58 protein-coding genes and 2 pseudogenes (1 of these 60 only partly in view) are annotated in these 57,182 nt (G+C 44.8%); 25 read left to right on the plus strand and 35 right to left on the minus strand.

The genetic code is table 11. From position 1 onward, the window contains the following. Positions 1-110 precede the first annotated feature (110 nt). The 6 genes from M654_RS13635 to vanR-A all read right to left on the minus strand — a co-directional run bounded on the left by M654_RS13635 (position 111) and on the right by vanR-A (position 5,075). On the minus strand, positions 111-494 hold the full coding sequence (locus tag M654_RS13635) for a VOC family protein (protein ID WP_026587436.1): 384 nt from the start codon (positions 492-494) through the stop codon (positions 111-113). A gap of 98 nt (positions 495-592) precedes the next feature. Next, a complete protein-coding gene (locus tag M654_RS13640) occupies positions 593-871 on the minus strand; it encodes an ArsR/SmtB family transcription factor (protein ID WP_026587437.1) in 279 nt (92 codons plus the stop codon). A 190-nt stretch (positions 872-1,061) separates the two neighbouring features. Continuing rightward, entirely contained in the window at positions 1,062-1,538 is a 477-nt protein-coding gene (locus tag M654_RS13645) for a VanZ family protein (protein WP_026587438.1), read from the minus strand. Between the two features lie 182 nt (positions 1,539-1,720). Then, entirely contained in the window at positions 1,721-2,602 is an 882-nt protein-coding gene (gene vanY, locus M654_RS13650; protein ID WP_026587439.1) for a VanY-A/VanY-F/VanY-M family D-Ala-D-Ala carboxypeptidase, read from the minus strand. 630 nt (positions 2,603-3,232) lie between these two features. After that, on the minus strand, positions 3,233-4,402 hold the full coding sequence (gene vanS, locus M654_RS13655) for a vancomycin resistance histidine kinase VanS (RefSeq protein WP_026587441.1): 1,170 nt from the start codon (positions 4,400-4,402) through the stop codon (positions 3,233-3,235). After that, positions 4,380-5,075: a vancomycin resistance response regulator transcription factor VanR-A gene (vanR-A, locus tag M654_RS13660; RefSeq protein WP_026587442.1), complete on the minus strand. Its 696-nt coding sequence runs from the start codon at positions 5,073-5,075 to the stop codon at positions 4,380-4,382. The genes vanS and vanR-A overlap by 23 nt, the downstream gene beginning before the upstream one ends. A gap of 326 nt (positions 5,076-5,401) precedes the next feature. Between vanR-A and M654_RS13665 the strand changes: the two are divergent. Further along, positions 5,402-5,753 (plus strand): annotated as a pseudogene (locus M654_RS13665) (family 43 glycosylhydrolase); the annotation flags it as partial. 233 nt (positions 5,754-5,986) lie between these two features. Continuing rightward, positions 5,987-6,613, plus strand: coding sequence for a hypothetical protein (locus M654_RS13670; protein WP_026587444.1), 627 nt, complete (start codon positions 5,987-5,989; stop codon positions 6,611-6,613). Between the two features lie 106 nt (positions 6,614-6,719). Here the strand turns inward: M654_RS13670 and M654_RS13675 are convergent, their stop codons facing one another. Then, positions 6,720-7,133, minus strand: coding sequence for a hypothetical protein (locus M654_RS13675; protein WP_035428131.1), 414 nt, complete (start codon positions 7,131-7,133; stop codon positions 6,720-6,722). 402 nt (positions 7,134-7,535) lie between these two features. Then, a complete protein-coding gene (locus M654_RS13680) occupies positions 7,536-8,789 on the minus strand; it encodes a Ger(x)C family spore germination protein (protein ID WP_442858851.1) in 1,254 nt (417 codons plus the stop codon). A 151-nt stretch (positions 8,790-8,940) separates the two neighbouring features. Here M654_RS13680 and M654_RS13685 point away from each other — a divergent pair, with 151 nt between their 5' ends. The 4 genes from M654_RS13685 to M654_RS13700 all read left to right on the plus strand — a co-directional run bounded on the left by M654_RS13685 (position 8,941) and on the right by M654_RS13700 (position 10,719). Next, positions 8,941-9,045, plus strand: a complete 105-nt coding sequence (locus M654_RS13685; RefSeq protein ID WP_077736634.1) for a YjcZ family sporulation protein — start codon at positions 8,941-8,943, stop codon at positions 9,043-9,045. Positions 9,046-9,557: 512 nt separating this feature from the next. Next, on the plus strand, positions 9,558-9,869 hold the full coding sequence (locus M654_RS13690) for a hypothetical protein (RefSeq protein WP_035428133.1): 312 nt from the start codon (positions 9,558-9,560) through the stop codon (positions 9,867-9,869). A gap of 72 nt (positions 9,870-9,941) precedes the next feature. Beyond that, positions 9,942-10,457 carry a hypothetical protein gene (locus M654_RS13695; RefSeq protein ID WP_026587446.1) on the plus strand — a complete coding sequence of 172 codons (516 nt, stop codon included), beginning with the start codon at positions 9,942-9,944 and terminating at the stop codon, positions 10,455-10,457. Positions 10,458-10,608: 151 nt separating this feature from the next. Next, positions 10,609-10,719 (plus strand): YjcZ family sporulation protein, encoded by a 111-nt coding sequence (locus tag M654_RS13700; protein WP_077736631.1) that lies wholly within the window; start codon positions 10,609-10,611, stop codon positions 10,717-10,719. Between the two features lie 248 nt (positions 10,720-10,967). On the opposite strand, the gene M654_RS13705 is transcribed toward M654_RS13700, so the two are convergent. Continuing rightward, positions 10,968-12,248 (minus strand): MFS transporter, encoded by a 1,281-nt coding sequence (locus tag M654_RS13705; protein ID WP_026587447.1) that lies wholly within the window; start codon positions 12,246-12,248, stop codon positions 10,968-10,970. Between the two features lie 125 nt (positions 12,249-12,373). Further along, complete coding sequence (locus M654_RS13710) at positions 12,374-13,225, minus strand: alpha/beta fold hydrolase (protein ID WP_201278476.1); 852 nt, start codon at positions 13,223-13,225, stop codon at positions 12,374-12,376. A 151-nt stretch (positions 13,226-13,376) separates the two neighbouring features. Here M654_RS13710 and M654_RS13715 point away from each other — a divergent pair, with 151 nt between their 5' ends. After that, the gene (locus M654_RS13715) at positions 13,377-13,868 is read left to right on the plus strand and encodes a YoqH family protein (RefSeq protein ID WP_081692847.1); all 492 of its coding nucleotides are present in this window, start codon (positions 13,377-13,379) and stop codon (positions 13,866-13,868) included. A 92-nt stretch (positions 13,869-13,960) separates the two neighbouring features. Here the strand turns inward: M654_RS13715 and M654_RS13720 are convergent, their stop codons facing one another. Next, entirely contained in the window at positions 13,961-14,200 is a 240-nt protein-coding gene (locus M654_RS13720) for a CotD family spore coat protein (RefSeq protein WP_077736627.1), read from the minus strand. 168 nt (positions 14,201-14,368) lie between these two features. On the opposite strand from M654_RS13720, the gene M654_RS13725 reads away from it, so the two are divergent. Beyond that, positions 14,369-14,992: a LysE family translocator gene (locus M654_RS13725; RefSeq protein ID WP_026587449.1), complete on the plus strand. Its 624-nt coding sequence runs from the start codon at positions 14,369-14,371 to the stop codon at positions 14,990-14,992. A 759-nt stretch (positions 14,993-15,751) separates the two neighbouring features. Next, positions 15,752-15,937, plus strand: a complete 186-nt coding sequence (locus M654_RS13730; protein ID WP_026587450.1) for a type Z 30S ribosomal protein S14 — start codon at positions 15,752-15,754, stop codon at positions 15,935-15,937. A 59-nt stretch (positions 15,938-15,996) separates the two neighbouring features. Here the strand turns inward: M654_RS13730 and M654_RS13735 are convergent, their stop codons facing one another. Continuing rightward, a complete protein-coding gene (locus M654_RS13735; protein WP_026587451.1) occupies positions 15,997-18,669 on the minus strand; it encodes a phosphoenolpyruvate synthase in 2,673 nt (890 codons plus the stop codon). A gap of 12 nt (positions 18,670-18,681) precedes the next feature. Next, complete coding sequence (locus M654_RS13740) at positions 18,682-19,869, minus strand: YhgE/Pip domain-containing protein (RefSeq protein ID WP_026587452.1); 1,188 nt, start codon at positions 19,867-19,869, stop codon at positions 18,682-18,684. A gap of 181 nt (positions 19,870-20,050) precedes the next feature. Here M654_RS13740 and M654_RS13745 point away from each other — a divergent pair, with 181 nt between their 5' ends. The 4 genes from M654_RS13745 to M654_RS24215 all read left to right on the plus strand — a co-directional run bounded on the left by M654_RS13745 (position 20,051) and on the right by M654_RS24215 (position 21,934). Next, the gene (locus M654_RS13745; protein ID WP_026587453.1) at positions 20,051-20,650 is read left to right on the plus strand and encodes a TetR/AcrR family transcriptional regulator C-terminal domain-containing protein; all 600 of its coding nucleotides are present in this window, start codon (positions 20,051-20,053) and stop codon (positions 20,648-20,650) included. Between the two features lie 89 nt (positions 20,651-20,739). Then, positions 20,740-20,865, plus strand: a complete 126-nt coding sequence (locus tag M654_RS13750) for a hypothetical protein (protein ID WP_035428136.1) — start codon at positions 20,740-20,742, stop codon at positions 20,863-20,865. 24 nt (positions 20,866-20,889) lie between these two features. Continuing rightward, complete coding sequence (locus M654_RS13755; protein WP_026587454.1) at positions 20,890-21,345, plus strand: YndM family protein; 456 nt, start codon at positions 20,890-20,892, stop codon at positions 21,343-21,345. Positions 21,346-21,850: 505 nt separating this feature from the next. Then, positions 21,851-21,934 (plus strand): DUF3967 domain-containing protein, encoded by an 84-nt coding sequence (locus tag M654_RS24215; RefSeq protein WP_306292033.1) that lies wholly within the window; start codon positions 21,851-21,853, stop codon positions 21,932-21,934. Between the two features lie 221 nt (positions 21,935-22,155). On the opposite strand, the gene M654_RS13765 is transcribed toward M654_RS24215, so the two are convergent. After that, a complete protein-coding gene (locus M654_RS13765) occupies positions 22,156-22,650 on the minus strand; it encodes a hypothetical protein (protein ID WP_026587455.1) in 495 nt (164 codons plus the stop codon). 72 nt (positions 22,651-22,722) lie between these two features. Between M654_RS13765 and M654_RS13770 the strand changes: the two genes are divergently transcribed. Then, positions 22,723-23,286, plus strand: a complete 564-nt coding sequence (locus M654_RS13770; RefSeq protein ID WP_026587456.1) for a hypothetical protein — start codon at positions 22,723-22,725, stop codon at positions 23,284-23,286. Positions 23,287-23,315: 29 nt separating this feature from the next. Here M654_RS13770 and M654_RS13775 read toward each other — a convergent pair. Further along, positions 23,316-24,235 (minus strand): annotated as a pseudogene (locus M654_RS13775) (protein rep); the annotation flags it as partial. Between the two features lie 318 nt (positions 24,236-24,553). On the opposite strand from M654_RS13775, the gene M654_RS13780 reads away from it, so the two are divergent. After that, positions 24,554-25,090 (plus strand): DinB family protein, encoded by a 537-nt coding sequence (locus M654_RS13780; protein WP_026587457.1) that lies wholly within the window; start codon positions 24,554-24,556, stop codon positions 25,088-25,090. An 18-nt stretch (positions 25,091-25,108) separates the two neighbouring features. On the opposite strand, the gene M654_RS13785 is transcribed toward M654_RS13780, so the two are convergent. The 4 genes from M654_RS13785 to M654_RS13800 all read right to left on the minus strand — a co-directional run bounded on the left by M654_RS13785 (position 25,109) and on the right by M654_RS13800 (position 27,632). Further along, positions 25,109-25,735 (minus strand): FMN-dependent NADH-azoreductase, encoded by a 627-nt coding sequence (locus M654_RS13785; protein WP_026587458.1) that lies wholly within the window; start codon positions 25,733-25,735, stop codon positions 25,109-25,111. Between the two features lie 139 nt (positions 25,736-25,874). Then, on the minus strand, positions 25,875-26,363 hold the full coding sequence (locus M654_RS13790) for a TraR/DksA family transcriptional regulator (protein ID WP_026587459.1): 489 nt from the start codon (positions 26,361-26,363) through the stop codon (positions 25,875-25,877). Positions 26,364-26,673: 310 nt separating this feature from the next. Continuing rightward, complete coding sequence (locus M654_RS13795; RefSeq protein ID WP_026587460.1) at positions 26,674-27,018, minus strand: PH domain-containing protein; 345 nt, start codon at positions 27,016-27,018, stop codon at positions 26,674-26,676. A 404-nt stretch (positions 27,019-27,422) separates the two neighbouring features. Beyond that, the gene (locus M654_RS13800) at positions 27,423-27,632 is read right to left on the minus strand and encodes a DUF6501 family protein (RefSeq protein WP_026587461.1); all 210 of its coding nucleotides are present in this window, start codon (positions 27,630-27,632) and stop codon (positions 27,423-27,425) included. A gap of 258 nt (positions 27,633-27,890) precedes the next feature. Between M654_RS13800 and M654_RS13805 the strand changes: the two genes are divergently transcribed. Then, positions 27,891-29,378 carry an aldehyde dehydrogenase family protein gene (locus tag M654_RS13805; RefSeq protein ID WP_026587462.1) on the plus strand — a complete coding sequence of 496 codons (1,488 nt, stop codon included), beginning with the start codon at positions 27,891-27,893 and terminating at the stop codon, positions 29,376-29,378. A 44-nt stretch (positions 29,379-29,422) separates the two neighbouring features. Here M654_RS13805 and M654_RS13810 read toward each other — a convergent pair whose 3' ends face one another. Together M654_RS13810 and M654_RS13815 are read right to left on the minus strand one after the other, a co-directional pair. Beyond that, a complete protein-coding gene (locus tag M654_RS13810) occupies positions 29,423-30,001 on the minus strand; it encodes a TetR/AcrR family transcriptional regulator (RefSeq protein WP_026587463.1) in 579 nt (192 codons plus the stop codon). Further along, positions 29,982-30,869 (minus strand): SDR family oxidoreductase, encoded by an 888-nt coding sequence (locus M654_RS13815; RefSeq protein WP_026587464.1) that lies wholly within the window; start codon positions 30,867-30,869, stop codon positions 29,982-29,984. The genes M654_RS13810 and M654_RS13815 overlap by 20 nt, the downstream gene beginning before the upstream one ends. 164 nt (positions 30,870-31,033) lie before the next feature. Between M654_RS13815 and M654_RS13820 the strand changes: the two genes are divergently transcribed. Continuing rightward, positions 31,034-32,281: an MFS transporter gene (locus M654_RS13820; RefSeq protein ID WP_236251135.1), complete on the plus strand. Its 1,248-nt coding sequence runs from the start codon at positions 31,034-31,036 to the stop codon at positions 32,279-32,281. Between the two features lie 136 nt (positions 32,282-32,417). Here M654_RS13820 and M654_RS13825 read toward each other — a convergent pair whose 3' ends face one another. The 3 genes from M654_RS13825 to M654_RS13835 all read right to left on the minus strand — a co-directional run bounded on the left by M654_RS13825 (position 32,418) and on the right by M654_RS13835 (position 34,693). After that, complete coding sequence (locus M654_RS13825) at positions 32,418-32,954, minus strand: GNAT family N-acetyltransferase (RefSeq protein ID WP_026587466.1); 537 nt, start codon at positions 32,952-32,954, stop codon at positions 32,418-32,420. 16 nt (positions 32,955-32,970) lie between these two features. Next, entirely contained in the window at positions 32,971-33,372 is a 402-nt protein-coding gene (locus M654_RS13830) for a cytidine deaminase (RefSeq protein WP_026587467.1), read from the minus strand. Positions 33,373-33,748: 376 nt separating this feature from the next. After that, positions 33,749-34,693: an aldo/keto reductase gene (locus tag M654_RS13835; RefSeq protein ID WP_026587468.1), complete on the minus strand. Its 945-nt coding sequence runs from the start codon at positions 34,691-34,693 to the stop codon at positions 33,749-33,751. A gap of 390 nt (positions 34,694-35,083) precedes the next feature. Here M654_RS13835 and M654_RS13840 point away from each other — a divergent pair, with 390 nt between their 5' ends. From M654_RS13840 to M654_RS13855, 4 genes are all read left to right on the plus strand, one after another. Then, positions 35,084-36,982: a terpene cyclase/mutase family protein gene (locus tag M654_RS13840; protein ID WP_026587469.1), complete on the plus strand. Its 1,899-nt coding sequence runs from the start codon at positions 35,084-35,086 to the stop codon at positions 36,980-36,982. Then, positions 36,969-37,808 (plus strand): superoxide dismutase, encoded by an 840-nt coding sequence (locus M654_RS13845; RefSeq protein WP_026587470.1) that lies wholly within the window; start codon positions 36,969-36,971, stop codon positions 37,806-37,808. The genes M654_RS13840 and M654_RS13845 overlap by 14 nt, the downstream gene beginning before the upstream one ends. Positions 37,809-37,836: 28 nt before the next feature. Next, the gene (locus M654_RS13850) at positions 37,837-37,980 is read left to right on the plus strand and encodes a hypothetical protein (RefSeq protein WP_163170560.1); all 144 of its coding nucleotides are present in this window, start codon (positions 37,837-37,839) and stop codon (positions 37,978-37,980) included. 441 nt (positions 37,981-38,421) lie between these two features. Continuing rightward, on the plus strand, positions 38,422-38,952 hold the full coding sequence (locus tag M654_RS13855; protein ID WP_026587471.1) for a hypothetical protein: 531 nt from the start codon (positions 38,422-38,424) through the stop codon (positions 38,950-38,952). A gap of 248 nt (positions 38,953-39,200) precedes the next feature. Here M654_RS13855 and M654_RS13860 read toward each other — a convergent pair whose 3' ends face one another. Beyond that, positions 39,201-40,541, minus strand: coding sequence for a sodium-dependent transporter (locus M654_RS13860; RefSeq protein WP_026587472.1), 1,341 nt, complete (start codon positions 40,539-40,541; stop codon positions 39,201-39,203). Positions 40,542-40,751: 210 nt separating this feature from the next. Between M654_RS13860 and M654_RS13865 the strand changes: the two genes are divergently transcribed. After that, positions 40,752-41,723 (plus strand): bile acid:sodium symporter family protein, encoded by a 972-nt coding sequence (locus M654_RS13865; RefSeq protein WP_026587473.1) that lies wholly within the window; start codon positions 40,752-40,754, stop codon positions 41,721-41,723. A gap of 32 nt (positions 41,724-41,755) precedes the next feature. Here M654_RS13865 and odhB read toward each other — a convergent pair whose 3' ends face one another. The 6 genes from odhB to M654_RS13895 form a co-directional block, all read right to left on the minus strand. Continuing rightward, the gene (gene odhB, locus M654_RS13870) at positions 41,756-43,027 is read right to left on the minus strand and encodes a 2-oxoglutarate dehydrogenase complex dihydrolipoyllysine-residue succinyltransferase (RefSeq protein ID WP_026587474.1); all 1,272 of its coding nucleotides are present in this window, start codon (positions 43,025-43,027) and stop codon (positions 41,756-41,758) included. Between the two features lie 14 nt (positions 43,028-43,041). Next, positions 43,042-45,876, minus strand: a complete 2,835-nt coding sequence (sucA, locus tag M654_RS13875) for a 2-oxoglutarate dehydrogenase E1 component (RefSeq protein ID WP_026587475.1) — start codon at positions 45,874-45,876, stop codon at positions 43,042-43,044. A 401-nt stretch (positions 45,877-46,277) separates the two neighbouring features. Next, the gene (locus tag M654_RS13880; protein ID WP_026587476.1) at positions 46,278-48,191 is read right to left on the minus strand and encodes a vWA domain-containing protein; all 1,914 of its coding nucleotides are present in this window, start codon (positions 48,189-48,191) and stop codon (positions 46,278-46,280) included. A gap of 10 nt (positions 48,192-48,201) precedes the next feature. Beyond that, complete coding sequence (locus M654_RS13885; protein WP_026587477.1) at positions 48,202-49,092, minus strand: ATP-binding protein; 891 nt, start codon at positions 49,090-49,092, stop codon at positions 48,202-48,204. Positions 49,093-49,198: 106 nt separating this feature from the next. Continuing rightward, positions 49,199-49,792 carry a superoxide dismutase family protein gene (locus M654_RS13890; RefSeq protein WP_026587478.1) on the minus strand — a complete coding sequence of 198 codons (594 nt, stop codon included), beginning with the start codon at positions 49,790-49,792 and terminating at the stop codon, positions 49,199-49,201. 105 nt (positions 49,793-49,897) lie between these two features. After that, entirely contained in the window at positions 49,898-51,202 is a 1,305-nt protein-coding gene (locus M654_RS13895) for a C40 family peptidase (RefSeq protein ID WP_026587479.1), read from the minus strand. Between the two features lie 1,099 nt (positions 51,203-52,301). Here M654_RS13895 and M654_RS13900 point away from each other — a divergent pair. Continuing rightward, positions 52,302-53,663 (plus strand): MATE family efflux transporter, encoded by a 1,362-nt coding sequence (locus M654_RS13900; RefSeq protein ID WP_026587480.1) that lies wholly within the window; start codon positions 52,302-52,304, stop codon positions 53,661-53,663. 31 nt (positions 53,664-53,694) lie between these two features. On the opposite strand, the gene bshB2 is transcribed toward M654_RS13900, so the two are convergent. The 4 genes from bshB2 to rarD all read right to left on the minus strand — a co-directional run bounded on the left by bshB2 (position 53,695) and on the right by rarD (position 56,018). Beyond that, positions 53,695-54,360: a bacillithiol biosynthesis deacetylase BshB2 gene (gene bshB2, locus M654_RS13905; protein ID WP_026587481.1), complete on the minus strand. Its 666-nt coding sequence runs from the start codon at positions 54,358-54,360 to the stop codon at positions 53,695-53,697. Positions 54,361-54,376: 16 nt separating this feature from the next. Continuing rightward, positions 54,377-54,727 carry a YojF family protein gene (locus M654_RS13910; protein WP_026587482.1) on the minus strand — a complete coding sequence of 117 codons (351 nt, stop codon included), beginning with the start codon at positions 54,725-54,727 and terminating at the stop codon, positions 54,377-54,379. 1 nt (position 54,728) lies between these two features. Further along, the gene (locus M654_RS13915) at positions 54,729-55,004 is read right to left on the minus strand and encodes a hypothetical protein (RefSeq protein WP_026587483.1); all 276 of its coding nucleotides are present in this window, start codon (positions 55,002-55,004) and stop codon (positions 54,729-54,731) included. Positions 55,005-55,085: 81 nt separating this feature from the next. Next, complete coding sequence (gene rarD, locus M654_RS13920; protein WP_026587484.1) at positions 55,086-56,018, minus strand: EamA family transporter RarD; 933 nt, start codon at positions 56,016-56,018, stop codon at positions 55,086-55,088. 81 nt (positions 56,019-56,099) lie between these two features. On the opposite strand from rarD, the gene M654_RS13925 reads away from it, so the two are divergent. Next, positions 56,100-56,570 carry a hypothetical protein gene (locus M654_RS13925; protein WP_026587485.1) on the plus strand — a complete coding sequence of 157 codons (471 nt, stop codon included), beginning with the start codon at positions 56,100-56,102 and terminating at the stop codon, positions 56,568-56,570. A 237-nt stretch (positions 56,571-56,807) separates the two neighbouring features. Then, positions 56,808-57,182 carry the 5' portion of an expansin ExlX gene (locus M654_RS13930; RefSeq protein WP_026587486.1) on the plus strand. The gene runs 321 nt beyond the window's last position, so the window shows 375 of its 696 coding nt (coding positions 1-375); its start codon is at positions 56,808-56,810; its stop codon lies off the right edge, out of view.

Below are 57,182 nucleotides of genomic sequence, written 5' to 3' on the forward strand. Positions count from 1 at the left end.
GCTTTCCATCTTTATATGCTCTTTTTCATTCGACATCTACGGTATTCGCGCAAGAATATTCCGTCCTTCACCGAACTTAATACTTACCAATAAAGTCGTTAAACATGACGTTACTTCTGTATTATCTGAATAAGATTGCCGCATGTATCATCGAAGACAGCTATTGTGACTTCGCCCATTTCTGTCGGCTCCATCGTAAACTTCACACCGTTTTCCAATAATCGTTCGTACTCTTTGCGAATATCTGCAACGCCAAACATTGTTACTGGGATGCCTTCGGCAAATAGCTTCTTTTGATAGTCTTTGGCGGCAGGATGTTCATTCGGTTCGAGTAAAAGCTCGGTTCCGTTTTGATCATCGGGAGAAACAAGCGTTATCCACCTATATGCTCCGCTGGGAACATCATGCTTTTTTACAAAGCCCAGCGTTTTTGTATAAAACTCCAATGCTTTGTCTTGATCTTGAACGAATATACTAGTAATAATGATTTTCATCATGTGTTTGGTCTCCTTTGGTATTTGCGATGTATGGTTCTCTTCTGACAATCTGGCTGCATATAGGAAAACTCATACATTCGTTATTCGTTATAAAATTAATCTACCCATCCCTTCAGCAAATTTTTAAGTGGCTCGTTATTAAATATAAGTACTCGATATTTTCCCTTTCGTTTTGATTGAACGAGCCCTGCATCTTCCAATACAGAAAGATGTTTAGCTATCGCCTGTCGCGAAATGGAAAGCTCATGCTTCATAATGAGACGTGCCGTAAGTTCATACAACGTCAGCTCGTTGCGTTCGGATAGTTCGTCTAATATAAGCCGCCGAGTCGAATCGCCAAGTGCTTTGAATATAGCGTCTTTATTCCAATTCATATATCGATTATATGCAACTATACGGTTGCTTGTCAAGTATAAGCAACTCTAAGGTTGCGTAATAAAGGAACCATATGATGCGATCAACAAGTAAAGTCACATGAAGATGGTAGCTTCAATCATTGATGAAAGAGTAAATTAAACATAAACGGAGGAACTTCTCTCAGTGCAGTAATTACATGTTACGTACCTAACTGTGCCTTTTAAATATAAAGATAATGAAAAATAGTGCACAAGAAGTTAACACCAAGCCAAATAAATTTATCAATTTATTCGTCCTGTGTTTTAGAATCTTGAATAATAGCTCATAAATACCAATGCCGATTGTACCTCCAAGTGTATTGGCCAGTATATCAGTAATATCACTTCTTCCGATTGCCAAAACAAATTGTGTAATCTCAAATGTCAGAGTAAAACCAATAATCGAAAGAAGTTTTTTCATAAAAGACCATTTACTTTTCAACATGCAAATATAGATACCCAAAGGTACAAAAATCCTTATATTGTTATACACCTCAGAAAAGTCGGACTTATTAAGTGGGATCATATTCATGACTCGCACTCTGTCTATTTGATCAAAAGAAAACTGTAACTTAAAAAGAACTAACCAAATAAGTGCTAATACATAGATTAAGAATAATATGAACGTCAATTTTTTATTTTTCAATATTTCTCCTCCAATTTCTTGTCACGCCACCCTGAAACAATGCTGGTTCGTTTATCGGTATCTCTAAAAACTCACATTTGCTATGTTTTAGTTGTTGTTGATACTCTCTTCGTTTTTCTTCGGAACGCTCCCTCTTCCGCCGTTCATCCGTTCCTCTCCGCCCGAACCTCGTCCTTCGGAACTTAGTCTCGCTTACCAGAATACACTGTCACAATCACGCCATCCATATTGTTGCCTGACATTTCATACTGCCCATTCGCAGGCACAGGGATCGTTGTATTTTGGGAGATGGGATAGTAAAAGATTTTATAGACTTGGTGGTCTATTGTAGTCGTAATCGACTTCTGTTCCTGCAAAAAATCCAAATATTCTTCTAGAGCGAAATTCTTTTCTTTCATAATCGCGCTGTGAGGGAAACCAACATAACGGATATGCCATGGTTCATATTGAATGCCTGTAACATCAGTTTTATCCTTTGGATAGCGTAATATAAAGCCGTATTTCCAGGCATTTTCTTTTATCCACTTTCCTTCAGGTGATTGCTCCATTTTTGTTAAGCTTGATCCTACATCAAGGGCTAAGCCTGAATTATGTTCACTAAAACCTGCTGGCAAGGCATAATCATCTCCCATTTCTCGGTAAAGCACACTTTGCTCATCAAAGTCACGATAGCCACTATTTATTAAAAAATGACTAACCCCTTCCTTTGCAGCATCATTGACCATCTCTGAAAATTTTTGTGCTATTTCTTTTGATAGATGAATATTCGTATCAAGCAACCCATATCCCTTTACCAATTCATTATGCTTAGATAAATTTACGATATCTGATTTCACACTTTCTTGGCGAACAGGATAATTACTGTTGATTAGGAGCAGATTTCCTTGATGAATCTGTTCTTTTGAAATCGTTTTCGTTTGGGTGCTTTCCGAAGTCCCTCTTTGATCTTTGTGATTTTGATCATATTTTTGAATTTCTGCTTTATCCTGAAAAAACAGTGTTTTATTAATGAAGGCAAAACCTAAGCACAATAAAAATAACAATAAAAAACCCCACTTCTTCATTTTCAGTTTCCTCCTTAAGTGAGCGGCTTGATGATAATGCCGCGTTGAGTCAGCGCGCGGGAGATTTCGGTAGTCCTTAACGATAGCTTTCTCCAGGGCGATGCTGGACGTGGCCACCACGGGCACCTCGGCAATATATGCCATGCCGGGATATTGTATATGAGCCAGAAATCACCCACGTACCCCGCGCTTGGCGAGGGCGGCGGCGATCAGATAGGCGTGGGTCTCGACGCGGCCTCGGACAGAGAAAGACAGCGGCTGCGGGATATGGCTGGCAAGGGCCGCCTTTTCCTTCCGGTACCCAGCGGAACTGGAGCAATTGATTCGCAAATTGCTGGCCTGCGGGTGAGCAGAAGATTGCGATGACCACGGCCGAAGCCTTCTTGCGGGCGCTGCGGCAAGATGAGCATGAAAAAACAAGACTGAACGAATAGATGGGCGGTACGCCACACCGCCCGTCTGCTCCGCCCAATGTCAACAGGCGGTTCAGCCTCGTTAAATCAGCATGCACTTGGCGAAACGAAAAAAGCTCGTTCTTACGATTTTAAGTCTACCGCGTAAGAACGAGCCGTTTTTTAAAATTAAATTGTTAATTTCCTAAGAAAAAGTAAAGATAACCTTGAGATTTTCCTAAGAAACGATATTCATTTTCTTAGGAACCCCTTCTGGCAAGGCCGGAAGCTCTACCGTAAACGTCGTGTAGTGATCATTGCTTTCCGCGTAAATCTGCCCGCCATGCTGAACAATGATTTCTTTTGCAATCGCCAATCCAAGTCCCGCGCCGCCCGTATCGGAAGAACGGGCATCGTCCAGCCTGTAAAACTTTTCAAATATGGCAGCGAGATTTTCTTTTGGGATGCTTCCGGCGTTCTTGAAAACGATGGACACCACATCCCCGGAGAGGCCCGCCGTAATGTCAATGACGCTGTTGTCCTCGCTGTATGCAGCGGCATTTTTCAAAATGTTGTTAAAGACCCTCGCCAGCTTATCGGGGTCGCCGAATACGGTCAAATCCTCGGAAGCATGGATAACCGCTTGTTTTCCATTCGCGGCAAGCTGGGGGTAAAATTCATCGGTCATCTGCACCAGCATATAGTATAGGTCTATGTTCTTTTTCGTGAGCGTAATCGTTTGGAGGTTATACCGCGTAATCTCAAAAAACTCGTCGATTAGCTGTTCGAGGCGATACGCTTTGTCCAACGTGATATGCACATACTTTGCCTTTTGTTCTGCAGGCATGTCTGGCGCCTCGTCAAGCAGGCTCAGATAACCGATAACGGATGTCAGTGGCGTTTTAATATCGTGCGCCAAGTACATAACAACGTCATTTTTTCTTTGTTCGGCCAGCTTTGCATCCTGCTCTCGTTTTTCCAGAGTCCGTTTTAATGTGTTGAGCTTCTGTTCCATGAACTCCATTTCCGCAGAAAGTTCAATTTGTTTATCTTCGTTCTGAATCAGTATATCAATGCCGGTATTTATCTCGTCAAAGTATTTTGTAAATTTTGAAAGCATGATGCGGCATAGAATCAGAATACTAATGGCAATCGCCACATAAATAAAGATTTCTATATTATTCCGTATGGTATACTGATATATTATCATCGCGTCCTGACGTTCTAAGTAATAACTGTTTTCCAAAAAACGTACGATCCACTCCCCAAGTGTCCCCTTGATAAATAGACGCAAAAACAACACGAATACAACTGCTGCCATAACAATCACAACGATATAGAGGTAGAGTTTTCGTTTTAGTTTGGAATAATCGGTTTTTTTATTCCTATTTTTCAATTTTATAGCCAACCCCCCATACCGTTTTTATATACTTCGGATTATCAATGGTGTCGTTCATTTTTTCACGCAGATGCCGGATATGCACGGTAATGGTGTTGTTGCTCTTGCTGAAATATTCGTCGCCCCATATCTCATGAAATAATTGCTCGGAGCTAACCACATTCCCCTTGTTTTCACAGAGGATGCGCAGAATTGAAAACTCGGTGGGAGTGAGGGATAACGGCTTCTCGTTCAGAAAACACTCATGCGTGTTTATATTCATAACAAGGCCGGAGTGGACAATAACATTGTCGTTCTTCTCCGTTACTCCATTGTATTTTTTGTATCGGCGCAACTGTGCCTTAACCCGCGCAATTAACTCCAGCGGGCGAAAGGGCTTCGTTATATAATCGTCCGCGCCGATTGTTAGCCCTGTAATTTTATCTACCTCCGTATCTTTCGCGGTCAGCATGATAATTGGGTAGGTGTACTTGTCCCTTATTTTTTGGCAGATAGTGAGACCGCTTGCGCCGGGAAGCATGATATCCAATATGGCAAGGTCAAACTCGGTCTTGTCTATACATTCCAACGCTTCTTTGGCGGTATAGTATTTGAAAATCGTATAATTCTCGTTTTTCAAGTATAGCTCAACCAAATCGGCAATTTCGCGTTCGTCGTCCACAACAAGTATTTTATCGCTCATAGTTATCAACCCTCCTTTGGATTTGCTTTTCTCAATCGGAGCCTTTTCCAAATAACGAGGCTATCATACCCACCTCTCCAAGTAAAGTGCAATCTTTATTTACGATGAATACGGTCAAAACCTCTATATAATGGCCCTTTAATGGAATAAGGAATGACTATTTTTCCCTTCCGGCAGCTTCGATGATTAAAGAAGGACATACATGGTACACGTTTGGGACGGGGATTGGAAAAGGGAGCCGCGTCATCAAGTCGAATGACGGAAAAGTTTGGAGTGTGTCGCCAAGTATATTTCCAACTCCGTTATCCTGATGGAAAAAATATGTGCCAAATCATGGCGGAGCGGTTGAAGCGCCGAGCATCACATATCAAAACGGATACTATTATTGATTCGTTTCGTTCGACAAATGCTGCCAAGGGGTCAACAGCACCTATAAGATTGCTTACGGCCGTTCAAAAAAAGTGACGGGTCCATATTAACAGAAGCGGCAAGAAAATGACCGAAGGCGGAGGAACAATTCTCGATTCCGGAAATGACCGCTGGAAAGGACCGGGCGGCGAAGATGTGCTAAACGGCAACATCATCGCAAGACATAGCTATGACGCGCTTAACAATGGGGTGTCCAAGCTTTTGATCAATGATTTGTCCTGGGATTCCAAAGGCTGGCCGAGATATTAGGCCGCTTAGAAGAACCAAACAGAAGTTTTCTGTTTGGTTTTTTTGCGAATCTTTCTAATGGGAGTTGATACTTCCAGAAAAAACCGTTTTTCACCTCCAAAAAAGGATTAAATATATATTTATTTAATTTTAATGTTTTTCAGCAAAATAAGACATCATTTTCATTCTATTAATGCTATGATTTTTTCCATCCTATTGATAAATAGGAAAATAAAGAGAGGAAGTGTTGTTATATGTTGATAACAAAGTTCAAAAAAACAGTAGGTACGGGTCTCGTTGCAGCAGTCTGTTTCATGTCAGCATTGCCGGCAAGCGCCGCACCGGCAAATGTAAGCGATGCCAAATCGAACCATTATACGATCAAATCGTTCCATTACTTAACTGTAGACGGGAAAGATGTGGATTCCCAGGCCCAAGTCAACAGCAAATCCGGCAAAGACATCAAAGTAACGATGGTTCTGCCTCAACAGAATCAAAACGGCGATTTGTTGGCGTATGGATTTACGAGCAAGGTAACGTTGGAGGCATTTATCGAAAAAGACAAACAAAGACTTCAAAACGAAATCAAGCCGGCGGCCAGCGGCCCTTGCTGCACCGATTTCTATGAGTATAAAAATAAAGGCGGACAGTATATTTATTGGAGAGACGGCTTTAAAAACCTGCCGTCCAGCTGGAATGACAGAATTTCCTCCTTAAGCACGGCGTCACCTTCTTCAAGCTATTCGACGACACTGTGGGAGCACACTTCAACTCAAGGGTATGGCAAAGGCGTCCTGTTTAGACATTCCGATTGGTATGGTAAAACGGCTAATATGGCTTCAGATTGGGATAACAAAGCTTCAGCAATCGACATCAAGTAACAGGCGTTTGCCATTGACCAAATGAAAGTGTTTTGACATCACGATTCTCCCATCGATTCAAGAAGGCATGGGAGAATCGTGATGTTTTGCAGCCCCCTTCTCTAACTTAATCCTGAATTTTCACTTGCACAACATCAGCGCCGGTTTTAGAATCAATTTTCGCATTCAATTCCGCCTTTTGATTCGAGCCGTCAATCCAGCTGTTTAAGCTTGTCCATGTGGCGCAGCCGCCAGGCGCGGCAATGAATTTTCTGTCTCCTACACGCTCTAAAGGCAGCTCGGGATCACTTTCATAAAGGCTGACCGTCATTGTATTTCCCATTCTTATTTGAAAAACACAAATCCTGTAATAGCCTCCGTCTGATTGATAATCTCCGGTCATGTTTCCCTCATTTGAAATGGTCACCTTTTCATCCGCAAGTGTTTTCCAGCCAAACGACTGCACCTCAGCTGCTAAAGCTGAAGTGGTCGGAAACATGCTTAGAGCGATGATTCCTAAAACAATGGCTTTTCTTTTCATAAGCTTGTCTCCTCATTCATTTCTTCTCCCCCGCACATCACGGAGCAGCACATGATATTCTGAATCAAAGTATAGCAGACTTGAATAAGCATGATAAAGACATCGTTTGAACTAAGTTTTCGCCTCTTCCGAAAGGATTCTTTATTATGGTATATGCGAAATCTTGTGCGGTACTTGCATGTTTTGGATGATGATGTGGCTTATAAAACGAATCCGCTTGTGTTCACCTTCAATGTCTCGTGAACTGTCAGGTTAAAGGTCAAAATCATTTCTTTAATTTTACGCCCTGTACATCAGCCCACCTTAATCAATCGTCAGACATGCCTTTTGCACCCGGGGCAACATTGAAAATGAAACGTTCCAGGTCCCTTTTAAAGAAACCCGGAACACCGTTGTTGAAAGCTACAGTTTCCCTTGGGACCCATATTCTTTTAGCGTTATGTTGACATGATAATGAATTGGCGTTTCAATAAATGTTTGATCCCAATTTTTCTTCAGCTTATCCCATAGGTAGGGATATTTGATCCTCACTTCGTTGCCAAAGCCGGCAAGGTCGGCTTTGTATTCCTTCTTCATTTTTTCCGTGATCTGTTCGACTTTATGTTTGACAGATTGTGCCGTAGTTTTTTCCACTTTTTTTAAAAAGGCTTGATTAAATGCGACTTCTTGGGTATTCCAGTTTTCGGCAAGGCGGCCTTCTGACTTAATATTGACTTGAAATGATAGGCGGCCTCTTTTGACAATTGGTTTGATTTCACTGTTGATAGATTCTACGGCAAATGCGGTCAGTTTTTTTGTTTGTGGATCTCGGCTTTTAACTGAACCGCCTATTCCCTTTCCTTTAATCCACATCAGTTGGCCTAAATCTTCTTCATCTAAAAAACCGAGCAGCTTGTTTGTTTTTCCACTGATCGCCACGGCCCCCGCGTATTTGATTTCACCGTTGGCGCCCACGACGTTTTGCAATAAATAACTGGTTCCCGCTCTCATCATCCCCGGCAATTTAGCTAAGGTAACAGGCGGCAGAATTTTTCTCGCCTCAAAGTCGTTTTCAACGATTTTGCGCAAACGAAACGCCGGCATTTCTCCTGTTTCTTTAAGCTCAAGCGTGTCTCTTGCTCTGCCTCTTGTGATGAGGACAAGCGTGCTCGGTCTGATTTCATTATCCCTGAGAGATTGATCAAGCAGTTCTTTCATTGAGTAGGTCTGAAGAAGACCAGCGGCGATGACAATCACTTTTAAGTGGGAGCTGAAGACCGGCCTGTCCCGTCTGAGCGCTACTTCAGCACCGATTTGCTGAAACGAATCCCCCGTTTCAACAATATTAATGTACGGCTTTTGGTCGCCGCTTCCCCCATCGGACTTGGCCCCGGCCGCCTGCTGATTGACATATTGGTAGGTTATGGTCAACCGGTCTTTCTTCGGATAGTCACCGCCCATTTTGTCAAACTTTTTTTCCAGGGCCGTTTCCTTCCCCTTATCCAAGCCTATGGCAAATGTGAGGCCGAGTTCCTCAATATCATGACTGCTCCAACACCCGGTGAGAAAGAGAAGCATCGTCATGAATAGAAAACTGTTCTTAATCGATGTTGATATGATGTTTCCTCCTCCTTCCGGCCTGAAATGAAAAGGAGTATCCATGTTTATGATTTGCATTTGGTGATTTCATTAGTCACAAAAAAATGTTCTTTTGAATCAGCGTTTTGAATTGGTTGTTACACCATTTTTCATTATTTGAATCAATCAACTATACGGATTTAATGATATGGCATAGGATGAACTATGTCTCTTCAGGGAGGTGAACGATATGGGTGGTGGTTATGGATTCGGATCAGGATTTGCTTTACTCGTTGTTCTATTCATTCTCTTAATCATTGTTGGAGCCGGCAGCTTCGGCGGCGGCTTTTATTAAAGACCTTTTTCCTGTGAGAAGTGCGGGAGGATCCTTGTTACAGGCGGATTACCCCTGCACTCTTTTTAAACCACTAGTTTAAAAAACTTATGACAGTTTCCTCCAAGAGATGGATTGACACTCCTCCCCATGTTATTGTTTGTAGGGCTCTTTTTTAAAAAGAGCCTTTTTTGACATGGAAACATATCGGGTAAAACCATTTCGGATGATCTAGAAAAAAGAGACAACAATATGTTTTCATGAATTCTACATATCATTTTTTGGAATAAATCCTGGACTTTCACTTGAAATTTTTTCAGAGCGTCCTCTACTTCGAAATGATTCCTCAAAGGTTTATCGAAACCACAAAATGATGTTCATTCAAACTTCTCCCTCGAACGGCAAGTTTCACAACTTCTTTAACAGCTCCTTCTTCTGATTTTCATTTTAGTATGATAGGCAACAGCGGAGGCACGGCTCATAACAGGTGGCATACGCTGATACTGACTAACTCTTTAGGAGGTATAGAAAAAATGCCACACAAAATGTCAAGCGAGCTCAAGCATCATTTAATGAAAGCGAATCTGTACGGTTTGCTCGCAAAAAGGTATGAGTATGTCGATCCAGCCAAACACATGCATTTTTATCAGAAGCATTTTAAACATGTGAAACGTGTCGAAGCGCTTTACATGGGGATGCACGACAATGACATGAGTCACCATGATGTGAATTTGAATATGCCTAGCCACATGAATATGCCGAATCATATGAACATGAACATGCCAAGTCACATGAACATGCCAAGTCATGCGGATCCGAACAGCCATATAAACAACTGGCCTTGATCAAAAAAAGGGCCCTTCTTGGCAGCAGTCGCTTTCTTTTTACAATACCTATCGTTCTTAGGAGGCTGTTTTATGATATTACCGGCAGTTGACCTTGGGCTGATGGCGGAACATTTGTCGACACATAAAGGCATGCTCCACAAATTAAAGGGCTACTATTCTCGAGCGACAAACGCCGAGCTTAAAGAAATCATCGGTCTGCAAATCAATGTCATGCGAATGCATGTCAAAGTCATGCTGCAGCTGATCAACCCTTACAATCAAAATTCGCCTGAGGTTACCCCTTTACATGCTTTATCTGATGATCCTTTCAGAAAAAAAACGGGAGAACCGGCAACAGCCCATGATCATGCGATCGCTTTGGAAGCGCGGGCATCGGCCAAAAACATGGCGGGCGACAATTTCTTTTCGGCGCTGCTGATGAAAGACAATCATGTCCGGAATGCACACATTCAAATGGCGCTTCAACAAGCTTCCTTACAGGAGATGTACAGCCGATTGATCAAGAGGATGGGCTTAGGATATACACCGCATGCTTCCATCAACGCGCAAATCGGCACTTATCAGCACTTTGAGCAACTTTTTTAGCTTGCAGTCTAAAAAACCGTTCTCGTCTTCAAATGAGTACGGTTTTTCGTTTTGGTTATCCAACCATTTTTGCAAAAGAAAGCCATCATCTATACCAAATCTCGTTTGTTGATCATAGGATATACTATGTCTCTACAGGGAGGTGAACGAAATGAGCGGAGGCTACGGATACGGAGCAGGGTTTGCTTTAATTGTCGTGCTGTTCATTCTTTTGATTATCGTCGGTGCGTCCTGGTTTGGCGGCGGATATGGCGGGTATTAATCAGTTTGCTCGAAAGCCTGCTTGAGAAGTGCAGGAAGATGCGGCTTTCATCTCTGCACTCTCAAACAATCGTCAGAAAAACAATTGAAGAGAAGACATATGACAGTCCCTCCATCATATGTTCTGATTGATTTTACCATCCTCCCTCCCCATGTTGTTGATAGCGTAAAAAGGCCTCGAAATCGAGGCCTTTTCTATTGATAACGAATCCCCGAATCTGAGCCGGGTTCAACGAAAAACTAAAAAATCTAGCTTTCCATCCCTTTTTGCACGGGTAATCTTTTTTCTTTTCTTGACCAGATGACGGCCGGGATCAGCAAAAGGGATAAAAATCCGCCGGCCAAGGACAGTCCTGCATAGCTGGAATTGGCGACAACCATTCCAGATAGCGCACCGCCTGAAGCGCCTGCCAGTGCTACAAATACATCCAATGAACCTTGAATCTTAGCGCGTGTTGAAGGTTCGGCCGAATCGACAATCTGTGCGGTTCCGCTAATAAGGCCAAAATTCCAGCCCAATCCAAGTAAAGAAAGAGCTGTGACTAATAGAATCATAGAATCATCCGCCAGCGCCGCAGTTATTCCCGCCATTAGCAATGTCAGGCCGGAAGTAATACTCATCGCCGTTCGGCCGATTTTATCAACGAGAATACCGGTGAAAAGCGAAGGGAGATACATGGCCCCAATGTGAAAACCAATGACAACACCTACCTCCCTTAAGCTGTGTCCATGATGCTGCATATGGACCGGCGTCATCGTCATGATAGCCACCATCACCATTTGTGTCAAAATCATCACTGTCGCACCGATCGCAATTCCTTTTCTGTTGACAGGCTGACCGGCTGACTCAGCATCCGTTTGATTCTCCTTTTCCAAAAGGCTTGCAATCTTCAGCGGGTCAGGACGCAGCATCATAAAAAGAATCAGTCCTGCTAAGATAAAGGCTGCCGCTGCTAAAATAAACGGCCCCGCAAGTTGCGGCACGCCGATCGAAAGAGCAAATCGCCCCATGATATCGACCAAATTGGGACCGGAAACCGCCCCGAACGTCGTCATCACCATCGTCACGCTGACGGCAGTCGCACGCTGTTTTCGATTGGCCAAGTCGGTCCCGGCATAGCGGGCTTGTAAATTCGCAGCTGTACCTGCGCCATAAATCAAGAGTGAAGCAAATAATAGAAAAACACTGTTTATCATTGCGGAAAGCACAACACCAACAGCACCGATTCCGCCTGTTATAAAACCAGCTGCAAGTCCGGTGCGCCGTCCATACCGCTGTGACAGCCTCCCTACAATAAAAGCCGCTCCCGCCGACCCGAGCGTCAATAACGCGGACGGCACCCCTGCGTAAGCATCAGTCCCCAGCATCTGTTGAGCCATAAGGGCGCCTACCGTAATTCCGGCTGCCAGGCCGGCTCCCCCGAAAATTTGTGAAATACTCACAATTATTAAGACCCGTCGATATAATGCTTTTCGTTTTTCTGGAGAATGGATGTCACTTCTTGTTGACTCATCCGAATAATCCGTCATTTATAGACTCCTTCTTCTGCAAATGTTCGTCCCTGAATTTGCAAATTGATTGAATAGTTGAATTTTAATTCCAATGATTTCATTCGTCAACAAATCTTTTTTGGCAGCGGAATATTTCTTGATGATCAAACAAGCTCCCAGTCGTTCCGAGAGCCGGCTCCGTTTTCCTGTGATTGAATGCCACTGCGCCTAGGCAAATCAATAAATTGGCTCAATATTCGGTTGAACCTGTCACGTTCCTCCCAGAACAGACCGTGACCGCTATAATGAAACGGGATAAGCTGTGAGTTTCTTATGTTTTGATTCAGTTGTTGAGCTTGTGAAAATGGAATCACTTTATCGTGTATGCCGTGAACGATTAAAGTGGGAGCTGATATTTTGGAAAGGTCGGCATACAGATTCTCGTCCCGCAGAAGATTGATGACAGCCTCGGTCGACCAGCCCGCCGCCTCCAGACCCAACCTGAAAAACCAGTCAGAAAACGGTTCTGTTATATACTGAAAGAAAAAGGTTTCGGTTATGCCCCGCATCATCTTAGGCCGGTCGTGCGCCGCTTCCTTAAGCAATCGATCGGCAGTCTCTGCTGTAAAACCTATAGGAGCCGCAGCGTCGATCAGAACAAGCTTTGATACTCCTTCACCGCTGTATCGGGACATATAGCGGATCGCGATGGCGCCGCCAGTAGAATGGCCAACGAGTATGAAACGGTCTAATCGAAGAGACCTGATTACGGCATGGATGTCATCGGCCAAACGGTTATAATGATAGCCGTCAAAAGGCTTATCCGATTGGCCAAACCCTCTCCAGTCAATCCCTATGCAGCGATAACCCATCCTGGGAAGAACCTTGAACTGATACTCAAACTGTTTATGGCTCAACGGCCAGCCATGTAAAAAAACAATCGTCTTTCCGCCTTTAGGATTTAGATCCTCCGCATATAATTTGACCCCCGGCTCTGCGTTCACAAAGTATCCCACGTCATTTCCTCCATTAAAGTTGTTTATCATTAAGATACTCGTTCAGCCAAACATAGGTGAATGTTCCCCTGCTCTCTGCCGATGGGCGAACAAAGAATCTCCGTAAATGTTTCAGGGTACACTATATGGTATCATTCGGAGGTGATTCCCCTTGAAAATATTGAAATGTTTAGGGATCTGGCTCACTCTCATATGCCTTCATCCGGAAACGATGATGGCGCAAACCATATCCTATCCGTGCAGCGTTGTTCTTCATCCTGTTCAAGGCATTCAAAATGCCAAAGGCACAGCTTTGATCACGAAAGTGAAAAAGCCGTATGGCGATACGCCGGCAAGTCCTGTCAGAGAGCGGCAGAGCGTTGGTATTTATGCTGATTGGCTTCCGGAGCCATCTTCCTTTGGAGATTATGATCGATATGTAGGGTTCGCCCAGATCCCCGGCGTCATCAGCTGGCAATTTAAGATGTATCAAGTGAAGGAAGACACGCCAAGCTGGGTCGGCGGCAGTCCTTGGGTCGGCAAATTCGATGAAATCTCTTCTGATCTTACTGACAATACACGGGTGGAAGTGCGCCTTTTTCAGTCAAAAACGCAAAAGCTTGGACGGGCTGTGCTGCAAAACAATTTGTCGGGATGCCGGTAAACTGGTCAATCATACCATTCAGAAAAAAGCGGCCATAAAAGCGCGACCAAGACGCTTATATGGCCTTTTTGGCAGCTAATACAAGATGCCTTTTACCAATATTTCCTTCCATCGCAGCAAGGTTTACCACAGTAAGAGTGGTCGTACGAATCCTTTTGATAGCTTGAATAAGTGTGCGGATAGTAGTGAACATGCTCATATTTGTGATGGTCCACTTTTTTTGTATGCTGCGGATGAATATGAGGAACAATGGTTTTAGAGAATCTATGGTCCTCACAATAGTTTGTAGGGTGCACAATTGGCTTCATTACTCGCGTTTTGCAATCATACATTTATAAATTCTCCCTTCCTTTTGTTTCTATCTTCACTATTAAACTATGATAGACAGCAGAAACTTGTACTAATACAAAAAACTAAATTCGTTCATTAACACGCCTTTTTCTGAAGTTGTTCCATGCTATAATGACACAAAAAGAAAGATGGAAATGGAGTTGACAATGGTGGATGCGGCAGCGATTTTTACTTTTTTGGGAGCGGCTGTGCTTTTGACGCTGATGCCCGGACCGGATAATCTGTTTGTGTTGGCGCAAAGCATTTCAAAGGGAAAATACGCGGGGATCTCAACTGCCTGCGGGCTTTGTACAGGCTTGATCGTCCATATAACCGCAGCTGCCGCCGGAATTTCGGCGGTTGTTTATCAATCGGCCCTGGCCTTCGCTTTTGTTAAATATGCCGGAGCCGCTTATTTATTGTTTTTGGCTTATCAATCTTTTCGGGAAAAACGTTCAGGATTCGATATTGATCGCCAAGACGCATTAAGCTGCGGGTCCTTATATCGAAAAGGTGTGATCATGAACCTCTTAAATCCAAAGGTTTCATTATTTTTTCTCGCTTTCCTCCCGCAATTTATTGTTGAAGGGTCCGGTTCCGCTGTGATCCAAATGCTTGTGTACGGAGTTGTATTTTTGCTTCAAGCGCTTGTCATCTTTATCATGATCAGCATATTTGCGGAAAAAGTCGGGGAGTTTTTGCGCAGGAGGCCGGCCATGTCGCGAAAGATTCATTTGCTGCAGGGGTCGCTGTTTGCATTGATCGGATTGAAAATAGCGCTGAGCCAAAAATAGGTCATCAGCAAAATAAGCGTGCAGTCTCATCCGGCTGCACGCTTTTCATAATGATAAAGCTTATGAAACGTTTCCAGCCTCTTAAAGCCCGTTGCCTCAGGCCGCTATCGCTTTAATTGGTCCATTTGGCTCCAATCACTTAAATGAAAGACCATGACTTTATCTTGTTGTTCCGCGGCATAAAAAAATTTTGACGAATCCGCTTCGATTCGCGTTTTGAACGACGGATTCTTTCATGAGGCTGGAGCCCATAGAACATTGAAGTTGACAGCAGCCGCACTCGGCTTTTGACTTTCCGTCTCGGCCGTTTCCGTGTAGACAGAAGATGCCGTAACTGAAGTGCAGACTATCAAGTAAGCGTTTTCTTTTCGTTTATGAGCTCCTCACATCATTCGTAAAACAGAGTGTCAATTCAATAGACAAAGGTGGAACAGTGCCGAATCAAGCCAGGTTTGTTTCCCCCCTTTCTCTTGGCTTCTAGTATACAGGTTTTTCGGTGCGGAATAATGATGCAAACCATTGATTTTCCCATCAATCCAAATCATCACAATCAGTCTCTGCCAATCCGGCAGATGGTAAAAACCGATCAGTCAAACGACAAATACGAGTCTTTTTTAATGGAATGAACCATTTTAGCACCGACTACTGACTCCTTGCATTTATTTACAAAACCAAAGAAATTTGTTATAATAAATAGATTGTTTCAAGAAATCAAATGCCTTTATTGATATATATAAACAAGCTAAGGAGGGTTATATAATGGCTAAAACAGCAATGATCGTCAAACAAAAACGAGATCAAAAATTTAAAGTGCGCGAATACACACGTTGTGAACGCTGCGGCAGACCTCATTCTGTGATTCGCAAGTTTAAGCTTTGCCGAATTTGCTTCCGTGAACTGGCCTATAAGGGTCAGATTCCCGGCGTGAAAAAAGCAAGCTGGTAATACGGATTCGCCGGCCTTTGATTGAAGGCCGGCTTTTTTGTGCCTGTGAAAGGCTCCCCTTATGATTTCCCAGCGTCTTTTTCTAATATTTGCACAAAGCCGTTTGTTCCATCCACCCGGATATACGCTCCATCTTTGATGATGTCAGTTGCTTTATCAATGCCAACGACAGCCGGAATTCCGTACTCCCTGGCAACGACTGAGCCATGAGTCATCATTCCGCCGACTTCGGTAATCAGCCCGACTGCTGAGGTAAAAAGCGGCGTCCAGCCGGGATCGGTATATGGAGCGACCAAAATTTCGCCGGGATTGAGCTTTGCCTCCTCCGGTCTGGTGATGACCCTGGCTTTTCCTTCGATCACGCCGGCGGATACCGGGGTGCCCGCAAGTGCTCCTTCAGGGCTTTTCAGATTGTGCAGTTTTCCCGTCACGACCTCTCCCTCACTTGTCATCACACGGGGAGATTTCAGCTTTTGATTTCGCTGGTGCTGTTTTTTTCTTTCTGTTAATAGAGCTTGAACAGATTCGATGTCGCGGTCTTCCAGCAAAGTGATGATTTCTTCCATGGTCAGATAAAACACATCGGCTTCACAGGTCAGGACTCCTTTTTCGACGAGGCTTCCGGCTTCTTTTAAAATAGCTTTTTTATAGAGAAATAGAAGCTTCACCAATGCGAACTTATGATGTTCGCGCATCCCCATCAAACTGCGATATACACGAACAAGCCGCGCCGCTTGTCTTTTTTCAAGAAAACGAAATTGTGAAATGATTTCCCTTCCCGCCTGTTCGGCCTCTCTTTCGGCTTGCTTGAACTTTTTCCTGTGATCTCCTGCGGCGGCTGTTTGGATGTTGCTGAGGATCGATGGCGCGAGCTGGACAGGGTCTTCAGACCATCTCCTTTTCGTGATATCGATTTCACCGACACACCTCATCCCGTACTGTTCAAGAAAGCGATCCAATGCTTGTTTGAACTCCGCACCTCCGGCAACCTTCTCCAATCCTCCGGCGAAATTGCTGCTGTCGGCTTTTCGCAAATAACGGACCACTTCGGGGTGCCGTCTCGCTTGATCAGAAAGATCCCCCAGCGCAAGCCCCATTTCGGTCGTCACATTGTGAGGCAAAGATTTATACAATCTGCTTAACAAAGCGGCACTTTGTTCATCACCGACTTTGTTTTTCAGCTTTTTTTCAAGGAAGATGGCTGCAATCATTCCGGTCAACACATAAACTGCGACTTTTAAAACCACCCCGGGAATCATCTTGTCCAACTCCCCCCGAATCAGGCGAATCGTCTCTGCACCGGACGTCCGGCTTAGTTTTTCCTCCGTTTCTTTAACGGTATGATCAATAAACGAGCGGGCCCGCTTTTCAGCCTTTCCCGGATCTTTTATCAGCAGGTTGCAGGCTGCTTTGAAAGCGACCGGTATCATGATCGGCGCCAATTGTTTGGCTGCTTTGAACTTGCCGCTTACTCTTGCAGGTGGATAGTCGGCATGTCCGCGCTTGACGACTTCCGACACAGCCGATGCCATCAGCTGATCCATGCCGTTCAGGACTTTCAGCACCCGTTTTCTCACAAATTTTATGGAAAGAGCGCCGGTTATATCGGCAAAGGCCCTTCCTCCCGCCTCGTGTACAATGGATGGATCCGCTGGATTCTGCTTTAAAAAATCGGGAATGCGGCTGATGACGGATATCCCCAGAGGCTTCATCGGATCGGTCATCATTTGGATATAGCCGAAATTAATCAAGACGTGCAGTCTATCATCCGAAAATGCCGGCACCGGATATAACGATGTGATTGGCCGGCTTTGAAGAATGTAAAACCTGCCGCCCTTAAAAGCCCATTCAACGTCCTGCTCCATGCCGTAATGCGTTTCGATTTTTTGCCCCAGCTTTGCCAGCTCGCAAATGCGATCATCAGGCAAAGCCTGCAGTGCTTGTTTTTCCGGGGGAAGCTTTTTCGTGACAGTGCCGCCTTCCGGTTTCGACCAGATCGCCGCCTCTTTTGTTGAAATTTGTTTTTTGATGATTTCCCCTTCGCGCACTTGATACAAGTCGGCGCTCACCACGCCCGACACCAGCGCTTCCCCCAAGCCAAAGCTGGCATCGATAGAAATCGTTTTGCGGCGGCCTGTGATCGGATCAGCCGTAAACATGATGCCGGAGACGTCGGGAAATACCATCTCTTGCACGACAACGGCAAGAAAAACGCTGCGGTGATCAAAACCGTTTTTCACCCGGTAGGTAATCGCCCTGTCCGTGAATAATGAAGCCCAGCAGTTTTGAACAGCCTTGAGAAGCTGATCCTGTCCGCGTACATTCAGAAAGGTGTCCTGCTGTCCGGCGAATGACGCCGTCGGCAAGTCTTCTGCTGTCGCACTGGAGCGGACGGCATAGGCTTTGTCACTGCCCGTTTGCTCAAAGGCCGTTAAAATCGCCGAGCGAATATCTTCAGGTACAGGCATGGCACCCATGTGCGCGCGAATCTGTTTCCCTAAAAGACGGGTTCGCTCCAGCTCGTCAGCTTTTAGCGAATCCAGCTGATCGAACAAACGATCGATTTCCTTGTTGTTTTGAATGAATTTTCGGTAGGCAAATGTGGACACGCAAAACCCGGGGGGAACGGGCAGACCCGCTTTCGTCATTTCCCCGAGATTTGCCCCTTTTCCCCCGGCGTAAGGCAAATCGGCTTTATCGATTTCGTGAAAATGAAGCACATATTTTTTCATCCTGCCTCCTCCTTAAAACGATATCTTTTCTTCAGCTTCCTTGGACACAGCTTGCGGCTTTAAAGCCGCTGCCAGCAGAAGCAAAAAGCTCACGGTTCCGATCGCCAGCAATACTGTAACAGGCTGGTTCATGTCAAGGCCTTTGTCAAAAAAGAGGAGATCGCGCAGCCCCTCTGAGGCAAACCGCATCGGCAGCCAGGAGTAGACCCAGTCGCGGTAAAAGGCTGACATCATTTCTGGAGCCAGCGTCAAAAGCGGGGTTCCAAAGAAGAAAAGAATGCCGAATATCCCGGCTCCGGAAAGTCCCACCCACGCTGTTACAGCGGCAATCATTAAATAGAATGAGAAGTAGCAGAGGGCGATAAACAATGCCGTCTCATGAAATTGCGGGATGTTCATCCCCACCCACTCACCTGCGATCCATACAAGGCCATAGCCGCAGATGGCGGCAAGCACCGCACCGATCAATCCTTGAAGGAGCCGGGAAAAAAGCGCTTCTGTCCGCTTGAAAAACCGCAATTTCCTCACCTTGGCAAAAATGAGCAGCGCTCCTGCTATACTGGCCATCCAGAGCGGCTGAACCAATGACACCGGCGCGTTTCCATTAGCGCTGTTCGCTGAAATCTTGTTGACATTTTCAATGTCTTTTTCAATAGGCGCTGCCAGTAGAGATGCCTGTTCCGCGCTCAAGGCTGCACCACGCTTTTCAAGCGTTGTCAGCAGCTGTTCTCTGACTTGTTGATTGATGTGTTCGACGAGTTGATTCAACATTTGTCCAGCTGCATTAGCGGCGATGGTGTTTGCCCCTTGATTGATCAAAATCTTCACTTTGGCTCCAGCCGGATGTGCTGTTTGTAGTGAAGACTGTTTTTGGCTGAAGTCTTTCGGAATGATGAGTGCAGCATAATACGTTCGATCGTTCAGTCCGTTCCGAGCGCTTTTTTCATTTTTGACATCGATCCACTTGACTGCTGCATCTTCACCTGACGTTTCTTTTTTAATGTTGAGCGCGATCTCCGCTCCTCTATTCAGTTTTCCCCGGCCCAGCAATTCCGCTCCCTGATCTTCATTTACGATGGCGATCGGCAGGTTTTTCGGCTCAGGATGGACGGATGGAATCAATGTGAGCGAAAAAATCAAAATCACCAATAGCACCACAAACGGGGCCAATAAAACCATTTTTTCTTTTAGTAATGTCATGTCAAAGCTCCTTTGCTGAAACAATAATAATGAACATGGTGTTGATTTATGTTCTTTGTGTTCATTATAATTGATTCGTAAGCAATCTCAATGCACAATCAAATGGGAAGTGTTCATTACTGAACAAAAAAATAAAAAATGTTGATTTTAAGGAAAATATCGTGGTGAAAGGCTGATCAAAATGGCAAAACGGCCGGACAGAAGAATTAACAGGACAAAAAGGATGATAAGGGATGCATTATCAGAGCTCATGGAAGAGAAAGCCTTCGAGGAGGTGACCGTAAAGGATATCACCCGAAAAGCGGATATCAACAGGGGCACATTTTACTTACATTATCAAGACAAATACGATTTATTGGAACAGAGCGAAAACGAAATCATCGAGGAAATCAGGGAAATTGCCAAACAGTCCATTCATTCAATGGGCGTATTGAAAGGCCCTGTCATTGATAAGCCCCTTCCGTTTGTGGTGGACATCTTTGAATACTTTAAGGAAAACGCGATTTTTTTAAAGGCGATATTAGGGCCAAAAGGCACCGGCTCATTCCCTTTAAAATTCAAATCCGTTTTAACTGAAAACTTGAAGCGTCTGAAAAAGACGATCAAGGCGGAAGCGCTTGTTCCCGAAGAATATTTGATTTCTTATATCGTCGGGGCTCAAGTCAACGTCCTCCATGAGTGGCTTATCAGCGGCATGGCGGAAACACCGCATGAAATGGCGCTGATTTTGTCAAAGTTGACCGGAATGGGCCCGGCATATGCGGCCGGCTTAAGAACATGAGAGGGAACTTGAACTTCCCTCTTTTTTTGACGTTTCCCGCATAAAAAATCAAAAGCCACCCACAATATAGTGAAAAAGGTGGTGAAATCATGCAGAAGAAAGGCATTCAAAACAGCAGCATCGAACAGCTTAAAAATGACCATGAAACAGAAAGCGCATTTCAGCAGGAGCAAAAAAACAACAAACAGCAACAGAACAGAAACACTTTAAAATAAAGTTAAAAAAGGTGATCAAACGATATGAAACATGTAAGGGCATTGTGTGTAAAGTTTATTGTCAGCCTTGTTCTCTTATACGTCATTTTAACCCTGTTTTTTGGTGTTCCGTTTGGAGATATGTTTGTTCTCACCTTATTTTTGGGTGTTATCTCCTATTTGCTTGGGGACCTGCTGTTGCTCCCGAGAACGGGCAACACAACGGCGACAATGGGGGACTTCGGTCTTTCCCTCATATTGATTTGGATGATTCTCGCCATGCAGGATAATCCGCCGTATGCTTCACTCGCCTTGGCTTCAATCATTTCAGCAATCGGTGTCACGATTTTTGAGTTTTTCTTCCACCGCTATATGGCGGCTAACATTTTAGATGAGAACACAAACGAAAAACGGGAAAACAACGGTGCTATGAATTATCAAACTGAGACGTCGGAAGAAGTGTACCCGTTTTCCCCTGCAAAAAAACGCGACAAAGAATAAAACCTGTCTTATGGCAGGTTTTTCCTTTTACCAGGCGGCCATTCTCCCCCACAATATGCGGGCGCATCCCCTATGAACCCCTTCTTTCTTATCGATTGTTTTCAGATCACAATCGGCCGCTTGACGGCTTCTATCTGGACGTTTCCTCTCGCCTTGGCATAGAGACCGTCACAGTCCGCAAATATTCAAAGTTGCTCGAGTCTCACGGCTATTTTTTCGAGCGCGACACCAAGGGATGGCGACTCTACAACAAAGATGATTTATTCGCTATAGAGTATCTCTACAACATGAACAAATTGGACGGCCAATCCCTCCAAAAAGCAGCCGAACACATAGCGCATCTGTATCGGTCAAAATTGACCGTATCGCAACCCGATACACCGATACAAAACGATGAAAGGCACGCCTTATTTTAATTTGTCAAACAACAGGAAGAGTTCAATAAAATGATGCTGGAACGCATTGACTTTTTGAGAAACGGCAGCAGGAAAGAGACGAAATACTGATGAAATCCCTCCGCGAATCCCAGGAAACTCAAAAAATGCTGGCTGCCGCCCGCGAAAAAAAGTGGTGGCAATTCTGGAAATAGAAAAGCCCCCTCAGGAGCTTAATCTTTGTTAGCTTTCTTCCATCTGCTCCTAATAATCACCATGAACACTATATATACAACCGCAGCAATAACCGTTAAAACCTCAATTTTTATAAAAATACTATTCAAAATTATTATTAGAAACACAAGCATTGTCGAATACCAATGTATAGATTCATATTTTTTTCACTCATTGCGTTCCCCTCACGTTCTCCCTGCTCTTAGTTATTTTTCTTCTGTATACTTTTCATCACAGTTTCATACATCCACTTTGAAACTATATACACTACGCTTATCATCAAATACAAAATAAACAAAAACACCGATACCAAAAGCACACCGTTATTCCTCAAAATAATCTCCTGAGAATTCATGGAATAAATCAATACATAAAGGTAAAACACACAAAACATAAGCAAAGCCTCAATAATGTAATTCAAAAAACCCCGTTTTCTCAATAAAATCTGAGAAAACAGTACGTCTACAATTCCTACCACTATCACTGTAAGAGCAAAAAATTTAAACAAAATCATTACTGAGTTAAAAGTGCCAGTCGTATTAATCGACACATCTGGAGCTAAAGCCACCAACTTGAAAACTCCGAAAAATATTAAGAATGGGGAGGAAACTATTAATGCACACATGAGAAAAACAACTAAAACCGCAAAGATATGATCCCCAATAGAGTAGTTTTTCCCTTTACTTTTTTTACCCATTATACCTATTCCTCTCTTTTTATGGTATTATATTACTTGGTTAAAAATATCAAAAAAACAGGGGGATTTAAAATGAAGACTAAGAGAAAAAGATTTTCCCAAGGTGTAATAACACTTTCTGTCGCCACTCTTATCATTTCAGGATTTAGTGGTTTCGCATCGTCCGCTTCAGCTGCAGAACAGAAGCAACCAACAAAAGCAATAACGACAACCACAACTGCTGTTTCATTACCAACTTCACTCGAAGATTACATTGAAACACATCAACAGCCCGCTGATTTAGAAGATTCAAAAGCATTTATCCAATTCGCATCACAGACTAAAGAATTTCAAACTTACAACAAGTTAAACCTAAATGGACAAGTACATACTGCAGGTGTTATTGGTCATTCTCTTAAAGCAATAAAAGCATTTGGATGGGTATGTAGAGTCGGAGGAAAAGCGCTTAAATGGGCGATTAGACCTCTCTCTCCTTCAAAAGCTAGACTGGTAGACAAATATGCACGCAAAATTGCATATGCCACAGAAAGATTAAACAGCGCATCAAAAGGTGCTCTTGTAAAAGCCTTAATAAAAGCCGGAGTCCCTAAGAAAACCGCAGAATCACTCGCTGAAATCATTTTATGGATTGTATAAAAGCAGAGCAGGCCGGGTGGCCTGCTCTCTTATTTGATTATGTAATTTTTGATGCCGGGATGCCCCAATACGCCATGACCTCAAAAGCGCCGTTCGCCACCTCATCGTCTTCCTCATCAATCTTGACCAGATCACCGCCCTCCGCGTCCTCAAGATTCAATTCTTTGTGTATCTCCTTCAGAATGCCACCGTACCCGATGAGCCGCCGAGACGAAAGCGCATCGTCCAGATAATAAACCGTATCCAGATTATCCTCCGTCACCTTATTGCCGCACAAAATGTCTGTATCCTTGACCGGGTATTTTGAAATCTCCAGCACGGCCTTTTGCTCCTCCATTGCCTCACGAACTTCGCTTTCAATCTGCTCCGCATCGATCTTGGCTTTCCCTTTGACCCGCTGTATATGTACAATCGGCGTGTAATCAAGTTTCATCGCCTTTTTCCATAGGGTTGTCCATTCTTCTTGATTGATATAATTTTTACCGAAATAGCTTTTTTCACCGGAAGCAACACATGAAAATGTGGATGATATGTATACTCTTCATGATTTTTCGTGATTTCCAAAGCTCTGAAATAGCCAAGTACAGCTGTATCAACTCGTTTGTACTTCATCAAACGATAAAAGCCTTTCATCATGTCTGAAATTGTCTGGCGAAGCTCTCCACCTTCAACATTTCGAACGGTCAGAGTAAGAAAAAGCCAAGCGCAATGATACTGCCGATTAGTTTCTTCCACGATTAATTTATTATGATACGCGATTTTCAAAGACCGCCGCCAGGCACACATAGGGCACAACCTCCCCTTACAAAAATGGGCTTGATACAGCTTTAACTTGCCCATTTCCGAGTCTTTTTCTAAACCACAACTGTTCGGCACATTCAAACATTCGTTGAGCTTTTTTGCTGTAGTAAGGAGAGCCAATCCGATCTTTCAAACCTTCATAATGCTTATAGTTTTCTAGCTATCTATTATTTTTGGTCGCACTTAAATAATAGCAGAAGGTATTTTTATCTGTCAAAGTGGCGTTAAACCCTTGGCAATCAGGGATGAAGGGCATTTTAAAAAATCTTGTTCAAGTGGTGCCCGGACACTTCTTTTGATCAAAATCGCACAACTGTTCATTCCAATGAGGCGATCAGTCCCTGTCCGTTAAAATCTCATACTTTTATAAAGAGCTATAACCGGCTCAAATAAAAAATCATGTTTTGAGAAAGGAAAACAAAGAGCACTGAACGAATTATAGCAATGAAAAGGAGGAGGATATGGTTTGGAACATGAAACGCTGAAGCACTTTGACTATCATAAATGGGCAAACAAAAGAGTGTTTGATCATCTGAAAAGTCTGCCTGAGGAGCTTTTTACGCGCAAGATTGAGAACGTTTTTTCGTCGATTGCAGAAGTCGTTGTTCATATGTGTGTCGCCGACGCCCTGTGGTTGAAGATTCTTTCCGGAGGACGTTATGAAGAGGCAAAAGAATTGGCCATGCAGCTGAGGAATGAATTATTGGAAAAGGACATCGAGGGGCTGGCCTCATTTTTCGATGAAACGGCACACCGATATGAAACACTTTTTGCAAGCCTAGACGATCTCAATTGTGATTTGACGATCGAACATCCGGCATTCGGACGGATGACGACGGCTTTCAGCGAAATTGTGAATCATGTCGTCAACCATGGGACATATCACAGAGGCAACATTACCTCAATGTTGCGGCAAATGGGGCACGCCGGAACTGCGACGGATTACGTTTATTATTTACTCAGCCGGCATGAGTCCGCATCATCAAAAAATCCCCCTGTTTAAAAAACAGGGGGATTTTTCTTAAAATTCGGCTGCAAGCTTTTTCGCTTCTGCCAGGCCGTTTTCGATGATTTTTTGCGCTTCGTCAGGAACGGCGTTGTGCCCTTCGATGACAACAGTATGCAGGTCTTGAACACCGAAGAAGCCCATCACGGTTTTCATGTAGTTCAGAGACATTTCCATAGCCGCCATCGGACCTTCGGAATAGAAGCCGCCTCTTGCGTTCAACAGGGCAACCTTCTTATCTCCCATCAGCCCTTTTGGTCCTTCAGGAGTGTATGTAAACGTCACTCCAGCGCGTGATAGGTAGTCAACATATGTGTGCAGCACAGCCGGCACCGCGAAGTTCCACAATGGGAATGCAAAAACAACTTTATCGGCTTTGACGAACTCGTCTAAATAACGGTCCGCAACAGCAGCTGCCGCTTTTTCATCCTCGTTTAATTCCATGCCTTTCCCTGCTTTAAATGTGCCGTTAATGGCGGTTCTGCCCATGTACGGCGGGTTTTCTTTGTAAAGGTCAAGCTCCACAATTTCATCGTTTGGATGATTTTCTTTATAGCTGTTAAGAAACGCATCATATAGTTTCACAGATACGGCTTCTTCAGCTGTACGATCGTTTGCTTTAACAAATAATACTTTTGACATTTTATTTTCCTCCCGTGCTAACGTTTTATTATTTACTTACAAATAGTATGTTACTTTCTTTTGAATAGAAAGTCAACTTATTTCACTTGTTATCAAACTGTTTTTCAATCAAAAAAAACACCCTGCTGGGTGCGGGTGCTTATTTTGAATCTTGCTCTTGATCAAGCCGTTTATAGGTGTATGAATGCTTTTGGCCGATTGTGTCGCTGTTCGTCAAATCCTTCATTTGCCGTGTAAATAGCCGATCATCCCCTTCTCCGCTTTCTTTTCTTTGTTCTGTTTCAGCTTGAGCCTTGACGGTCTTTCTTGCATATGGAACAGCCTTTAGCCGTTCATAAGGTATTTCTTTGCCCGTGGCTTCGCATATTCCGTACGTGCCGTCTTTCATCCGCTTGAGAGCGTCTTCGACTTCTTTTAATACATTCCGGTCTGTCCGCTGAAAGGTTTGCTCTCTCATCCGTTCAACATATACACCGGCATGATCAGCCTGATGATTGTCCACACCGTTTGACAGCTCACCCGTTTCTTCAGTCATCGGCCGATCGATTCTCTCCGCGCCGGAAATGGTCTGTTTTAAGTCGAGTAATTGCTGGTAAAGATGCTCCTTTTGCTGTTTTGTCAATGGCATGGTGATCCTCCTCCTTTCTTTGCCCTTTCCCGCTGAAAAAAATGTCAAACACAGCCTGTCCCCATTAAATCAGTCAATGTTTCCGCGTTCTATGAGCGTGTATGTTCAGAAACCTTTTCCGTCTGCCGGCTTCTGTTGTTCATGTGGCGGCAGCCTAAATATACTCTTTGGAGGCTCAAAGCAGGTTTTTGAGTGATCGACAGATGTTCCGTTGTGACACTGGTCCTTATCAGTAAATTGAGATCAATTATGGTTTTGGCGAAAAAACAAGCCGCTCCTGCTTGATGCATGAAGCGGCCTGTTGTCTTTTTTAAGCGCATAAGTATTTGGATAACAGCGCTTGAATTTCAAGCATGTCTGTATCTTTTGTAAATTCGAGGTCGAAAATTTTGCTGCTTGTCATCAGCGAAAGAGAGCTGTCGGGATTGAACATGCTGACTTCCCTGATCGCAAAGCCTTCAATGGATTTATAAGGAAGGAAGACGCGGACTTTCTTTTTAGAAAACAGCTTATTATCAAAAAAAATAATCCGCTTGTTGGTAAAACAAATTTGATCAATTCTTAACCTGCATACTGATTCAATTTTTTCTCCTTCAATAAGCAGCGGTTCAAATCTTTTCCCGTCTGCCGTCTTACTAGCTGAAAAAACGCCCAATCAAAACCCCTCTTTCTATATGTACAATTTATGTTTATGCCCAAGGCAAAGTATGCTTATCGGTACTAATAAGAATACGATAACCCTGTTTGATAAACAATTACGAGCAGATTACATTTCTTTAACTCTCGATGTTTGGTTTTACTAACAATTAATACGCTTACCAGGGAGCTCAGGTTTCAACTTTTTATTCGTTTTTTCAGGCGTTTGCTTCAGAATAAAAAAACCGCAGAAAGAATGTCTCCTTCTGCGGGCCTTTTTACGGTTTTCGACTTCTGATCTGTTCTTCTGTCACAGCCATTCCTTCCGATTCCGACATTGCTTTCGTCATCGGGAAGTGTGCGGCACCGTTGTTTCTCAATTGATTCACCCTTTTGTGATCATCTATTATGATGGATGATCATTCAGGCTTTTACCTCTTCAAAGTAGTCTTTGTAATAGCCGCCTACTTTATTTGTATTATCGATGATAAATAAAAACTCATCCGTCTCATTTTTGACTTCATATATTGTCCCGACGGTCAGCGCCCTGTTGACGATGTATTTTTTTGCATCGGTATGTACACACTTTACTTTTTTGATCGTTTGATTGTTCTGCCAATTTTCATGAATCATGTTGATGTCCCCTTTTCAAAACGGTATATGTCTCCATTGTAGCGTTTTTTGACCGAAATGCAATGTCGGGTGACTAGATGAGAGCAAATGAATATTGATTTCATTTCCATCTCTGTTATAGAATAGTGGTGTATGGTTCCAAAATCAGAAATATATCCCTCTTTTGCCAGCGCAATGATCGAATCAGAAGACAAACCAGCAGCAAGAGAAACTCAACACAGACAGACCAAAATTTTAAAGGAGGTTTGTTTAACAAACATGAGTTCATTAACGATGCAGGTCAGTAAGAAGCTGGAGTCATTTTTGCAGGGAACAAAGAAGCTGTACATTAACGGGGAATTTGTAGCCAGCGCTGCAAACAAAACGTTTGAAACCCCGAATCCGGCTACGGGAGAAACGCTCGCCACCTTGTATGAAGCAGGTCCCGAAGATGTCGACAAAGCGGTAAAAGCCGCAAGGGAAGCCTTTGACCACGGGGAATGGCGGACGATGAATCCGGCCGAGAGAAGTCGGCTCATGTACAAACTAGCCGATCTGATGGAGGAACATCAAAATGAGCTGGCTCAGCTTGAGACGCTTGATAACGGAAAACCGATCAGTGAAACGACTGCCGGGGACATTCCTTTATCGATCGAACATATGCGTTATTATGCAGGCTGGGCAACGAAATTAACCGGACAAACCATTCCTGTAAACGGACCTTATTTTAACTATACCCGCCATGAGCCGGTCGGGGTTGTCGGACAGATCATCCCGTGGAACTTCCCGCTCTTAATGGCGATGTGGAAAATGGGCGCCGCCCTTGCCGCCGGATGTACGATTGTCTTGAAACCAGCCGAGCAGACGCCGCTGTCGGCTCTGTATTTGGCGGAGCTGATCGACAAAGCAGGATTTCCGAAAGGTGTTGTCAACATCATCCCGGGCTTCGGCGAAACGGCGGGAGAAGCTCTGACAGATCATGAGCTTGTAGACAAACTGGCTTTTACAGGTTCGACTGAAATCGGCAAAAAGATTATGGAGAAAGCGGCGAAAACCGTCAAACGGGTCACCCTTGAGCTCGGCGGAAAATCGCCGAACATCATCCTTCCTGACGCCGATTTAAAGAAGGCGATTCCAGGAGCATTAACCGGTGTCATGTTTAATCAGGGCCAGGTGTGCTGTGCCGGATCGCGCGTCTTTATCCATAAAGACCAATATGACAAAGTGGTTGACGAAATGGTCTCTTATTCAAAGTCTCTTCGCCAAGGAGCGGGACTTCATGAAGATACACAAATGGGGCCGCTTGTCAGCAAAGAGCAGCACGAACGGGTGCTGTCCTACATCGAAAAAGGACGCCAGGAAGGCGCGAAAATCGCAGCCGGCGGAACATGCCCATATGAACAGGGATATTTCGTCTCTCCGACCGTGTTTACAAACGTCGAAGACGACATGGCCATTGCAAAAGAAGAAATATTCGGCCCTGTCCTGGCGGCGATCCCGTATGAGACGGTTGATGAAGTAATCGAGCGCGCCAACCGGACGGAATACGGGCTAGCTGCTGGAGTTTGGACGGAAAACCTGAAAAACGCCCACTATATCGCCGACCGTCTTCAAGCGGGTACCGTTTGGGTCAACTGCTACAACGCCTTTGACGCGGCCTCCCCATTCGGCGGTTATAAGCAGTCGGGCCTAGGCCGTGAAATGGGTTCATATGCTTTGGACAATTATACCGAAGTGAAAAGCGTCTGGATTCACGTCGGTGAATAGATCACGCAAAAAGCACCGCTTTCTTTGATCGCGGTGCTTTTTTGTCAGCCCGGAGTAAACAGGACTGCGGTCATTTGCTTCCAAAGACCGAGCAGCTGATCTTCATCATGGAGAAAGTGGCAATGAACGATAAATCCTATTGCTATCATATCCAGCATGTGAAGCTTTTTGTCCAGGCGCTCTTCGCATGAATGCCCCTCCTTTTCCGCGATTTGCAGGGCGGCGCTGTTTTGCTTCACAACCCGCGAGAAAATCGATCGGAACGCTTCTTTCAGCTCATCATCAATGAAGCTTTGGCTGATGCACAAAAACAATAAATAATAGTCGTTTTTTTGCTTGCGAACAGAATGAAAAATATGCTTTCCCAAACCTGCTACAATTTCCCGGGCGTCCCCCTCCTGCTCTAAGGGCATGTCTTTTAAACATTGTTCAAATGCATGGATTGCCGTTTCTTTGATCAGATCATTCGTGTTTGAGAAATAGTGATAAAAGCTGCCTTTGCTGACTCCGGCTTCTTTAATAATTTTGTTGACCCCGATCTTTTCAAAACCTTCACGAACGATAAACGATACCGCCGCATTTAAAATGTGTTCTTTTGTTTGTTCACCTTTTTTCGTGGCCATGTGCGGCAATCTCCTTGAAATAAGTCTTTAATTCACGGGTTCCGTAGGCAGGTGCAACAGCATCCTGTGTCAATCCTTCGAGAAAGAATTTGAATAAGCCGTATTGTTTCGGACTGAATATACGCAAAAACGGAAGCGAAGCCGATAAGAGCCCAGCAGGGACATGAAACAGCCGCTTCTTTTTTTGTATGATCGCAAATGCAAGCGCTGCAGCTTCCCTGTATTCGTAAATCTGCGGGCCGCCAACCTCAAGCTCTGCTCTGTCATGCGTTGGAATGGAACGGACGCAGTAGTCGGCAAGATCAGCACCGTGTATTGGATTGATCTTCTGCTTTCCATCGCCGATTAAAAATACCCTGCCGTTTTCCGCCATTTTCAATAACTCACTCATATCCGAAAAGTAACCCGTCGGCTTTACGATGATGTAATTCATTCCGGAATTTTTCAGTTTCTCTGCAAAAGCTTGTTTGGCTTTGACGAGCGGATTTTTCATTTTTTCACCTTTCAAAACATGGATGTACATCAACTTGCTGACGCGCTCCTTTTTCGCTTCTTCAAGCAGCTGGAGGTTCCCCAAATAATCCACATCATAAAAAGTCTGACTCCCCTTCTGCCGGGTTAATCCAAGGGATGAACAGACAATATCCATTCCGTTACAGGCCCCTCTTAATGAATTTGCTTCCGCCGCATCCGCTATCAGCACTTCGTCGATCAAATCAGCGACTGCCGGCTCTAAATACGGACCGGCGACAGCCAGTTTTTGTTCATTTCGTACGATTGCCCGCACAAAATATCCTTGCTCTTTAAAAGCTCTGACCAAATATTTACCGAGATACCCGGAAGCGCCGGCGATTAATACCTTTTGCATATCATCGCTCCCTTTCACATGATATCTTTATTTTGGACCAATTGGTCTGTTTTTTCAAGGTGACTGCCTGAACAGAGAAAATTTTATTTAAATCAATTCCTGATATCGATAATTATGGTAAAATTAACATTTACTTAAGCGAAATGAATAGGAATGATCAACGGATGAGCGATTCACGGAGTCAATCAATCTGGAAGGAAAAAAACTTTATTTTGATTTGGACGTCACAAGCTGCACAGTCTGTAGGGAGCATCATGATGACGGTATTCGTCATGGTCGAGATCTATAAAAAAACAGATTCTGTCTTCGGCTCAAGCCTAATCTTGGCGCTGAGCTCTCTCGGCGGTTTCTCCGGCGGGGCGCTGGCCTCGCTTTATATCCAGCGATTCAAGCTTGATCACATTGCATCACTTGCAAACTGGTTCAGAGCCGTCACCGCATTATTCATCGGGTTGTGTTTGTCATTCGGATCACCGGTCCAGCTCATGTATCCTCTATTATTTTTGCAAAGCTTCATCGGCTCCTGGTATACACCTGCTCTGTCCGGTTTATTATATCGAGCGATCGAAAAGCGGGATTATGCTGCAGCCTCCGGGAGCATTGTCACCGTCAATCAGTTCATTCAAGCGGCCGGCTGGGGAATTGGCGGTTCTTTATCCGCTTTTCTCTATACAAGCTTATTGGTATCCATCACCGCAGGGCTCTTTTTTGTGTCCGGGTTTTTGATTCGTTTGCTGGATAAAAGAGCAGCTCCTGTGGCCCAAAACCGAAAACGGCCTGTCCATTCCGGCTGGCGCACATTATACAAAAACAAAACCGTGCTGCTTTTGACGGCAATGGATCTCGCAGAAGGATTGGCAAATGCCGTTTGGACTTCCGCCATTTTACTCGCTTTTACAACGGCCGTTCTCAATAAAGGAGAATCGTGGTGGGGTTTCATCAATGCCGGCTATTTTCTAGGAGCGATATTGGGAGGCGTTCTGGTGATGCTGTTTTCAAGCCGGCTGCAAAAAAGATTGGGCTTGATGATTGCCCTTGGCGCCCTTTCGATGGCCATGATGACGCTTTTGTTCGCCTATTCGGCCAATCCTTTGCTTTCCCTCATCCTTTGTATGTTAATGGGACCGCTTTATCAAGTGAGGGATGTCAGTCAAACGGTTATCCTGCAACATTCTTTGACAGATGAAGAAAGAGCGCCGCTCGTCGCAGCCCAAAATACCATTCTGACGTCATGGTCTATCTTAACGGTCGCTTTCATGGGCGCTCTGGCCGATTTGACCGGTGTGCAGAACGTCTATATCTTTGCCGCTGTCATGTATCTGGCAACAGCCGTTCTGACATTGTCGGCACAGCCATTAAGAACTTATGGACGGACCGTTTTACATCAGTCCAAGGAGGAGAAAGAAATATGAAGCTTTTGTGGATTTTTCTGATCAACGGTCTCTCTTTGGAGTGATCAATGTAGAAATAAACGAATCTTATTCCATGACATGTTGCTTATAGCTGCCGGAATATGTGCTGCCGACGTTCATTAGAAACGGGCCGGCCTTAGCTGTTCTTCAATTGTTCATATTCCAGCTTCAACATCCCCATAATGATTTCATCTGAGTATTGGTTGTTCATATAAAGGGATTGCCTGATCGTCCCTTCTTTTTTAAAACCGGCTCTTTCATAGGCTTTGATTGCGCGGCTGTTATGCGAGAAAACTTCGAGCTGGAGGCGGTTCAGTTTCAGCTTTTCAAAAGCGAACTGCATCGCCAGCCTGACCGCTTCAGTCCCAAAGCCTCTATTGAAATAAGCAGGGCTGTGCAAAGCGATTCTAAATCCCGCTTTTTGGCTGGGGCTGTCGATGTCCAGAATGGACAGGTCACCAACGATTTGGTCACCTGTGTTTTGGCAGATGGCAAAATCATAGCGTGTATCATCATGTGTGATCCGCTCGTAGTGCTCATAGAGCTCATCCATTGTGAATGCACGTCTGGTCCCGGTCATATATCTGATTTTTTCATCTTGCGCGGCCTTGTAAAAGCTTTCCATATCATCTTTTTCAAGCGGTCTGAGATAAACCTTGCAGCCCTTTAACACGCGATCCCCCTCCTCCCTATTCTTGATATGCACCTGACCAATGGTAGGGCTGAATCTCCTTTAATGATTGATAAACCAGGCTTCCATCCGGCACAGTAACGGCTGCTTTAAGATCCGGGCCCCAGTAAAAAAGACGTTCCTGGCACACCCCGCACGGCGTTAATATTTTAAAATCGCTATTTTCATCATCTCTGACAACACAAATTGAATGTGTAACTTTTGTATTGAGTTTATGGGCCTCAAGGATTGCTCCGGTTTCAATGCAAAGCTCTGTTGATGCATTGATGACCTCCGGAGCAACACTCGTTAGGATCCTCCCATCTTCAGTATACATTGCCGCGGCTCCTCCCCATCCGGCAGGATATCTTTTTTTGATAAGCTCAACGGCGCTTTCATAAAGCTGACGTTCAATATTCATTTCAGTTCCTCCTATGGTATTCGCGATAGACTGCCTTTCCATAAAATGATAACCTACTTCAGCCAAAATATAAAATCAGATCAAGAGATTGCTAAAGAAATCATCACGTTATGGCTGAATATGCTAAAGCCCTTCCGACAAGAAGGACTAGGTGCAAAAATCGTTATTCGACTTTCATCATAAAATCTCTCGGTTCTTTTTGAACGATGCGGAATGACCCGTAAAGGCCTCCTTCATGAAATTCTCTCCATCATAGGAAAAGCTTTATGCAAACCGGCAAGCTACTCCCAACCGATTCAGATTGAAAATTGATGTCATGCCGGCAACCCGCCGGTCTGCGGATCAAGGTTGACCGGCATGATAGACACCCCCCTGTCTAAAGCTCACTTTTGACAAAGAATCGATTGGCAGTCTTATTGATTTGTTCAAGGTCTTTTTGTGTTAATGTGATGTCAACAGCACCGCTGTTTTCAATAAGATATTTTCGTCTTTTCGTTCCGGGAATCGGGACAATATCGTTTCCTTGAGCCAATACCCAGGCGAGCGCAATTTGAGAAGGTGATGCGTTTTGATGAAAGGCAATCTTCTCAAGCACTGTCAATAACTGAAGGTTTTTATGAAAGTTCTCCCCTTGAAACCTGGAGAATCGCCGCCTGATATCATCGGCGGAAAAATCGTCAATCTGTCTGATTTTTCCTGTTAAAAAACCATTTCCAAGCGGACTGTAGGCGACAATGCCAATACCCAGCTTCCGTGCTGCAGGCAGCACCGCCTCCACATCACGGTTCCACAATGAATATTCTGACTGCAGCGCTGTCATCTGATGGACTTTATTGGCGCGAACCAAGCGTTCTTGATCTATATTCGAAAGACCGAGGAAGCGGACTTTCCCTTCTTTGACAAGGTCCGCCATCGCTCCGACTGTTTCTTCTATAGGCACATCCGGGTCAGGAATGTGCAGATAATATAAGTCGATGTATTCCATGCCAAGCCTCAGCAGGCTTTCATCAACGGATTTTTTTACGTAATCGGGGTTTCCATTCAGCCCCGCCGCTCTCCCTTGCTGATCGCGGACAACTCCAAATTTGGTGGCGACAATCGCTTCTTTTCGCCGATTTTTCAATGCTTTGCCCAATAGTTTTTCATTGTCGCCCATGCCGTACATATCAGCAGTATCGAAGAAATTCACGCCGCAATCAAGCGCCTTATGAATAGTTGAGATCGATTCGCCGCGATCCGCTTTTCCGTAAAATTCGGACATGCTCATACAGCCGAGCCCAATAGCAGATACCTCTAACCGGCCTAATTTTCGTTTTTTCATTTTCCCACCTCAAATTGATGATTCCTGCTGGAGCTCCACTTTGCAGGGCTGCTTTCATCAGCATAGTCCACGATATAGAAAATATCATGAAAATGATAGACTTATTTTTGTCATTGAGTTATTCTAATGTAATCGTGGGTCCAAAAATATGCGGCCTAAAACCGATCGTATAACGGCAGCTTGAACTCTATGGTTCAGAGCTGCCTTTTTCTATTTTCAGATCATGTTCACCCTGTTGCCGCAAGCGTTTCCCGCCGGATCGTTTGTTGAAGACCTTTCAGCCGGCTAGAAGATTCAGTTTTACCTGACGACCTGAAAGAGATTTGTTGCCCGTCCATTGGCATGACACATTTCCCGAATGAATACAGTAATATGAAGGAGATGAGAAGGATGTGTTCTTTGCTAGAGGACGTAAAAGCTTTCAGGCAAAAGATCGTGACAGAGCTTCAAAGCAGACAGGAGCCCGATGGATCATGGAGGTTTTGCTTTGAAGGACCGGTGATGACAAACAGCTTTTTCATTCTTCTTTTGACTTCTCTTGAAGATCAAGATTCTTCTCTTATCACAAGTCTCGCCAGGCGGATCCGTTCAAAGCAAAGCGAAGATGGAACGTTTCGGAATTACCCTGATGAACCGCGCGGAAATTTAACTGCAACCGTGCAGGGGTACACGGGGATGCTTGCTTCCGGCCTCTACAGCCGGAATGAAAAGCACATGCAGAAAGCTGAAGCGTTCATCAAATCTGAGGGCGGATTGAAGCATATCCACTTTATGACGAAATGGATGCTTGCCGCAAATGGGCTGTATCCGTGGCCAAAAGCTTATATCCCGCTGTCTTTTTTGCTCATCCCTCCCTATTTCCCGCTGCATTTTTACCATTTCAGCACTTACGCGAGAATTCATTTTGTACCGATGGCCATCACGTTCAATCGAAAATTCGCCTTAAAGAATAAACGGATCGGCTCACTGCGCCATCTGGATGAAAGCATGTCAAAAAACCCTTTAGATTGGCTCAATATCGATTATTTAGATGAACGAAGCTTTTATTCATTTCGTCTGCAATGGAAAGAGCTCTTCAAATGGCCGGCTTATGTACAGCAGCTCGGATTTGAAGCGGGGAGAAAATATATGCTGGACAGAATTGAAGGAGATGGAACACTGTACAGCTATGCCAGCGCAACGATATTCATGATCTACAGTCTGTTGGCCATGGGTATTTCAAAACATGCGCCCATCATCAAAAAAGCAGTCAGCGGTATCAAGCATCTTACAACTCCGTGCGGCGGTGAAGGTCTTTATTTGGAGAATTCAACCTCTACCGTGTGGGATACGGCTTTGGCAAGTTTTGCGTTGCAGGATGCAGGGGTGCCGCAAAAAAGCTCTGTCATCACATCAGCATCTGATTACTTGCAAAAAAGACAGCATGTTAAAAGAGCGGATTGGGCTGTCTTCAACCCTTACGCCATTCCCGGCGGGTGGGGGTTTTCAGATATAAACACCAACAACCCTGATCTGGATGATACAGAAGCCGCACTAAAAGCGATTCCCCGCCAAAACGGTCCTGCTGATTGGGATCGCGGCCTTAGATGGCTGTTATCGATGCAAAACAAAGACGGAGGATTTGCAGCTTTCGAAAAAAACGTCAATCATCCCATCATTCGCAATCTGCCGATCGAATCGGCCGCTGAAGCGGCGGTTGATCCGTCGACAGCGGATCTGACCGGTCGCGTTTTGCATCTGCTTGGAATAAAAGCAGGATTTAACAAGAATCATCCGGCTGTCAAAAGCGCCTTAAAATGGCTTTTTCAGAATCAGGAAGAAAACGGTTCATGGTACGGCCGCTGGGGTGTCTGTTATATCTACGGAACATGGGCGGCCTTGACCGGAATGAAAGCCGTCGGCGTCTTAGGCGAACACCCTGCCGTCAAAAAAGCCATCACATGGCTTAAATCGATACAGCTTGCTGATGGCAGCTGGGGGGAATCGTGCAAAAGCTGTGAAACAAAAAGCTTTTCACCTCTTCCCTACGGCACCGCCGTTCAAACAGCATGGGCTTTGGAGGCTTTGCTGCAATATGAGGCCCCTGACCAGCCGTTGATTCAAAAAGGAATTCGCTTTCTCATCGATGATGATAGGCGCCAGTCAAAACATCTTGACTATCCGACAGGCATCGGACTGCCCAAACAGTTTTACATTCGCTACCACAGCTATCCTTATGTGTTTTCACTGCTTGCTTCAAACGCGTTTATTAAACAAATGGAAATGGGGGAGAACGTTGAACCGAAATGAATATAAAGAGGAATTGACATCCTGGGCAAGGGAAATGAAGGAACAGGTGAAACATGATTCTTCTTTGGAGAGCCGTTTAGAAACGTTATTTCGTTCACTGGATGATCCGAATGCGACCGAACAGGAATGGTATGAACAAGCGGAAGCCGTATATCAAGCCGTTGGCCGGCACGCTCAATCCGACCGTCAGTCATTCAGGATGGTGCCGATCGGCGGCCACCGTCTGCCAAGGCTGCCCTACTCGTACTCAGCGCTTGAACCATATATTTCAAGAGAGATCATGTTTCTGCATCATACAAAACACCACCAAAGCTATGTCGACGGACTGAATAAAGCCGAGCGGGAACTGCAAAAGGCGCGGCAGACGAAAAATTTTCAGCTTGTGAATCACTGGGAAAGGGAGCTTGCCTTTCATGGAGCCGGACATTATCTGCATACGATTTTTTGGTATGCAATGAATCCAAAAGGAAAAAGAAAGCCTACAGGTGAATTGCTGGAGATGATCAACCGCTCTTTTGGAAGCTATTCGGCATTTAAGCAACAGTTTTCTGAAGCGGCCAAACATGTGGAAGGTGTCGGCTGGGCTATCCTTGTCTGGGCGCCCCGTTCACACCGCCTGGAAATTCTGATCGCTGAAAAACATCAGTTCATGAGCCAGTGGGACGTAATTCCCCTGCTTCCGCTCGACGTATGGGAGCACGCATATTACCTTCAATATCAAAATGAAAGGGCAAAATACGTTGATAATTGGTGGAATGTCGTTGACTGGAGAGAGCCGGAAAGACGCTTTGCCCAAGCAAAACGAGTTCAATGGGAGCCGTTCTGATTCAAATTCAATGGCGGGACTTCAGCTATTGAAGTCCTGTTTTGTTTCGGTAGTTGCGCCGGACATCGGCCTCCCCGTCAAAGACTTGCCTCAAAAAGCGGACGAGCCTTTCCTCTCACACCTTTCTCTTCTCGGCGCCAGGCAGCCGACGACACTGGCCGAATCGAGCTAAAGTGCCGATACCTTTTCACTCTCAATACCGTATCTATTTCTCTTAAACCTCTATCGTATGTAATAAGGTGTCAAGTAAAAGTTTAAATATCCCAGTTTATCTTGAGGATTGTTATAACCGATAACACGGAGATTGCTGAGGCGGAGTTGGGAGAGAAATCCCACAACCATACACCCTTCTGAATCTGCTATTTTAATCATTCCTTTATGAAATACCGAATCTCAGTCGATCCATATATCCCAAATTCATGCCTTAAGTATGAAATGTGAACGTTTTTTGATTTATTTGGAAAATAATCATTTTTCCTCATTCCTCTAATTCCAAAAATCGTTAAGCTATTCTACAAGAAGGGAGGAAATAAATGATCAAACTGTCGATGTTTGTCTGATTCAGCTGGCCAGTTTTTCGAAAAATGGCAATTTTATTTTAGGAGGGTTAATCATGAAAAAAATGTTTGCTTTCTTTACAGCCATAATGCTCGGTGTGACTTGTCTGCCGTACTTATCAGAAGCGAAAGAATCAAAACATACGGACAGTTCTGTTACAACCTTACCTTCTATGTCTGTACCCACATCTCTCAATCAGTCATTGAACCAGGAAAAACAACAGTTTAAAACTTCTGCTATTGATTTAAGCATCGGCCTCGATCTCTTAGGAATCGGAAACTCGATTAGGGATGCTATCGTTCAAAGCAATAACCGCAGCGGTTTCGTCAAAAACTGCATGGAAACCGCTTTTTATTCTGCAGGGCAAAGATATAATGTCATGGTGTTCAACTTAAGCCAAGGCTATCATAATGGTTTAAGAGGAGTTAAATTTTATGGATCTGCCAACTATCATGGCGTGATTTACGGCATTTGGGTATTTGAAAGCGGACAATTTACAAACCAAGGAGACGGCGGCTGGATTAACTGGGCCTTTAAAGGCTGGTTTGATCGAAACGGACAAACTGTAACATTCCGTAAGCCTTAATCAAAGTCAAGGTATCCCCTCTTCTGCTTGCTGGTAAAATCGTAAAAAACGAATTCACCGGCAAGCTTTTTTAATATTTCCGCACCAGAAAAACAGACGCCTTTTCCCTTCCATGCCCTTTCATCAAACACTTCCCCTTACCGATCAAATCGCCGAGAAAAGAAGACACAGCTGACCTAAGCGATGGGCTCGCAACTGTCTGCATGAAAAAAAGGCCGGATTTATCCGGCCTTATCAACAATTCAATCTTAGAATACGCCGATGACGTCCAAAAAGACGACAATAATGACGACTGGAGCTGCGTAGCGAATCAACAGAAGCCAGGCTGCAAACCATTTTCTGCTGATTTTAGAGCCTTCTTTCAATTCGGCAAAAAGTTCTTCTTTCGGTATTTTCAGCGGCACAAACACGGCGATGAGCAAAGCGCCGAGCGGCATTAAAATATTGCTGACGAGAAAATCCGCCGCATCAAAAATGGACAGATTGAAAATCGTTACATCCTGAAGCACCCCGTATGAAAGTGCTGAAGGAATACCGACGAGGAAAATCGCAATGCCTCCGACCCATGAAAAAACCTGTCTTTTTTTCGAATCACCTTTTGATAAGGATGAAACAAGAATTTCAAGCATTGAAAAAGCCGAGGTCAATGTCGCAAATAAAAATAACACAAGGAATGCCAATAAAAAGATGATCCCTAAAGGCATCTGATGAAAAACGGTTGGCAGCACGTTAAACAACAGCATCGGACCCGCATCCGGAGATAGGCCGAAAGAAAACACGGCGGGAAAAATGGCGATACCCGCAAGAACAGCCACAGATACGTTTAACAATGTCACCGAAAGCGCCGACTGCGCCAGGTTTTCCTTTTTAGATAAATACGAGCTGTACGTCACCATAACGGAAACACCGACACTCAATGAGAAGAACGACTGCCCCATTGCAAACAGAATCGTTTCGGTTTTGATGTGTGAAAGGTCCGGTTTCAAGAAAAATTCAAGCCCTTCCATCGAACCCGGCAATGTGACCGAGCGGATGATCAAAAGCAGAAAAATAATGAACAGAGCAGGCATCATAAACTTGCTCGCTTTTTCAATTCCGCTTCTGACTCCTTTTGCGACGACCAGGATCGTAATGATGATGAAGATCAGCTGGCTCGCCAAAACGAGATAAGGATTTGAAATCGTTTCCCCGAAGAGGTTGGCAAAGTCCGTGTTTCTTGATAATTCGCCTGTTAAACCTTTGAAAATATAAATAATGATCCAGCCGCCGACAACACTATAGAAAGACAGCAGAATAAAGCACGTAATAATGCCGAGCCGCCCGATCCAATGCCAAAGCGAACCTGGAGCCAGCTCCTTGTATGATTCAACGGCGTCTTTTTGAGTCTTTCTGCCGATAATGAATTCAGCCAATAATAAAGGAAGTCCAACCAATAAAGTAAAAAGGATAAAAATAAGTAAAAAAGCTCCGCCGCCGCTGGTTCCGGCAACATAAGGAAACTTCCATATCGCGCCTAGCCCGATTGCCGAGCCGGCCGAAGCTAAAATAAATCCGAGCTTTGATGACCATATATTTTGTTTATTTTCCACTAAAGCACCTCTTCTTCTATTAAAACTATTTGCACAACAGGCTACAAACTATCATTTTAAAAATGATAAACGAATTCGTCAAGGTTTTCAAATATTTCTTTCAGTTTACATAATATATTTATTGTCTATTATTATTTTATATTGAATTATTCAGAATATTAATTATAATAGGGGAATGTCACATTTTCTACGAGTGAGGAGTTTTGATTGATGAATCTTTTAGCTAAAATCAGCCAATTTACAGGAAAAACGTTTGCCATCTGGGTGATCTTATTCGCGGTGCTGGGATTTGCATTTCCCTCCTCTTTCACATGGATCAGCCCTTATATTACCATTCTGCTCGGGGTGATCATGTTTGGCATGGGATTGACGCTTTCAGCAGATGATTTCAAAGAACTGTTGAAAAACCCGCTGCAGGTGCTGCTCGGCGTCATTGTGCAATACACTGTCATGCCTTTGATCGCCTTTGGACTAGCCTATGGACTCGGTCTGCCATCTGAAATTGCAGTCGGCGTCATTTTGGTCGGATGCTGTCCAGGTGGAACGGCATCAAATGTCATGACATTTTTGGCAAAAGGCAACACGGCGCTGTCTGTCGCCATCACGACGGTGTCCACTTTGCTGGCGCCTTTTTTGACACCGTTTCTCATCTTATTTTTTGCGAAGGAATGGCTTCCCGTATCTCCCGGATCGCTATTCATCTCGATCTTGCAGGCGGTGCTTCTGCCGATTTTAGCAGGACTGATCGTCCAATTTTTCTTTAAAAAACAGGTCGAAAAAGCGGTTCAGGCCCTGCCGCTTGTCTCGGTCATCGGGATTGTCGCCATCGTCGCCGCAGTCGTCGGTGGCAACAGGGAAAATATTATACAATCAGGGCTGCTGATTTTTGCGGTCGTCGTTCTTCATAATGGCCTCGGCTTGTTTCTCGGCTTTATTTTAGCCAAATGCTTTAAAATGGATTATGCTTCGCAAAAAGCCGTCGCGATTGAAGTGGGCATGCAAAATTCCGGACTCGGAGCTGCGCTTGCCACCGCTCATTTCTCCCCGCTTTCCGCCGTCCCGAGCGCGGTTTTCAGTGTCTGGCATAACCTTTCAGGATCGTGGCTTGCGACATACTGGTCAAAACGCGAGAAGAATGACGTCCATTCTCCTGCCCCGCGAATGTTAAATAAAAAGCTTTGACCGATATAACGGTCAAAGCTTTTTTTCTCGATTTATCCTTCCAACAGAAGCTGTTCCGGATCTTCCAGCAGATTTTTAATGGTAACCAAAAAGCCTACCGCTTCTTTGCCATCGACAATCCGGTGGTCATAAGAAAGCGCGATGTACATCATCGGTCGGTTTTCGAAACGCTCTTCATCAATGGCGACAGGACGAAGCTGGATTTTGTGCATTCCCAAGATGCCAACTTGCGGGCTGTTCAAAATCGGAGTGGACAACAGTGAACCGAACGTTCCTCCGTTTGTAATCGTGAATGAACCGCCTTGAAGTTCTGAGAGCGCCAATTTATTGCTTCGCGCTTTCTTCGCAAGCTCTCCGATATCTTTTTCAATATCGGCAAAGGTTTTCCGGTCTGCATCGCGAACGACAGGGACGACAAGGCCGTCAGGAGCGGCAACCGCGATGCCGATATCATAAAACTTTTTGATGAGAAGCTCGTCGCCTTGAATTTCCGCATTGAGAAGCGGGTATTTTTTCAGAGCGGCGACAACGGCCTTTGTGAAGAATGACATGAAGCCGAGCTTCACTTCATGCTGTTCGAGAAATTGATCTTTTCGGCGTTTTCTGAGATTCATGACAGCCGTCATATCCACTTCGTTAAAAGTCGTCAGCATAGCGGCGGTGTGCTGAACTTCAACAAGGCGTTTGGCAATCGTCTGTCTCCGGCGCGACATTCTTTGCCGTTCGACAGGTTTCGCCGAATCTTCAGTCTTAGCGGCCGGTGCCTGCGCTTCACGTTTTGGTTCGGCTTGGGCTTTTGGCGGCTGCTCATGTTTTTGGTAGGATGCGACATCCTGTTTTCTGACCCTGCCAAGCGGATCGCCGGTAGGGATTTCTGATAAATCAATGCCTTTTTCACGGGCAAGTTTTCTGGCAGCCGGAGAAGCGATGGTTCTCGCTTTTTCTTTCTCCGTTTGAGCACTTGAGTCCTGTGCCGCGGCTTTTGTTTCCTGTGCCGCCTCTCCTTTTGAATCCTCAGGCGTTTTTTGAACGTCAGGCTGAGGAGCGGAGGATGCTTTTCCTTCTCCCTCGCCTTCTGAAATCGTGCCGATCACTTCGCCGACCTGAACCGTGTCACCGGAATCTTTCAGCACTTCCTGAAGAACACCGGACTGTTCTGCCGTCAATTCGACATTGACTTTATCCGTCTCCAGCTCCAGCAGGAACTCCCCTTGTTCTACATAGTCTCCCGGTTGTTTCAGCCATTGGGCTATCGTTCCTTCTGAAATTGATTCCGCTAGTTCAGGTACTTTAATTTCCGCCATCTTTTAGTTCCCCCTTAGTTTTTGCGAGTCAAGCTATCAGATACAATACGTTCCTGTTCCTTCTTATGAACGGTCGGATCCCCTTCTGCCGGACTGGAACGTCTTCTTCTGCCAATATAACGCACTTTAACACCATTTGGAGCGACTTCTCTTAAATAAGGCTCAATATAGTTCCACGCTCCCATATTTTGCGGTTCTTCCTGAACCCAGACGATCTCTTCCAAATGCGGCAGCTTGCTGAAGAGCGCCTTGATGTGTTTCGCTGGGAAAGGATAGAGCTCTTCAACCCGTGCAATATGGAGCCAGTCTTTTTCAGCTTCCATCTTATTAAAGTAATCACTGATATCAATCGATACTTTACCGCTCGATAGGACGAGGCGTGTCACCTTATCATATTGATGGTTCAGACCGGACATTTCATATACCGGCTTAAAGGTGCTGGCGCTCAGCTCCTGAACTTCCGAGACTGTATTTGGATTTCTCAAAAGGCTTTTCGGCGTCATGATGATCAGCGGACGGATTTCCTCGCGGAGAAGCATCTTCGCCTGCCTTCTTAAAATATGAAAGTATTGAGCGGCGCTTGTCAGATTGGCAACGGTCCAGTTATTTTCTGCTGCAAGCTGCAAAAAGCGCTCCGTTCTGCCGCTGGAATGCTCAGGCCCTTGACCTTCATACCCGTGAGGCAAGAGGACGACAAGTCCTGATTTCTGCCCCCATTTCGCCCTTCCTGCGGAAATAAACTGATCAAAGTACACTTGTGCCGCGTTTGCAAAATCGCCAAACTGCGCTTCCCAGATCACCATCGTTTCCGGTGAAGCAACATTATAACCGTATTCGAAGCCGAGGACAGATCCTTCAGAAAGCGGGCTGTTGTGAACCGCGAATGACGCTTTCGTATCTGCAAGGTGATGCAGCGCAATGAATTCGTCCCCTGTCTTGCTGTCATGAAGGACAAGGTTGCGGTGTGCGAATGTGCCGCGTTCTGAATCCTGGCCGGTCAGCCTTACAGGTGTGCCGTCTTTCAAAATCGAAGCAAACGCCAGCGCCTCCGCCAAAGACCAGTCGACTTTTCGGTCATCCTCAAACGCTTTGGCGCGCCTTTCGAGAATTCGTTTTAACTTTCCGAAAACGTTGAAGTTTTCCGGCCATGCGATGAGCTCTTCGTTTATTTTGCGCAGGAGATCAAAATGAACGGATGTGTCGACCTCCGGGAATCCGTTGGAAACCGGCTCCGGCAGGACGATTTCATGTGTCATGTCTTCTTTTTTGGCCGGCACTTTTCGGTACGCATCTTCCAAACGCTTCAGAACCGAATCTTGAATTTTTTGAACCGCCTCTTTTTCAATGATTCCTTTATCGATCAGTTTTTCTGAAAAAATGGTTTTGATCGTCGGATGCTTTTTGACCGCATCGTACAGCCTCGGCTGCGTCGCCACCGGTTCATCCATTTCATTATGCCCGAAACGGCGGTAGCCGATCAGATCAATCAAAAAGTCCTTGTTGAAGGTCTCGCGGTATTCGACTGCGAGCTGCACCGCTGAAAGACAAGCTTCAGGATCGTCTGCGTTCACATGGACAATCGGAATTTCAAAGCCCTTTGCCAGATCGCTGGCGTATTTCGTCGATCTGGATTCGTTGCTTTCCGTTGTAAAGCCGATCATATTGTTGGCGATGATGTGGATCGCTCCGCCGACCTGATAGCCCTTCAGCTGACTTAAGTTCAACGTTTCTGCGACGATTCCTTCCCCAGGGAACGCCGCATCTCCGTGGATCAAAATCGCCATGGATTTTTTGACGTCTTGAACCGGATAGCCTTTTTCTGTTCTCGTCTCCTGCGCAGCCCTAGTCGAGCCTTCTACGATCGGATCGATGAACTCAAGATGGCTCGGGTTGTTGGCCAGCGTGATGCGCGCCGTTTTTGTCTGTTCATCCTGAATCTGCCGGTTGGCGCCAAGGTGGTATTTGACATCACCTGTCCAGCCGTAGTTGATTCCGGTTGAGCCTTCAGACGGGACAAGATCTTTGTTCGGAGCGTGCTGGAATTCGGAAAAAATAATTTCATACGGCTTTCCCAGCACATGCGCCAGAACGTTGAGACGCCCCCTGTGCGCCATTCCGATATTAATGTTTGTCGTTCCGGAAGAAACCGACTCGGCGATAATATCATCCAGCATTGGCACAAGCGCATCAAGACCTTCGATTGAAAAACGTTTCTGCCCGACAAATGTTTTGTGGAGGAACTGTTCAAGACCTTCAACTTCCGTCAGTCTTCTTAACACTTCTATTAATTTCTCTTTTGATTTCGGGGCGAATAATTCCCCCGATTCGATCTTTTTCATCAGCCAATTGCGCTCTTCAAAAATATGCACATGGTCAAACTCAAAAGAAATCGACTTTTTGTATGTGTTCCTTAAGTACTGGATGGCTTTTAAACCGTTTGTGACTTCTTTAGGGGCATCTTTGCATATCACCGATGCCGGAATTCTTTCCACATCCTCCTCGGTTAAACCGTACTCGGCAAGCGGAAAAAGCTCCTGTTTGTCTTGCGTTTTTCTCAATGGATTGACGGAAGCGTTGAGATGGCCATAGGTTCTAATATCTTCTGCAAGTTTTATTGCCGATGCGATTTTTTCAATAGATTCAGCCGTAAAATTTGCCTCTCCTTGTGTTTCAGAGGCGGCCCTTATGTCGCCCGGGGGAGCTCCGAGATCGTCAAACATCTCTTTTAAATCAGGCTCCAGACTTTCCGGATCCCTGACATACTGATCATAAAGCTCCAGCACGTAGCCGAGGTTCGGACCGTGAAATTCTTCCCAAGTCATTCTTTGTTTCATTTGATTTTGAAACATTTGAACATTACCCCCAACCTAATTATCAAGTGAACAATTCACTATCTTAATATATCTTCTGAACCCTATGCCCAGAAATATGTAATAAAAACGCTTCCACGTATATTTTACCACTGTTTGTGAATCGTTTCTACACAGATTGTTCAAATAAAATTAAAAAATCGTCTTGAAAAATAAGAAAATTTATAATTTCGAACTTTCAGAGTATAAACCATTGGCAAAAGATTCATTCATTCCTTATTTTTCCCCTTTCGGCTGTTTTTTAACATCCTGAATGTGCTGTGCTGTTTTCAACAGCGATTTTCAAAATTAAAGTTGTTAAAGATAATAAAAATTTCGCTACTTTCCTTTTTATCGGCATAAAAAACAGATGGCTAAAGAGCTTGAGCCATCTGTTTTCTCTAACCTATACTTTTGTTCAACAGTTTTTTTAACAGCGGATACAGCACATCAGGAAGCTGGTCGACGTCAGGGACGAAGAGGCTGTATTTTCCGTACATATCCTGGATCGTTTTAATTTGCGATTCTTCGATTTCGCTGTTCGACAAAAACACATTGATGACTTCAATGTTTCGTTTTCTCGCTTCCATCACCGCTTCATGGGTGTCGACGATCCCGTTTTGTTCATAATTGAAAGCAGCCGGCTCTCCATCTGAAAAAACGATCAGGAATTTTTGCGCTTCGCTTCTTTGAACAAGCATGTTCGTCATCTGCCTGATCGCATAGCCGTCCCGATTGTCCTCTTCCGGTTCAAGCTGCATGATGTGCGGACCGGCTCCTTCTTTTAAGGAATCGGAAAACGAGACCGCCATGTGAAAGTAGTTAGGCTGGCTCGTCTCTGTCGCATCATTCGTGTCCTCCCAAAAACCGACGATTTGATGAGGGACGGACACTGATTTAAGCGCTTCATGAAACAGTACGATGCCCCTTTTCGTCTCCGCCATTTTGTCATGCATGCTTGCCGAACAATCGACAAGCAAAGTAAAAACAGCGTCGATTTCGGTTGACGGTTCTTGTTTTTTGTAAAAAAGGCGCGGATTCCGTTCTGTAAAGTACCGCAGCAGCTTATTGTTCAGCCTTCCGGCGTGCAGGTCAGTCCTCGGCAGCGTTTTTTTGTGCTCCAGTGTTTTTTGGATCATCTGTTTGAGCCGCTTTTGATACGATTCGATTGATTTTGCCTGGCTGCGGTATTGCAAAACCTCTTCACTTGCAGGCTTCTCAGGCGTTTTAAAAATGGAAAAAGCGTAGCGGTTTTCTTTGCCGCCGGCCGTTCCTCCGGCATTCGGTTCGTCTTGTACAGCTTCAAGCGATTCCAGTTTTGAATAGTCTTTTCGTTTCGTCTGCTTCGCCGTTCCCTGTACTGAACCGAGCGCCTGGTCGCCGTCTTCCCCTTCTCTTAAAGCGCCGCCCATGATATCCGTTTTTGCACCGTGTTCGAGGTCAAACTGCAGAAAGCTTTTGGCCGGTGCTTCTGTTTCCCTGTGCCAGGTCGGCATTTCTTCGTCATGGACATCTTCGTCACCGGCGCTTTTTTCTTCAAGTGTGAGATCTTCGCTCAGTTTGGGCTTTGCTTTTAAATCATGGAAAAGGTTTTCTTCATCAACCTCTTCGTAATCGAGTTCAGGAAAAAAGAAATACGTATTCAGCATATCTCTTTCAAGAACTTCTTCAAAACCTTCCATTAATGTCTTTACAATTGCAGCTGTCTCTTTCGTAGAGTGTGTTTCATATACGCGGCTAAGCTCGTTTTCAATCCAGCCTTTCATCGGATCGATTGAGTCATGGATATCAGGGATGCTTTCAAGCGGGGACTCGGCCGTCAGCTTGACATAGATTGCGCAAAACAAGGCGTCCGTAAAAATACTCCGCTCCAAATTCAAGGTCAGCTGAGTCGCAAAATGCTTTCGGTACATGTTTCTGCGGCTTGTGAATACCGCTTTTGTGCCCGGACGCTCCCGCTTAATAGACTCTTCGATTCTGATATCCTCAAAAAGCATAAACAGCTGCTTTGCTAAACTCTTAAACTGCAAATGCCGGACGGCGTCCAGCATGTTGGAACATTCGTTCATTGAGCTGTAGCGGGTTCCGACTGCCCGAAGGTAGACATCGCTTTTCAGTCCATCGACCATATCCTGATAGGCGCGGTCTTTCCAAAAATGACTCATATAAATCTTTTTTTCAAACGGATTGTAATAGGACTGAACGCCGTACTCCACTTCGACCTGATCGCTTTTCGCCAAGGTCTTGGCTAAGTCCGTGAGCTCCATAAACAGAAAAGAATCAATCTTGCTGTCATTGAATTTTATAAACCTCATATAGGAACCCTCATTCAAACAATGTTTGGGCAATATTGCGGACAGCCGCTTTTTCCCGCTCATCGTCCAGCTTTTCCACGATGCCGCGTTCGATCGCACGAAGCGGCGGTATATAGGCCGCCAAATCGCAGGTATCCAGGAGCGCTCTGATCGATGCTGCCTCTTCAGACACCTGGCCGTTGCGCGCTTGCGTCATTAAATCACCGGACAATGTCACAAACTGGCTGATGAGCTTTGCGTCCTTTAATTCGGATTGTGTTTCAAGCACCCGCCGCAGCAGATCGCCTTTAATGTAGGGCACTTCAATGATGACAAAGCGGTTTTTTAATGCCTCGTTCAATGGAACGGTTCCCACATATCCTTCATTAATCGCCGCAATCACGCCAAATCCGTCTTTTGCTCTGACCACTTCGCCGGTGAACGGGTTTGTCATCATTTTTCGATAGTCGAGAACTCCGTTTAAGATAGGCAAGGTTTCCGGTTTGGCCATGTTGATTTCATCAATATATAAAAAGTGTCCGTGATTCATCGATTTCGTAACAGGCCCCTCAATAAATTCAATCGAGGCGTTCCCGTCTGTGTTTTCGATCGTCTTATAGCCGACAAGCGCTTCCGCATCAAGATCGACCGAACAGTTGACACTATGCATCGGTTTTTGAAAGTAAGCGGAAAGCGTTTCGGCAAGTTTTGTCTTTCCAGAGCCTGTAGGCCCTTTTAGCAAAACGTTTTTTCCCAGTGACAGCGCGATCATCGCATCTTCTAAAACAGCGCTGTCCTCCGCTTCATAGCCGGGGGACCCGATCAAAGATTGAAATTCCGGGCCGGCCGGTTTGGCGGCAGACTGAATCAGCCGCTCCTTAATTTTCTCGGGCAGCTCTAGTTCGTGCAGGTCATATTTCATAAGTTGTAAAATTCCTTTCTTCAAAAACGTCTTCTTCTATACGAGTATACTAAAAATAAGCCAAAGTCCTCAATATATATGACTGCTGCCCCGCCGCACCTAACGGTTAATGTTTGCTCTTATTCGAAAGAGCGCCGCACACCATTCGATCGCCGGCGTTTCCGGACGGATTTGTCAGATCGTCATCCTGGTGCTCATGAATGATAAACGCGCTTCCATCATGATCAAGCAGGCTGAATTTGCTTGACTTGTCCAAGTTGACATCTGGTGCATTCACTACAACATCAACTTTGCCGTCTGCCCCTACTTCGATATTGGGCAGATCACCCGCATGATGTCCCTTCGGATTATTGAAGCCATGCTCTTTTTGTGAAGGGTTAAAATGAGCGCCGGCACTTTCAAAATCGGGCTTCCGGCATTCTCCTGTTTCATGGATGTGAAAAGCGAGCAGCCCCGGCGGCAAATGATGGGCGCTGACCCTGATATCAAGGCCTTCCTCAGCCGATTCAGACACTTCTATAAAACCGGTCTTCGTGCCGTCGCGTTTAATGAGAGGCACTTTTAAAGGCTGTGTCATTGGTTCAAATGTTTCCGTATGCTCTTCGTCGGCGTCTTTTTTTTCAAGGTCTTTCTGCTGTGCGCATGCCGTTAGCGAACAAATGAGTAAACCCGCCAGCAGTACGGTGAATGATCGGTTCAATGCGAAATCCCCCTTATCTTTTTCCATTTAGTTTAGACAACGGGGGGATCTGATAAACCTTTCGTTAAGCCGTCTTTAAAACAAAAAAGCCATATAAAATGGCTTTTAAAAATTGTAGCGCTTTGCACCAAGATAGCGCTGTTTCCAATACGAATTGTTCATATCGCTGATGGAGACGCCGGAATCGTTGGCATTGATAAATTTTCCGTTGCCCAGGTAGATCCCTACGTGTGAAGGGCCTGCTTTATATGTTGAAAAGAAAACGAAATCTCCTCTTGAAGGCTGGCTGACAGGCGACATTGTATTCCAATACCCAGCTGCACTCAATCTTGAGACAGACGTGACTTTGTTCAGCACATAATAAATAAAGCCGCTGCAATCAAATCCTGATGGATTGTTGCCTCCCCATCTGTACGGCACGCCCAGCTGCTTCTCCGCTTCTGCGATCATGCGCTCGACTTTTGCGCTTGTCGAAGTGCCGCTGGAAACCGAGGAGTTCGATGTCTTGGATGAAGAGCTTCCCGATGTTGCCGACTTTGACGCACCGGATACTTTCAGCTTCTGTCCGATTTGTAAGACATCTGTTTTCAGATTGTTGGCTTCTCTGATGCTTTGTACCGTCACATTCAGCGAGTTGGCGATTTTCCATAAGGAATCTCCGGGCTTGACAGTATATGTCGTCGTTTTAGAACTGCTGCTTGTGCTCGATTTGCTTGATGAAGAATGTGAAGACGAACCCGAAGATGAACTGCCGCCGGAAGCGGTCCCTTTCACTTTAAGGACTTGGTTCGGGTAAATGGTGTCCGACTTCAAACCGTTCAGCGTTTTGATTTCGGCAACTGTCATATTCAAACCATTGGCAATTTTCCATAAGGAATCTCCTAGTTTGACTTTGTACGTGCTGCTTGAGCTGCTTGAACTTTTCGATTTCGAAGAGGAGCTGGCGCTGGATGACTTCGTACTGCTGCTTGAACTGCTGCTTTTTCCGCTTCCCTTCACAATCAGCTTTTGGCCAGGATAAATGATGTCGCTGCTTAAACCGTTTAAGCTTTTGATCTCATTCACGCTCGTCTTGTAGTCGTTTGCAATCAGCCACAAAGAATCTCCCAATTTAACCGTGTAGGTAGATGTTTTTGAGTTTTTGCTCGAACTTGCGCTTGAGCTTTTGGCTTTTGTGCTGCTTTTTGACGTGCTGTCCGGAATTTCCAGGGTTTGTCCGGCATAAATAACTGTAGATGAAAGATGATTGGCTTTTTGCAGAGCGGAAACGCTTGTGTTGAACTCGGTCGACAGTTTCCATAGCGAATCACCGCTTTTTACCTTGATGGTCTGGGCTTCTGCGGGTGACGCAGCCAATGAAGTTCCAACTACCGCAGAGGCCGCCAGACCTGCTGCTATCTTCTTCTTCATAACCTATGAACCTCCCGTTTTCATTTTTTGTTCTCTCTATGTATGAGATTACATTTGCCGCTGCTTAAGATCTAAGCCCGGCAACAAACAGCGGGTGATCTGATCACCATATGTTTGTCCTTTGGCCAAAATCCCCCTTTTATACTCTTAAGCACAAATGCAATTCACGATTTGTATCGGCTGATTTTATTGTTTTTTAATAGTTTTTTGCTTTTTTACAATTTTTATATCGAAAATACGGACTGATAGACACATTGACAAAAATCAACGCTTTTTAACAAACCTGCGTGATTCCAAATGGACGGGGCGGAATGGATATGCTTTTCATCTCCTGCTCTATTTCAAAATGAAGACCGCGGGAACAGATGAGGGCAGGCCCGGACGAAAACTTTAAAGTTCTGAAAATCGCTGATCGTTCAAGTTTCCGAGCATTTCAAATTAAACTTTATCAATATCAAACATGTTCGTGTCCAAAGACGGTCAGGCAATCAGATGGGCATTGTTTCGCTGTCTCTCAACCTTTTTCTGAAAAAACAGCTGTCCATTTCCATCAACCGCCTCTATGACCAAATCCCGATCAGAATCAACCATTTTTCGCCATGAAACTTTTCGTAGAGATCATAAATTGACTATATCATACATTTTTTTTGCCAACATCCGGAATAAGGCGTGTCTTTTCCTTAGATCAAACGTCGTTTGATCGCATTAAATTTCAGTTCTAAAAACCTATTATGACAAAACGATGAATCGAAATATGTAACTTATAACTTATAAAACCCTTTGACTTAATAGACGAAATGACCCATTCGGCAATTTTCGGCTGATAAATTGAAATGAATTGTGAAGTTTGTCTGGGATACTTTTTGTCGTTTTTCTGTATTCTTCCATCTCTTATGCCGCATCATAATCATGAAGGAGGTGATACCGTGACCATTCAAAAAGCGTGTCAATATGTATTTTCCCTTTTGGGTGTCATTTCTTTATCGTTTATTTATGTGCAGATGTTTAAGACAAAAAAAGATTAAGCAGACATTGATTGAATTTTATACATATCGTGTTATAATTTCTCTCGTTATCCAAAAGAAACGGGGAACTTAAAATGAGGGAAACGAAGGATTTAAGGGGAAAAGCGACACAGTTTATCACGATTTTAATTCCGATCCTGATCACACAGGCAGGCTTGTCTTTCATGACATTTCTAGACACGGTGATGTCCGGAAAAGTCAGTGCGTCTGATCTCGCCGGCGTTGCCATCGGGTCCAGTTTGTGGACACCTGTTTATACGGGACTGGCCGGAATTTTGACGGCTGTCACGCCCATCGTCGCCCAGCTGATGGGAGCCCAAAAGCAAAAGGATGTTCCGTACACTGTGATTCAATCGATTTATGTGGCGGGACTTATCAGCGTTCTTGTTATGGCTTGCGGTTTTTTGATGATTGATCCAATCCTGGAAATGCTTCAGCTTGAAGCTAAGGTATCCCTTATCGCGAAGCAGTATTTGTCCTATCTCGGGCTTGGCATATTGCCGCTGTTTGTGTACAACGTGATGCGCTGCTTTATTGATTCACTCGGCAAAACGAGAGTGACCATGCTGATTACTCTATGTTCTTTGCCGATTAATTTTGTGTTAAATTACCTATTTATCTTCGGGAATTTCGGATTTCCTAAATTGGGAGGAGCCGGAGCCGGCTTGGCTTCCGCTTTAACCTATTGGTGCATATGCTTGATTTCCTTATTCATCGTTCATAAGAAAACGCCTTTTTATCAGTTTAGGGTTTTCAGGACATTCTATCGGTTTTCCTTTACCGAAAGCTTGAATCTGCTGAAAATCGGCCTTCCCATCGGCTTTGCCATCTTCTTTGAGACGAGTATTTTTGCGGCCGTGACCTTGCTGATGAGCCATTTTGACACGGTGACAATCGCTTCCCATCAGGCAGCGATGAATTTCGCTTCGCTTCTTTATATGCTGCCGCTCAGCGTCTCGATGACTTTGACGATCGTCGTCGGCTTTGAAGCCGGGGCAAAACGTTTTAAGGATGCGAAGGCATACAGCTATCTCGGCATTTCAATTGCGATCGGGTTTTCGTTGTTCACCGCACTTGCGATTTTATTGTTCAGACAGCAAATCGCCGGAATGTATACGACAGACTACAATGTCTTGCTTCTGACAAAGCACTTTTTACTGTACGCCTTGTTTTTCCAGCTTTCAGATGCCATTGCAGCACCGATTCAAGGAGCGCTCAGAGGGTATAAGGATGTCAACTACACCCTTGTCACAGCCCTTGTTTCCTATTGGATCATCGGGCTCCCCGTCGGTTTTCTCGTCGGGACGTATACTGCGTTTGGAGCGTACGGTTATTGGATCGGCCTCATCGCGGGGCTTGCCGCCGGAGCGGTCGGGCTTTTCTTCAGGCTCAGATTCATTCAAAACCGTTTCCAACAGCATTTAAAAAAGGTATAGAGCATGGCGCTCTATACCTTTTTCTTGTGTATCATTCATCCCACTGATAGGTCCAAAATGCCTCTTTTTCAAACCATGTTTCTACGACGGGCTCACCATTCTCAAGCTTTTTCTCTATCTCTTTCAGCAAGCCTCCCGTTTGCGATTTATGCGCTTTTAAAGCGTTCATTTTCACATCTGCAACACCTTTGACATCTAGAACGACATCGGGCTTGCCGAGAACTTCTTCCCTGTGATGGGTGATCGCCATGCATAAAACCCGCGGCCGGTCTTCTTTCTTTTTGCGGGATAAGGCGCGGATGACCGCTTCTCCGCATGCATCATGATCGGGATGTACGCCGTGTCCGGGGTAAAATGTCACGATCAGGCTCGGGCGGACATCATCGATGACAGCCTCGATTTGATCGGCCAGCTTTTCTTCATCTTCAAATTCGAGTGTTTTATCGCGAAAACCGAGCATGCGCAGATCTTGAACATCCATTTCCCGGCACGCGTTGATTAATTCCTGTTTTCTGAGCATCGGCAGGGTTTCCCGATTGGCAAAAAGCGGATCCCCCATATTCCTTCCCATCTCTCCCAGCGTCAGACACGCATAGGTCACGGGTATGCCTTCTTTTCGGTTTAAGGCAATCAGGCCGGCCACTCCGAATGATTCGTCATCGGGATGCGGCAGAATCACTAATAAATGCTTTTCCATTTATAACACCTTCTTTTTAGACTGCAAATGGCTTTTTGCTGATTTGAAGCGAAATGGCAAGCTTGCCGCCCGGCAAATAACCGGCAAGAAGCAGCCGCCCTTCATCATCGATTGTATAATCTGTGAGGCCTTCTGCGTAAATCCAGCCGTCTTCTGTTTTAAGACCTGTGCGATAAGGCCCGGTCCCCGTTATTTTTGCGCGGGAGCAGACGACCTTCGCATTTCTGATATAAGCAACCACCGTCATGTTCTGCTCGTCTTTATGGGCAGAATAAGACCCGGTCGTCGTCTCCAAATGAATATAGACAGGCTGGTGTAGGAATGTTTGTAAAGAAGCCTGCACTTCTTCCATATTGATTGCTTTCATGTTACTCCCTGCTTTCTCCATTTGTTAATAGCTGCAGACGTTCTGTATGCAGTTCAATCAGTTTGAGCTTCACATCCGTTTCCAAAGCGGAGTTTGTAATGCGCCGGACGCATTGGAAGTATTTTTCAAATTGCGTTTTTCTAAGCCTCGGATGTGTTCTAAGGTCGCTTAGTTCATCATCAATTGCCTGGAAAAGCGTTTCCATCCCCTCTCCGTTCATCGTGCGGTTCTTCCAGAGGGTCACATAAGCCTTGAAAAGTTCATGATCGTTCTCCATAGCTGAAATCGACCTCCACATCCTTTTTTAGGTCATGTTTTTAATTATACATGATCGGCGTTTCTTGAAAAGAAAAAGGGCTTAGGAGTGATACGAGTTTTTTCTTTTCACCAATACTTTAGACGGCTTCTTCCATTTAAACTGTGAGAGGGTAAACAATACGAGTGCGGCCCAAATGCATGAGAATGTTAAAGCCTTGGCGCTGCCGAACGGTTCATGGTAGACGAATACGCCTAAACATAACGTAATGGTTGGAGCGATATACTGCAAAATGCCGACTTGATACAGCGGAAGCTTTTTGGCTCCTTCTGCGAACAACAGGAGCGGAATGGCCGTTAACACACCGGCTAAAAACAATAAAATCATCGTGCCGATACCGCCGGATGCAGCCTGCGAATGCTCAGGATGGCGAAAAAACAATAAGTAGACAACGGCGACAGGCGCGATCATCAGCGTTTCAAGTGTAAGCCCGATGGCGCTTGAAAGCGACATCCGTTTTTTTGCCAATCCGTAAAGTCCGAAGCTGAAAGCGAGCATCAGGGCAATGTACGGCACAGAGCCGTATTGAAAAGCGGATATCAGGACGCCGGCTGCCGCAAGGAGAACCGCCGCTGTCTGCAGACGGGACAGTTTCTCTTTCAAAAATATGATGCCGAGCACGATCGAAACAAGCGGATTGATGTAATAGCCGAGGCTCGCTTCAAGTATATAGCCGTGGCCGACGGCCCATATGTAGACATACCAATTGATTGAAATCAAAACGGAGGAACATACGAGCGGAACGAGAGCTTTTCGATTCGCCAAGAGCGACTGAAAAGCCTTGACCCCGTTTTTCCATTGCCGCATCGCGAGAAGCACCCCGCACATAAAAACAAACGACCAAATGATGCGGTGTGCAAGGATATCAAGAGCTGCCGTTTGATCGAGAACTTTCCAATATAAAGGAAGCAGCCCCCATAATAAATAAGAACATGCTGTGTAAATAATCCCTTTCGTTTGAGCTGTGTGATTCATCTGTGATTCCTTTCCTTTCTTCATCACGATCCGCGCTTATTGGCATATACTGTACCGTCTATGTGAAAGGAAGTGTTACCCGTGTTTGATTGGCAACGCTTTTTTCCATTTCAGCAGTTTTCTAAGGACGGAGTGCAAGGCGCTGACCCGAAAGATGTTGAACAATATATCCATCAAATCATGAAAAACGTCTTTGGACCGGGATATACAGGTCAGTTTCCTTTTCGCGATCCTCTCTCTCAAGAATCGCCGGCGGCAAAAGAACATGGTCCGTCAGACGAACATGATCCAATTGATGTCTTTGAAACGACCAGTCATGTATTTGTCAAAATTCCACTTACAAAAGAACAGCTTAACCCATTGAAAATTAAACATACTTCACAAACCCTCATCATGGAAAACTACCCTGAACCAGGGCAGCAGAAAAAGGTGATTCTCCCCTCTCTTGTACGCAGAAAAGGCACCAAAGCCTTGTATAAAGACGGCATCCTGGAAGTCATGTTTTTTAAAAACGAAGACTTCAATCTTTCAGAAATCGACATCACGTTTTAAAAACGGCCCCGCTTGAGATAAGCAGGCTGTTTTTTTCGCCTTCCGAAAAACCGCTCCCTGATTCATATTACCATTTAAGACCGAAGTCTTTCATCTCTTTTGCCTGAGGCAGAAACCATGCCTTTTGTTCGTGACATTTTAGTCAATCCGTATGAATAAATCTATGTCTATTGCCTCTTTCGGCAAAGTCAGTCCGGTTTTATAATGAAAATAATTCTCAATTAAAGGAGGGCTTGTATGAAAAAGAAAATCAGCATGTTGCTCGCGGTGATGTTGATGGTGCTTTGTTTTGCCACACAGGCATCGGCCGCATACAATGACCTGCACAAGGGCTATGCCACTTATACGGGTTCAGGGTATTCAGGCGGCGCTTTGCTGCTTGATCCGATTCCATCCGATATGGAAATCACCGCTTTAAATCCGACAGACCTCAATTATGGCGGTGTAAAAGCGGCTCTCGCCGGAGCATACCTTGAAGTGGAAGGCCCTAAAGGAAAGACGACGGTCTATGTGACCGATCTATATCCGGAAGGTGCTCCCGGGGCGCTCGACCTTTCACCGAACGCTTTTCGAAAGATCGGCGATATGAAAGACGGAAAGATCAATGTGAAA

The organism is Bacillus sp. NSP9.1, from assembly GCF_000465465.2.
Classification (GTDB): domain Bacteria; phylum Bacillota; class Bacilli; order Bacillales; family Bacillaceae; genus Bacillus; species Bacillus sonorensis_A.

Coding starts and splice junctions, on each gene's coding strand:
- M654_RS13805 (WP_026587462.1), top strand. CDS start 27,891: ATGAGTTCATTAACGATGCAGGTCAGTAAGAAGCTGGAGTCATTTTTG.
- M654_RS13765 (WP_026587455.1), bottom strand. CDS start 22,650: ATGGGTAAAAAAAGTAAAGGGAAAAACTACTCTATTGGGGATCATATC.
- M654_RS13840 (WP_026587469.1), top strand. CDS start 35,084: ATGTGTTCTTTGCTAGAGGACGTAAAAGCTTTCAGGCAAAAGATCGTG.
- M654_RS13800 (WP_026587461.1), bottom strand. CDS start 27,632: ATGATTCATGAAAATTGGCAGAACAATCAAACGATCAAAAAAGTAAAG.
- M654_RS13675 (WP_035428131.1), bottom strand. CDS start 7,133: ATGAAAAGAAAAGCCATTGTTTTAGGAATCATCGCTCTAAGCATGTTT.
- M654_RS13720 (WP_077736627.1), bottom strand. CDS start 14,200: ATGTATGATTGCAAAACGCGAGTAATGAAGCCAATTGTGCACCCTACA.
- M654_RS13900 (WP_026587480.1), top strand. CDS start 52,302: ATGAGGGAAACGAAGGATTTAAGGGGAAAAGCGACACAGTTTATCACG.
- M654_RS13755 (WP_026587454.1), top strand. CDS start 20,890: ATGAAACATGTAAGGGCATTGTGTGTAAAGTTTATTGTCAGCCTTGTT.
- M654_RS13790 (WP_026587459.1), bottom strand. CDS start 26,363: ATGCCATTGACAAAACAGCAAAAGGAGCATCTTTACCAGCAATTACTC.
- bshB2 (WP_026587481.1), bottom strand. CDS start 54,360: ATGGAAAAGCATTTATTAGTGATTCTGCCGCATCCCGATGACGAATCA.
- M654_RS13895 (WP_026587479.1), bottom strand. CDS start 51,202: ATGAAGAAGAAGATAGCAGCAGGTCTGGCGGCCTCTGCGGTAGTTGGA.
- M654_RS13855 (WP_026587471.1), top strand. CDS start 38,422: ATGAAAAAAATGTTTGCTTTCTTTACAGCCATAATGCTCGGTGTGACT.
- M654_RS13865 (WP_026587473.1), top strand. CDS start 40,752: ATGAATCTTTTAGCTAAAATCAGCCAATTTACAGGAAAAACGTTTGCC.
- M654_RS13640 (WP_026587437.1), bottom strand. CDS start 871: ATGAATTGGAATAAAGACGCTATATTCAAAGCACTTGGCGATTCGACT.
- M654_RS13705 (WP_026587447.1), bottom strand. CDS start 12,248: ATGACGGATTATTCGGATGAGTCAACAAGAAGTGACATCCATTCTCCA.
- M654_RS13910 (WP_026587482.1), bottom strand. CDS start 54,727: ATGAAAGCAATCAATATGGAAGAAGTGCAGGCTTCTTTACAAACATTC.
- M654_RS13735 (WP_026587451.1), bottom strand. CDS start 18,669: ATGAAAAAATATGTGCTTCATTTTCACGAAATCGATAAAGCCGATTTG.
- M654_RS13700 (WP_077736631.1), top strand. CDS start 10,609: ATGAGCGGAGGCTACGGATACGGAGCAGGGTTTGCTTTAATTGTCGTG.
- M654_RS13730 (WP_026587450.1), top strand. CDS start 15,752: ATGGCTAAAACAGCAATGATCGTCAAACAAAAACGAGATCAAAAATTT.
- rarD (WP_026587484.1), bottom strand. CDS start 56,018: ATGAATCACACAGCTCAAACGAAAGGGATTATTTACACAGCATGTTCT.
- M654_RS13685 (WP_077736634.1), top strand. CDS start 8,941: ATGGGTGGTGGTTATGGATTCGGATCAGGATTTGCTTTACTCGTTGTT.
- M654_RS13770 (WP_026587456.1), top strand. CDS start 22,723: ATGAAGACTAAGAGAAAAAGATTTTCCCAAGGTGTAATAACACTTTCT.
- M654_RS13915 (WP_026587483.1), bottom strand. CDS start 55,004: ATGGAGAACGATCATGAACTTTTCAAGGCTTATGTGACCCTCTGGAAG.
- vanY (WP_026587439.1), bottom strand. CDS start 2,602: ATGAAGAAGTGGGGTTTTTTATTGTTATTTTTATTGTGCTTAGGTTTT.
- M654_RS13690 (WP_035428133.1), top strand. CDS start 9,558: ATGCCACACAAAATGTCAAGCGAGCTCAAGCATCATTTAATGAAAGCG.
- M654_RS24215 (WP_306292033.1), top strand. CDS start 21,851: ATGAAATCCCTCCGCGAATCCCAGGAAACTCAAAAAATGCTGGCTGCC.
- odhB (WP_026587474.1), bottom strand. CDS start 43,027: ATGGCGGAAATTAAAGTACCTGAACTAGCGGAATCAATTTCAGAAGGA.
- M654_RS13880 (WP_026587476.1), bottom strand. CDS start 48,191: ATGAGGTTTATAAAATTCAATGACAGCAAGATTGATTCTTTTCTGTTT.
- M654_RS13835 (WP_026587468.1), bottom strand. CDS start 34,693: ATGAAAAAACGAAAATTAGGCCGGTTAGAGGTATCTGCTATTGGGCTC.
- M654_RS13810 (WP_026587463.1), bottom strand. CDS start 30,001: ATGGCCACGAAAAAAGGTGAACAAACAAAAGAACACATTTTAAATGCG.
- M654_RS13745 (WP_026587453.1), top strand. CDS start 20,051: ATGGCAAAACGGCCGGACAGAAGAATTAACAGGACAAAAAGGATGATA.
- M654_RS13785 (WP_026587458.1), bottom strand. CDS start 25,735: ATGTCAAAAGTATTATTTGTTAAAGCAAACGATCGTACAGCTGAAGAA.
- M654_RS13830 (WP_026587467.1), bottom strand. CDS start 33,372: ATGAATATTGAACGTCAGCTTTATGAAAGCGCCGTTGAGCTTATCAAA.
- M654_RS13635 (WP_026587436.1), bottom strand. CDS start 494: ATGAAAATCATTATTACTAGTATATTCGTTCAAGATCAAGACAAAGCA.
- vanR-A (WP_026587442.1), bottom strand. CDS start 5,075: ATGAGCGATAAAATACTTGTTGTGGACGACGAACGCGAAATTGCCGAT.
- M654_RS13680 (WP_442858851.1), bottom strand. CDS start 8,789: ATGCAAATCATAAACATGGATACTCCTTTTCATTTCAGGCCGGAAGGA.
- M654_RS13750 (WP_035428136.1), top strand. CDS start 20,740: ATGCAGAAGAAAGGCATTCAAAACAGCAGCATCGAACAGCTTAAAAAT.
- M654_RS13815 (WP_026587464.1), bottom strand. CDS start 30,869: ATGCAAAAGGTATTAATCGCCGGCGCTTCCGGGTATCTCGGTAAATAT.
- sucA (WP_026587475.1), bottom strand. CDS start 45,876: ATGTTTCAAAATCAAATGAAACAAAGAATGACTTGGGAAGAATTTCAC.
- M654_RS13820 (WP_236251135.1), top strand. CDS start 31,034: ATGAGCGATTCACGGAGTCAATCAATCTGGAAGGAAAAAAACTTTATT.
- M654_RS13740 (WP_026587452.1), bottom strand. CDS start 19,869: ATGACATTACTAAAAGAAAAAATGGTTTTATTGGCCCCGTTTGTGGTG.
- M654_RS13885 (WP_026587477.1), bottom strand. CDS start 49,092: ATGAAATATGACCTGCACGAACTAGAGCTGCCCGAGAAAATTAAGGAG.
- M654_RS13695 (WP_026587446.1), top strand. CDS start 9,942: ATGATATTACCGGCAGTTGACCTTGGGCTGATGGCGGAACATTTGTCG.
- M654_RS13670 (WP_026587444.1), top strand. CDS start 5,987: ATGTTGATAACAAAGTTCAAAAAAACAGTAGGTACGGGTCTCGTTGCA.